This window comes from Propioniciclava sp. LT432 (genome assembly GCF_059515965.1).
This window is the reverse complement of record NZ_JCAKNE010000012.1, coordinates 54,936-109,422: the sequence shown is the minus strand read 5'-3', so window position 1 is coordinate 109,422 and position 54,487 is coordinate 54,936. Positions and strand designations below refer to the sequence as shown.

The 54,487-nt window shown below is 69.8% G+C and carries 58 protein-coding genes, 2 tRNA genes, 1 other RNA gene and 1 riboswitch (2 of these 62 only partly in view); of the genes, 27 read left to right on the top strand and 34 right to left on the bottom strand.

The features are described from left to right. The 5 genes in view from AC5YDV_RS08495 to AC5YDV_RS08475 are tightly spaced (at most 10 nt apart) and all read right to left on the bottom strand, a layout consistent with a single transcriptional unit that may run on beyond the window. Window positions 1-412, bottom strand: the beginning of a protein-coding gene (locus AC5YDV_RS08495; RefSeq protein WP_496182781.1) for a TrbL/VirB6 family protein. The gene continues 1,016 nt to the left of window position 1, outside the view; the window shows 412 of its 1,428 coding nt (coding positions 1-412); its start codon is at window positions 410-412; its stop codon lies off the left edge, out of view. Next, window positions 412-1,245 carry a hypothetical protein gene (locus tag AC5YDV_RS08490; protein ID WP_496182780.1) on the bottom strand — a complete coding sequence of 278 codons (834 nt, stop codon included), beginning with the start codon at window positions 1,243-1,245 and terminating at the stop codon, window positions 412-414. Before AC5YDV_RS08490 ends, AC5YDV_RS08495 begins: the two co-directional genes overlap by 1 nt. Before the next feature lie 10 nt (window positions 1,246-1,255). Next, window positions 1,256-1,579, bottom strand: a complete 324-nt coding sequence (locus AC5YDV_RS08485) for a hypothetical protein (RefSeq protein WP_496182779.1) — start codon at window positions 1,577-1,579, stop codon at window positions 1,256-1,258. Then, window positions 1,576-2,358, bottom strand: coding sequence for a hypothetical protein (locus AC5YDV_RS08480; RefSeq protein ID WP_496182778.1), 783 nt, complete (start codon window positions 2,356-2,358; stop codon window positions 1,576-1,578). Before AC5YDV_RS08480 ends, AC5YDV_RS08485 begins: the two co-directional genes overlap by 4 nt. Continuing rightward, a complete protein-coding gene (locus AC5YDV_RS08475) occupies window positions 2,355-2,552 on the bottom strand; it encodes a hypothetical protein (RefSeq protein WP_496182777.1) in 198 nt (65 codons plus the stop codon). The genes AC5YDV_RS08480 and AC5YDV_RS08475 overlap by 4 nt, the downstream gene beginning before the upstream one ends. A gap of 265 nt (window positions 2,553-2,817) precedes the next feature. Here AC5YDV_RS08475 and AC5YDV_RS08470 point away from each other — a divergent pair, with 265 nt between their 5' ends. Together AC5YDV_RS08470 and AC5YDV_RS08465 are read left to right on the top strand one after the other, a co-directional pair. After that, window positions 2,818-3,840, top strand: coding sequence for a type IV toxin-antitoxin system AbiEi family antitoxin domain-containing protein (locus tag AC5YDV_RS08470; RefSeq protein WP_496182776.1), 1,023 nt, complete (start codon window positions 2,818-2,820; stop codon window positions 3,838-3,840). Beyond that, window positions 3,837-4,754 (top strand): nucleotidyl transferase AbiEii/AbiGii toxin family protein, encoded by a 918-nt coding sequence (locus AC5YDV_RS08465; RefSeq protein WP_496182775.1) that lies wholly within the window; start codon window positions 3,837-3,839, stop codon window positions 4,752-4,754. The genes AC5YDV_RS08470 and AC5YDV_RS08465 overlap by 4 nt, the downstream gene beginning before the upstream one ends. Before the next feature lie 51 nt (window positions 4,755-4,805). Here the strand turns inward: AC5YDV_RS08465 and AC5YDV_RS08460 are convergent, their stop codons facing one another. The 15 genes from AC5YDV_RS08460 to AC5YDV_RS08390 all read right to left on the bottom strand — a co-directional run bounded on the left by AC5YDV_RS08460 (window position 4,806) and on the right by AC5YDV_RS08390 (window position 18,136). Continuing rightward, window positions 4,806-5,375 carry a hypothetical protein gene (locus AC5YDV_RS08460; protein ID WP_496192468.1) on the bottom strand — a complete coding sequence of 190 codons (570 nt, stop codon included), beginning with the start codon at window positions 5,373-5,375 and terminating at the stop codon, window positions 4,806-4,808. 186 nt (window positions 5,376-5,561) lie between these two features. Then, window positions 5,562-6,362 (bottom strand): CPBP family intramembrane glutamic endopeptidase, encoded by an 801-nt coding sequence (locus AC5YDV_RS08455; RefSeq protein ID WP_496182773.1) that lies wholly within the window; start codon window positions 6,360-6,362, stop codon window positions 5,562-5,564. Window positions 6,363-6,436: 74 nt separating this feature from the next. Next, window positions 6,437-9,472 carry a LysM peptidoglycan-binding domain-containing protein gene (locus AC5YDV_RS08450; protein WP_496182772.1) on the bottom strand — a complete coding sequence of 1,012 codons (3,036 nt, stop codon included), beginning with the start codon at window positions 9,470-9,472 and terminating at the stop codon, window positions 6,437-6,439. Next, window positions 9,472-9,903 carry a pilus assembly protein gene (locus AC5YDV_RS08445; protein ID WP_496182771.1) on the bottom strand — a complete coding sequence of 144 codons (432 nt, stop codon included), beginning with the start codon at window positions 9,901-9,903 and terminating at the stop codon, window positions 9,472-9,474. Before AC5YDV_RS08445 ends, AC5YDV_RS08450 begins: the two co-directional genes overlap by 1 nt. A gap of 1 nt (window position 9,904) precedes the next feature. After that, the gene (locus tag AC5YDV_RS08440) at window positions 9,905-10,339 is read right to left on the bottom strand and encodes a TadE/TadG family type IV pilus assembly protein (RefSeq protein WP_496182770.1); all 435 of its coding nucleotides are present in this window, start codon (window positions 10,337-10,339) and stop codon (window positions 9,905-9,907) included. Beyond that, window positions 10,336-10,707: a TadE/TadG family type IV pilus assembly protein gene (locus tag AC5YDV_RS08435; RefSeq protein ID WP_496182769.1), complete on the bottom strand. Its 372-nt coding sequence runs from the start codon at window positions 10,705-10,707 to the stop codon at window positions 10,336-10,338. Before AC5YDV_RS08435 ends, AC5YDV_RS08440 begins: the two co-directional genes overlap by 4 nt. Before the next feature lie 26 nt (window positions 10,708-10,733). After that, complete coding sequence (locus tag AC5YDV_RS08430) at window positions 10,734-10,913, bottom strand: hypothetical protein (protein ID WP_496182768.1); 180 nt, start codon at window positions 10,911-10,913, stop codon at window positions 10,734-10,736. Window positions 10,914-10,952: 39 nt separating this feature from the next. Then, the gene (locus AC5YDV_RS08425; RefSeq protein WP_496182767.1) at window positions 10,953-11,855 is read right to left on the bottom strand and encodes a type II secretion system F family protein; all 903 of its coding nucleotides are present in this window, start codon (window positions 11,853-11,855) and stop codon (window positions 10,953-10,955) included. Continuing rightward, a complete protein-coding gene (locus tag AC5YDV_RS08420) occupies window positions 11,852-12,733 on the bottom strand; it encodes a type II secretion system F family protein (protein ID WP_496182766.1) in 882 nt (293 codons plus the stop codon). The genes AC5YDV_RS08425 and AC5YDV_RS08420 overlap by 4 nt, the downstream gene beginning before the upstream one ends. Further along, on the bottom strand, window positions 12,730-14,253 hold the full coding sequence (locus AC5YDV_RS08415) for a TadA family conjugal transfer-associated ATPase (RefSeq protein ID WP_496182765.1): 1,524 nt from the start codon (window positions 14,251-14,253) through the stop codon (window positions 12,730-12,732). Before AC5YDV_RS08415 ends, AC5YDV_RS08420 begins: the two co-directional genes overlap by 4 nt. Then, window positions 14,250-15,041, bottom strand: coding sequence for a hypothetical protein (locus AC5YDV_RS08410; RefSeq protein ID WP_496182764.1), 792 nt, complete (start codon window positions 15,039-15,041; stop codon window positions 14,250-14,252). Before AC5YDV_RS08410 ends, AC5YDV_RS08415 begins: the two co-directional genes overlap by 4 nt. A 48-nt stretch (window positions 15,042-15,089) precedes the next feature. Next, the gene (locus AC5YDV_RS08405) at window positions 15,090-15,749 is read right to left on the bottom strand and encodes an SAF domain-containing protein (protein WP_496182763.1); all 660 of its coding nucleotides are present in this window, start codon (window positions 15,747-15,749) and stop codon (window positions 15,090-15,092) included. 27 nt (window positions 15,750-15,776) lie between these two features. Then, window positions 15,777-16,556 carry a hypothetical protein gene (locus AC5YDV_RS08400; protein WP_496182762.1) on the bottom strand — a complete coding sequence of 260 codons (780 nt, stop codon included), beginning with the start codon at window positions 16,554-16,556 and terminating at the stop codon, window positions 15,777-15,779. Next, on the bottom strand, window positions 16,544-17,146 hold the full coding sequence (locus AC5YDV_RS08395) for a hypothetical protein (RefSeq protein ID WP_496182761.1): 603 nt from the start codon (window positions 17,144-17,146) through the stop codon (window positions 16,544-16,546). The genes AC5YDV_RS08400 and AC5YDV_RS08395 overlap by 13 nt, the downstream gene beginning before the upstream one ends. A gap of 243 nt (window positions 17,147-17,389) precedes the next feature. Next, entirely contained in the window at window positions 17,390-18,136 is a 747-nt protein-coding gene (locus AC5YDV_RS08390) for a hypothetical protein (protein ID WP_496182760.1), read from the bottom strand. A 384-nt stretch (window positions 18,137-18,520) separates the two neighbouring features. Between AC5YDV_RS08390 and AC5YDV_RS08385 the strand changes: the two genes are divergently transcribed. Beyond that, the gene (locus AC5YDV_RS08385; protein ID WP_496182759.1) at window positions 18,521-18,808 is read left to right on the top strand and encodes a hypothetical protein; all 288 of its coding nucleotides are present in this window, start codon (window positions 18,521-18,523) and stop codon (window positions 18,806-18,808) included. Between the two features lies 1 nt (window position 18,809). Further along, window positions 18,810-20,135 (top strand): hypothetical protein, encoded by a 1,326-nt coding sequence (locus AC5YDV_RS08380; RefSeq protein WP_496182758.1) that lies wholly within the window; start codon window positions 18,810-18,812, stop codon window positions 20,133-20,135. 86 nt (window positions 20,136-20,221) lie between these two features. Here AC5YDV_RS08380 and AC5YDV_RS08375 read toward each other — a convergent pair whose 3' ends face one another. The 5 genes from AC5YDV_RS08375 to AC5YDV_RS08355 all read right to left on the bottom strand — a co-directional run bounded on the left by AC5YDV_RS08375 (window position 20,222) and on the right by AC5YDV_RS08355 (window position 22,783). Then, a complete protein-coding gene (locus AC5YDV_RS08375; protein WP_496182757.1) occupies window positions 20,222-20,782 on the bottom strand; it encodes a PIN domain-containing protein in 561 nt (186 codons plus the stop codon). Window positions 20,783-20,786: 4 nt separating this feature from the next. After that, window positions 20,787-21,167 (bottom strand): helix-turn-helix domain-containing protein, encoded by a 381-nt coding sequence (locus tag AC5YDV_RS08370; RefSeq protein WP_496182756.1) that lies wholly within the window; start codon window positions 21,165-21,167, stop codon window positions 20,787-20,789. A 130-nt stretch (window positions 21,168-21,297) separates the two neighbouring features. Then, window positions 21,298-22,404 (bottom strand): ArdC family protein, encoded by a 1,107-nt coding sequence (locus AC5YDV_RS08365; RefSeq protein ID WP_496182755.1) that lies wholly within the window; start codon window positions 22,402-22,404, stop codon window positions 21,298-21,300. Continuing rightward, entirely contained in the window at window positions 22,404-22,547 is a 144-nt protein-coding gene (locus tag AC5YDV_RS08360) for a hypothetical protein (RefSeq protein ID WP_496192467.1), read from the bottom strand. Before AC5YDV_RS08360 ends, AC5YDV_RS08365 begins: the two co-directional genes overlap by 1 nt. An 11-nt stretch (window positions 22,548-22,558) precedes the next feature. After that, entirely contained in the window at window positions 22,559-22,783 is a 225-nt protein-coding gene (locus AC5YDV_RS08355) for a helix-turn-helix domain-containing protein (RefSeq protein ID WP_496182753.1), read from the bottom strand. Window positions 22,784-22,933: 150 nt separating this feature from the next. Between AC5YDV_RS08355 and AC5YDV_RS08350 the strand changes: the two genes are divergently transcribed. Beyond that, on the top strand, window positions 22,934-23,473 hold the full coding sequence (locus tag AC5YDV_RS08350) for a putative immunity protein (RefSeq protein WP_496182752.1): 540 nt from the start codon (window positions 22,934-22,936) through the stop codon (window positions 23,471-23,473). 447 nt (window positions 23,474-23,920) lie between these two features. Here the strand turns inward: AC5YDV_RS08350 and AC5YDV_RS08345 are convergent. Further along, a tRNA-Ser gene (locus AC5YDV_RS08345) sits at window positions 23,921-24,008 on the bottom strand. 88 nt (window positions 24,009-24,096) lie between these two features. Here AC5YDV_RS08345 and AC5YDV_RS08340 point away from each other — a divergent pair. The 5 genes from AC5YDV_RS08340 (at window position 24,097) to AC5YDV_RS08320 (ending at window position 30,009) form a co-directional block, all read left to right on the top strand. Next, on the top strand, window positions 24,097-24,942 hold the full coding sequence (locus tag AC5YDV_RS08340; protein ID WP_496182751.1) for a carbon-nitrogen hydrolase family protein: 846 nt from the start codon (window positions 24,097-24,099) through the stop codon (window positions 24,940-24,942). Between the two features lie 53 nt (window positions 24,943-24,995). Further along, window positions 24,996-26,480 (top strand): gluconokinase, encoded by a 1,485-nt coding sequence (locus AC5YDV_RS08335; protein ID WP_496182750.1) that lies wholly within the window; start codon window positions 24,996-24,998, stop codon window positions 26,478-26,480. Between the two features lie 45 nt (window positions 26,481-26,525). After that, window positions 26,526-26,622, top strand: an RNA gene (ffs, locus tag AC5YDV_RS08330) — signal recognition particle sRNA small type. Between the two features lie 81 nt (window positions 26,623-26,703). Next, a complete protein-coding gene (gene rpiA, locus AC5YDV_RS08325) occupies window positions 26,704-27,399 on the top strand; it encodes a ribose-5-phosphate isomerase RpiA (protein WP_496182749.1) in 696 nt (231 codons plus the stop codon). A 117-nt stretch (window positions 27,400-27,516) separates the two neighbouring features. Next, window positions 27,517-30,009: a DNA polymerase III subunit gamma and tau gene (locus AC5YDV_RS08320; protein WP_496182792.1), complete on the top strand. Its 2,493-nt coding sequence runs from the start codon at window positions 27,517-27,519 to the stop codon at window positions 30,007-30,009. Window positions 30,010-30,019: 10 nt separating this feature from the next. Here the strand turns inward: AC5YDV_RS08320 and AC5YDV_RS08315 are convergent, their stop codons facing one another. Further along, window positions 30,020-30,511 (bottom strand): DUF8738 domain-containing protein, encoded by a 492-nt coding sequence (locus AC5YDV_RS08315; RefSeq protein WP_496182748.1) that lies wholly within the window; start codon window positions 30,509-30,511, stop codon window positions 30,020-30,022. Between the two features lie 69 nt (window positions 30,512-30,580). Between AC5YDV_RS08315 and AC5YDV_RS08310 the strand changes: the two genes are divergently transcribed. The 5 genes from AC5YDV_RS08310 (at window position 30,581) to AC5YDV_RS08290 (ending at window position 34,899) form a co-directional block, all read left to right on the top strand. Next, window positions 30,581-30,904 (top strand): YbaB/EbfC family nucleoid-associated protein, encoded by a 324-nt coding sequence (locus AC5YDV_RS08310; protein ID WP_496182747.1) that lies wholly within the window; start codon window positions 30,581-30,583, stop codon window positions 30,902-30,904. Window positions 30,905-30,918: 14 nt separating this feature from the next. Next, the gene (gene recR / locus AC5YDV_RS08305) at window positions 30,919-31,518 is read left to right on the top strand and encodes a recombination mediator RecR (RefSeq protein ID WP_496182746.1); all 600 of its coding nucleotides are present in this window, start codon (window positions 30,919-30,921) and stop codon (window positions 31,516-31,518) included. A gap of 1 nt (window position 31,519) precedes the next feature. Then, on the top strand, window positions 31,520-32,350 hold the full coding sequence (locus AC5YDV_RS08300; RefSeq protein ID WP_496182745.1) for a Cof-type HAD-IIB family hydrolase: 831 nt from the start codon (window positions 31,520-31,522) through the stop codon (window positions 32,348-32,350). Window positions 32,351-32,503: 153 nt separating this feature from the next. Continuing rightward, window positions 32,504-33,469: a zinc-binding dehydrogenase gene (locus AC5YDV_RS08295; RefSeq protein ID WP_496182744.1), complete on the top strand. Its 966-nt coding sequence runs from the start codon at window positions 32,504-32,506 to the stop codon at window positions 33,467-33,469. Beyond that, a complete protein-coding gene (locus AC5YDV_RS08290) occupies window positions 33,469-34,899 on the top strand; it encodes a threonine/serine exporter family protein (protein ID WP_496182743.1) in 1,431 nt (476 codons plus the stop codon). The genes AC5YDV_RS08295 and AC5YDV_RS08290 overlap by 1 nt, the downstream gene beginning before the upstream one ends. Here AC5YDV_RS08290 and AC5YDV_RS08285 read toward each other — a convergent pair. After that, window positions 34,896-35,069, bottom strand: a complete 174-nt coding sequence (locus AC5YDV_RS08285; protein WP_496182742.1) for a hypothetical protein — start codon at window positions 35,067-35,069, stop codon at window positions 34,896-34,898. The two genes, AC5YDV_RS08290 and AC5YDV_RS08285, sit on opposite strands and share 4 nt — an antisense overlap. A gap of 305 nt (window positions 35,070-35,374) precedes the next feature. On the opposite strand from AC5YDV_RS08285, the gene ileS reads away from it, so the two are divergent. Together ileS and AC5YDV_RS08275 are read left to right on the top strand one after the other, a co-directional pair. After that, complete coding sequence (gene ileS / locus AC5YDV_RS08280) at window positions 35,375-38,512, top strand: isoleucine--tRNA ligase (protein WP_496182741.1); 3,138 nt, start codon at window positions 35,375-35,377, stop codon at window positions 38,510-38,512. Between the two features lie 229 nt (window positions 38,513-38,741). Next, a complete protein-coding gene (locus tag AC5YDV_RS08275; RefSeq protein WP_496182740.1) occupies window positions 38,742-39,521 on the top strand; it encodes a PRC-barrel domain-containing protein in 780 nt (259 codons plus the stop codon). A gap of 72 nt (window positions 39,522-39,593) precedes the next feature. On the opposite strand, the gene lplAB is transcribed toward AC5YDV_RS08275, so the two are convergent. Both lplAB and AC5YDV_RS08265 read right to left on the bottom strand, forming a co-directional pair. Continuing rightward, window positions 39,594-40,643: a lipoate-protein ligase LplAB gene (gene lplAB / locus AC5YDV_RS08270; protein ID WP_496182739.1), complete on the bottom strand. Its 1,050-nt coding sequence runs from the start codon at window positions 40,641-40,643 to the stop codon at window positions 39,594-39,596. A 42-nt stretch (window positions 40,644-40,685) separates the two neighbouring features. After that, window positions 40,686-41,150, bottom strand: coding sequence for a DUF1707 SHOCT-like domain-containing protein (locus AC5YDV_RS08265; RefSeq protein ID WP_496182738.1), 465 nt, complete (start codon window positions 41,148-41,150; stop codon window positions 40,686-40,688). Window positions 41,151-41,271: 121 nt separating this feature from the next. Between AC5YDV_RS08265 and AC5YDV_RS08260 the strand changes: the two genes are divergently transcribed. From AC5YDV_RS08260 to AC5YDV_RS08245, 4 genes are all read left to right on the top strand, one after another. Continuing rightward, complete coding sequence (locus tag AC5YDV_RS08260) at window positions 41,272-42,531, top strand: aspartate kinase (RefSeq protein WP_496182737.1); 1,260 nt, start codon at window positions 41,272-41,274, stop codon at window positions 42,529-42,531. 101 nt (window positions 42,532-42,632) lie between these two features. Continuing rightward, window positions 42,633-42,739: riboswitch (TPP riboswitch) on the top strand. A gap of 36 nt (window positions 42,740-42,775) precedes the next feature. Next, a complete protein-coding gene (locus AC5YDV_RS08255; protein ID WP_496182736.1) occupies window positions 42,776-43,891 on the top strand; it encodes a thiamine ABC transporter substrate-binding protein in 1,116 nt (371 codons plus the stop codon). Beyond that, the gene (locus tag AC5YDV_RS08250; RefSeq protein ID WP_496182735.1) at window positions 43,884-45,572 is read left to right on the top strand and encodes an ABC transporter permease; all 1,689 of its coding nucleotides are present in this window, start codon (window positions 43,884-43,886) and stop codon (window positions 45,570-45,572) included. The genes AC5YDV_RS08255 and AC5YDV_RS08250 overlap by 8 nt, the downstream gene beginning before the upstream one ends. After that, window positions 45,566-46,648: an ABC transporter ATP-binding protein gene (locus AC5YDV_RS08245; RefSeq protein ID WP_496182734.1), complete on the top strand. Its 1,083-nt coding sequence runs from the start codon at window positions 45,566-45,568 to the stop codon at window positions 46,646-46,648. The genes AC5YDV_RS08250 and AC5YDV_RS08245 overlap by 7 nt, the downstream gene beginning before the upstream one ends. Window positions 46,649-46,660: 12 nt before the next feature. Here AC5YDV_RS08245 and AC5YDV_RS08240 read toward each other — a convergent pair whose 3' ends face one another. Then, window positions 46,661-47,434 carry an IclR family transcriptional regulator gene (locus tag AC5YDV_RS08240; protein ID WP_496182733.1) on the bottom strand — a complete coding sequence of 258 codons (774 nt, stop codon included), beginning with the start codon at window positions 47,432-47,434 and terminating at the stop codon, window positions 46,661-46,663. 79 nt (window positions 47,435-47,513) lie between these two features. On the opposite strand from AC5YDV_RS08240, the gene AC5YDV_RS08235 reads away from it, so the two are divergent. After that, the gene (locus tag AC5YDV_RS08235) at window positions 47,514-48,905 is read left to right on the top strand and encodes an MFS transporter (RefSeq protein ID WP_496182732.1); all 1,392 of its coding nucleotides are present in this window, start codon (window positions 47,514-47,516) and stop codon (window positions 48,903-48,905) included. A 54-nt stretch (window positions 48,906-48,959) separates the two neighbouring features. Here AC5YDV_RS08235 and AC5YDV_RS08230 read toward each other — a convergent pair. From AC5YDV_RS08230 to AC5YDV_RS08220, 3 genes are all read right to left on the bottom strand, one after another. After that, window positions 48,960-49,036 (bottom strand) — tRNA-Pro (locus AC5YDV_RS08230). A 47-nt stretch (window positions 49,037-49,083) separates the two neighbouring features. Continuing rightward, a complete protein-coding gene (locus tag AC5YDV_RS08225; protein WP_496182731.1) occupies window positions 49,084-49,986 on the bottom strand; it encodes a metallophosphoesterase in 903 nt (300 codons plus the stop codon). Further along, a complete protein-coding gene (locus tag AC5YDV_RS08220) occupies window positions 49,983-52,481 on the bottom strand; it encodes a transglycosylase domain-containing protein (protein ID WP_496192466.1) in 2,499 nt (832 codons plus the stop codon). The genes AC5YDV_RS08225 and AC5YDV_RS08220 overlap by 4 nt, the downstream gene beginning before the upstream one ends. A gap of 193 nt (window positions 52,482-52,674) precedes the next feature. Between AC5YDV_RS08220 and AC5YDV_RS08215 the strand changes: the two genes are divergently transcribed. The 5 genes in view from AC5YDV_RS08215 to AC5YDV_RS08195 are tightly spaced (at most 32 nt apart) and all read left to right on the top strand, a layout consistent with a single transcriptional unit that may run on beyond the window. After that, window positions 52,675-52,947, top strand: a complete 273-nt coding sequence (locus AC5YDV_RS08215; protein ID WP_496182729.1) for a WhiB family transcriptional regulator — start codon at window positions 52,675-52,677, stop codon at window positions 52,945-52,947. A 32-nt stretch (window positions 52,948-52,979) separates the two neighbouring features. Beyond that, the gene (sp36, locus tag AC5YDV_RS08210; protein WP_496182728.1) at window positions 52,980-53,144 is read left to right on the top strand and encodes a Sp36 family protein; all 165 of its coding nucleotides are present in this window, start codon (window positions 52,980-52,982) and stop codon (window positions 53,142-53,144) included. Continuing rightward, the gene (locus tag AC5YDV_RS08205; protein WP_496182727.1) at window positions 53,141-53,602 is read left to right on the top strand and encodes a RidA family protein; all 462 of its coding nucleotides are present in this window, start codon (window positions 53,141-53,143) and stop codon (window positions 53,600-53,602) included. The genes sp36 and AC5YDV_RS08205 overlap by 4 nt, the downstream gene beginning before the upstream one ends. A 1-nt stretch (window position 53,603) precedes the next feature. After that, window positions 53,604-54,275, top strand: a complete 672-nt coding sequence (gene nth / locus AC5YDV_RS08200) for an endonuclease III (protein ID WP_496182726.1) — start codon at window positions 53,604-53,606, stop codon at window positions 54,273-54,275. A gap of 5 nt (window positions 54,276-54,280) precedes the next feature. Further along, a protein-coding gene (locus AC5YDV_RS08195) for a TlpA family protein disulfide reductase (protein WP_496182791.1) crosses the window boundary here: on the top strand, window positions 54,281-54,487 show its start. It continues 393 nt past the right edge of the window; only the first 207 of its 600 coding nucleotides appear in the window; the start codon lies at window positions 54,281-54,283; its stop codon lies off the right edge, out of view.

The following is a 54,487-nucleotide window of genomic DNA, read 5'->3' as shown; positions in this document are numbered from 1 at the left end:
TCCACGAGGTGACGCCCATCACCTGCTCCATCACCGCTCGGGTCAGGCCGCCGGCGGCGGCGGTGATCGCGACGGTGTAGCCGATCCAGCCGCCGGTGACGACCAGGAACTGGCCCATCCCGATCCCGGCCCGGGCCAGCCCCTTGCCGTCGTGGCGGCCGGCTGCGATGCCGAGCTGGACCATGAACATGACGATCACCATCACCCCGGCCAGCCAGAACGTGACCTGGTACAGGTCATGCGCCGGCCCGTCCGCGGACAGGTCCGGGGTCAGCCAGGCGTCCATCCACGACAGCACCAGCCGCAGCACCCACAGCCCGGCGTTCCACACGCTCAGCCAGGCGGCGGTCCAGGCGTCGGTGACGATCTGGGCGGCGACCGAACCCAGCTGGTCGAACGGGTTCCACGGCATCAGCGGGCCTCCCCTTCGCTCCAACCCAGCCAGCCTGCGGCCACCGCAGCGTTCGAACCCGGCCACGCCGACGGCGCGGCGGCGGGTTCGGTGCCGGCGGCGATCTGCCAGCGTCCGTCGATCCACGCCATCCGCGAGCACAGCCCGTACCCCATCCGGGACTCGGTCTTGATCCAGGCCTGCACGTCCAACAGAACACAGACCACCGTCCAGTCCGGCCCGTCGGCGCCCTTGACCAACCCGGCGGCCGGGGCGGCCGAGACGACCGTGGTGAGGTCCTTCTCGTCGCCGCCTTGGCGTGCGGCGGCCAGGAACGAGGTCGCGTTCGCGGTGAGCGTCCACTGCGGGACGGTCGGCCCGCCGGGCTGGACCCAGGCGTCGTGGATCTCGCGGGTGCGGGGCAGACTCATCGACTCCAGCACCGTCTGGGCGATCGCGGCCCACTGGGCAAGAGCTCCCTCATCGGTGTGCGGGAAGCCGGACGGCACCCCGGCCGGACCGTCAAGAATTGCCGGCTGCGGCACCACGATCGACCCACCCACAGACGTGGCCGGATCCGGGTGGAACGCCGCCTGAGCATCGAGCGTCGGCATCGCGGCTGCGGCGATCTCGTCCCTGCTCGGCCGGGCATCAGTTGGCGCAGTCTGGCTCCGGGTCGCGGCAGGAGCCGGCTCTGGGGTCTCGGCGGTGGCCCGCCAGACCGCCAGGCCGCCGCCCACGAGCGTGACGACGACGGCGAGCCCAAGCCCGGCGAGCATCAGCAGGAGACGGGTGCGTCCCCACGGCGCGGACTCGTGCGCGGTCGGTAGGTTCTGGTTGCGATTGCGGAGCATGGTGGCTGGCCTAAATGCAACCGTTGCCGAGGATGCCGTCGACGATGCCCGGCGCCACGACGTAAGCGATCGCCGCAACGATGACCATGACGATCCCGACGATGCCCATCTTTGTGGCGTGCGGCATGTTCACGATCCGCCCGGCCACCAGCGCGGCGACCGAGATCACCAAGCCCAGGAAGAACACGATCCCGACACCCCACAGCACGTAACCCATCACGTCATCGGCGTACTTCTGAGCCCCAGGAGGCGCCTTCGGGCACACCTGGAGAGGAATCACCAACGGGACGACCGCCCCGACTACGTGCGAAACGACAGCGGTGAGGGTGCTCATGAGTTGCCTTCTTTCAGCAGGGTGAGGAGGGAGGAACAGCCCGCAAGGATCGGGGCCGGAAGCGGTTCGGGGGTGAGGCCTTCCACAGCCAAAGTCGGGTCATGCGGCAGACCAATCAGCCGGCCCTCGGCGCGCAGCGCTCGGCCGGCAGGGCCCAGTGCCTGCTCGACGTGCCGAGGCCATCGCCTTTCGACGCCCACCACCACCGCGCAAACCCGACCGGCGCCGAGAACCGCGGCGGCCGCCTCCAAGCGACGCAGCCCCGGCAGCGTCGGACGGGCCACGACCACAACGACAGCCACACTTCGGACCAGGTCACCGAGCCAGCCGTCATCGCAGACGAGGAGATCGACAGCCCAGCCGCAGTCCACGATGACAACCGGCAGACTTCCGTTCGACGGCGCAGGACAACCAGCGGGGCTGCTGATCCGGTCGCCGCGACGCTCGATCAACACCGACCCGCGCGAGCCCTGAACCCAGCCGTCCGCAGTTACCCCAAGCTCGGCCGAGGTCGCGGCGGCCAACCCGGACGCCGCCACGGTGCAGCACTCAATGACACGGGCATCCCCCGCAGCCGAAGCCAGACCGAGCGCAACCGTCGAAGCACCCGCACCACCATGACAGCCGACCACCACAACAGCCCGCTCCGCAGACGACAGCGTCCACGTCATCGCACCGTCGACAACCTGCCCACCGCGGTGACGGCCCGTCCGGAACTCCCCGCTCACCGCAGCCCGGTACGCACGGGTGAGTTCATCCACCGCGACGATGCCGTTCACGCGCTGACCTTCAGTACGGCGTGACGCCGAGCCACAGCCCGTCGAAGAGCCGATGCGTCCAGCGCGGCCAGTTCCCGCTTGGCCCGCTGAATCGCCTGCAACTGCACAGTGCCAGCAGCGAGCTGGTCGATCACGTCCTGCTCGCAGGCAATCTGGTCGAACAGCCGGGCGACGTCGTCACGTTCCTCGGTCATCGCGGATCACCGCCTTTCGGGTCACCCCTTAAGCCGGCAGAGGTGCCCGTTCCGGACAGCGAAGAACGCGCGAATCGACGAGCCTTGTCGCGGGTCCGCGCCGTCTTGACTGATCGGTCCGCGGAGTCGAGCAGCCAGAAGGGCGCCGGCGAGCGGGCTAGCAACAGACTCTGGGTGCGCCGCCGCGCAGGAGCTGATCACCCACCGGCTCGGAACTGCGGACGTCACATGTCGAGTTTGTTGCGCTCGGCGCTACAATATCGACATGAAGAGTGCCGCGAGCGTGGTGAGTGGGATCGCTGCCGGACAGTGGGGCCTGCTGACTACCGCCCAAGCTGAAGCGACCGGGGTGAACCGGTCGTCGCTGGCGCGCATGTGCGACCGGGGTGATCTGGAGCGGGTCGGGCAGGGTGTGTATGTGCTGGCCGGTGCCGACGATGAGCTCAGCGCGCTTCGTGCCGCGTGGCTCGCTCTGGCTCCGGCAGCCACACCTGAGGAACGCCTCGCGGAACTGCCCGGGGCTGCGGTGGTTTCGCACGCGTCCGCAGCAGGTCTGCACAAGCTCGGGGATCTCCCGCATGACATCGCAGAGTTCATCGTCGGCGAGTCGCGTCGAACAGTCAGAGACGGGATTCGCCTGTACCAGGCCCACCTTGACGCAGCCGACGTGACAATTGTCGAGGGGCTGCCGGTCACCACGATCGAACGCACCATCGTCGACCTGCTTCGCAGCCGCAGACATGGAGACCCCGACCACGTGGCCCGCATCGTTGGCGACGCGCTGGTTGAGGCCCGCCTCGATGTTGATCGGCTCGCCGAACTCCTCGAACCACTCGCGTCACGCTACAAACAACCCGACGGCGCAGCGTTCATGGCCTGGCTGGTAGAGCTTTCCGGGAACAGCCCGGCCGCGCTCGCGGCAAAGCTCAGCAACACTTCGCTCGGCCGAGAAGTGGTGGCGATGGCACTCGAGAATGCCCTTCCCGAGACGGCAAGTTCCGCGACTAAACAGCTGATCGTGGCCCTCGCCGACTGGTTCGCCGATCATCCCGGCCTTGAGAAGAACCTGGATGCGGCCTCTCGTGCCGCACTGACAACTCCCGATATCGCCAAAGCCACCGACGCGGTCCGCGGACTCTCCCCGGACGACCTGCGAGCGATCGAGAAGGCTCGCGGCGACCTGTCCAGCGCCGCCGTCCAGCGCAGCATCCGGGAGGCCAGGCGAGCCTGGGCGAAGGTTGATCCTGCGGTAGTCCAGGCCATCACAACAATCGGAGGGCAAGGATGAGCGACCCGCTGCGATACGCGACCGGTCGTGATCTGCTCGCTGCGGTGAAGGCGAGGGCCGCCGACCAGGCCCTCCGGAACCGGCAGCCGACCCAGCAGATCCTCAGGCAGTTCGTGTACGACCGGCTCCTCGCGCGCCTGTTCCACGACCCGAGCGCGCCCTGGGTGCTGAAAGGCGGCAACGCCCTGATGTCGCGCGAACCGGTCGCCGCTCGCGCTTCGCTCGATCTCGACCTCGCCGCACGCCATGCACAAGAGAACCTCGACTCACTGGTGCGCAGCTTCGAGGCCGCAGCCGGGCTGAACCTCGGCGACCACTTCCGATTCGTCATCACCAACCGCCGACCGCACCGGGGCGATACCCAGCCGAACGTTGCCGGCTACCAGCTCACACTCGCCGCATACTGCGGGATCAAGAAGCTCGACACGGTCAAGATCGACCTGGTCACTGGCACCCTGATCACCGGAACCCCCCAGCCGCTCACCCGGTCAAGTCTGGCGATCGACGGCCTCGATCCGGTCGTCGTGACGGTGTACCCGATCGCCGATCACATCGCCGACAAGGTCTGCGCCACCGCAGAAACCCACGGAGCCACCGGCCGATCCAGCACCCGCGTCCGCGACCTCGTCGACCTCGTCGTCATCGCCAACACCCAACCGGCAGACGCCGACGAACTCGCCCGCGCCATAGATCTCGAATGGGCCCATCGCGCGCTGCCTGGCGCCCCGGCCTTCAACCCACCCACCGCCTGGGCCCCGGGATATGCCGGGCTGGCCCGGGCCACTCAAGGCTGCGCGAACCACGCAACCTTCGAGTCTGCCGTTCATCTCGTCCGTGAAGAGCTCCTCGGCCCGATACTGGCCGGACCGATCAGCCGCCGGTCATGGAATCCCACTCAACTCCGATGGGGGTAGGCCCGCCAGTGCCAGCTACACCGGAAATCTGACGGTCCAGGACAAGGGGCGTCAATGGCAGGTGAACACGTGGACGGGTGGATCCACTGGTGCATTCTGGTCGCCGGGGGCAATCAGAACGGCGTCGTCGCCGTTCCAGGTCAGTTGATAGGTGCCCAGGCTGAACGGCTGGTAGCCGTCATCGGCGATGTAGTCCGACACCGGATGGGTGAGCACTGCACCCGCCGGAAGAACGTGGATCACCCCGCTGCCCAGGAGCAGGAAGCTGCGCTCGTCGACGACCACTCGGCAGCCACTGGCACTGGCTTGTTCGAGGATGAGGTAGCGGGAAACGATGTCGGCAATACTTGCGTTCCCGACGCTGGCGACTGCGGCAATCACCAAGGCGGTGCAGCCCAGCCGGCGAAGGACTCGAATGCTGCGCCGCAGCGGCGGTAAGGCTGCGGGTCTGAGCATCAAGTGCGCGAGACCAAGCAGCCCGGCGACCCCCAGCAGGACGCCGCCGACCCCCGGCGGGCGGACAACCACACCGGCGAGGACGACCAGATGATCGCTCGACCAGGGAAGCAGACCGGACACACCGGCCACGACCACCGCGGCCAAGGCCAACCAGCCGACCACCCTGGACCGCGTCATGTACCGCCTCCCGCCAGCGTCCTCATCAGCCAGGCTAAGCTCACCGGCCAACACGATCCCCGGCCTGACCGAGCCGTGCCCTCAACATCCACCGCACCCGCATCAGGCAGAACAGGATGGGTTGGCCGACATGAGTGTGGTCGGCCCTTGGCCCGGGGGTCTGCGTGCTGATCAGCCTGCGAGCGCCATTGGGAGCAGCGTGACCACGATGGTTGTGTCTGCAACCAGGTGCGCCAGGTAGGTGGCGAGCATCCCGCCAGTTCGGTGGCGCAGATAGGCGAGGATGAGTCCCCAGCATCCGGCCATGACGACACCCACGATGCCGTTGGGGACTCCGTTGAAGTGGGCGATGCCGAACGCGAGGGCAGCCAGCGGGATCGCGGCTCGGCCGAGGTTGCCGATGGTTGCGGTGTACAGGACGCCGAAGAAGATCATGTCTTCGACGACGCCGTTGATGATGAGAAACCCGAGCCCGCCCAGTGCGGCCACCCCGACCGGAACAGAGCGGGCCGCCTGGATGTAGTCGGCGGGCAGGGTGCCGTTGAACACGTGCTGCCACACGAGCAGCCCGGCGATGCTGACGACGCCAGTCACGCCGCACAACAGCCATGCAGCAACATCCAGCCGCCCCACACGGAACCAACCACGCCATCCCGGGAGCCGCTTCCATCGCCAGGCAAGCGATGCTGTCAGAGCCAGGGCGAGTCCGGGCCCGATCGGCCAGGCACCCGCGACCGGGATCAGGCCCATAACCCACACGAGACCGGTGAGGACGGCCGCGTCGAGCAGTCGTGGATCGGACCAACGGTGCGCCAGCCAGGCGGTGAGCCCGGCGAGTCCGATCGCGAGCATGTACCCCACCGGCTGCCGTCCGGCAATGGGCTGAAGGGCACCCAAGGCGAGGATCGCGACGGCCGCGGCACCTTGCGTCCAGCGGCACCCCCATCCAGACTGCTCCGTACTCTCGGGCATGACCCCATCCAACCACCGACTGGTTGCGCCACAGTTCGGCCGATTCGCGAGAATCAGGATGAATGGCGATGCGCTTAGCTGGCCTGAACGGCTCGTTCCAGCCAGCGGTGGGTGCGCAGGATCGCGTCGTTGCGTTCGGATAGGTCGACTGGTTCCCCGGATGCGTCGCGCCATCTGACGACGTTTCGGGCGATGTCGGCGGCCCTGGAGTGGTCCCCGCTCTTCGCGGCGACCGCGGCCAGGTCGAGTTGTGGGGTGGCCTCGGCGGGGGCGGTCAGCACCGCGAGTTCTGCTGCTGCGCGGGCTTGTTGGAGGTTGCCTGCGGCCAGGGCGATGGTGGAGACCAGATGGGCGACGTCGACGATGCTGCACAGCAGGTATTGGTCGTGTCGGTTCTCGGCGAGCCAGGAGCCTCCGCGGGCCCGTAGCCCGTCGTAGGGGGCGCCGTTCACGAGTCGGAGCGCGGTGCGCACGTCGTCGATGCCGTCAGGTCCGCGGGCTTCGCCTCGCAGTCGGAGGCGTTTGAACAGGTCAGCGTCGCAGAGCAGGTCTTCGATGAGGTAGAGCCCGACACCGCGTTCGATGGCGATCGGGGTTTCGGTGGCTCCGGGCAGGAACTTTCTGCCGGTGTGCGGGTTGTCGCCGAGCCAGGCGCGAACGATGGACATGTCTTGGCGGACGCGTCCGTCGCTGATGCCGAGGGCGTCGGCGACCTCTGGGGTGGTGGCCCCGCGTGGCCGGGTGGACAGGAATGCCACGGCTTCAGTGCAGGACGGCATGCGGCTGGCGGCCTTTATGGGTTCACCGGTGGTGCCGACGCGGACTTTGATCGGGCCGAGCACTTGGAGCCGTGGCCGGACGCACGTGGTGGCCCACCAGTCGGCGAGGTCGGCGTCGAGGGTGGGGTCGGCGGCCTCGATGCGTTCGGTGACGGCGATCGGGACCTTGGGGCTGAGGTCGGCGAGGTCTTGGGCGGTGTTGGCGGTCTCGGCCAGGTAGGTGGGGTCGGGCTCCGGCAGGACAGAGGTCGCCTCGGTCGGTTCGCTGTCTCGGGGGACGGTGAGTTCGGCACGGACGGCGCCGGCTTCGTTGCAGAACTCCTCCCAGTCGCCGTGCTCGGGTTCGTCGGCGGCGGGCATCTGGGTGTCGTCGAGGTTCACGCCGGCGGTGATCAGGGAGACGCAGCCGCGGGCTTCGTCCTCGGTGAGGCCGTTGGCGACCAGGTTCAGGTCGAGGGCCGGCACCTGGACGCGGCCGGTGTTGGTGAGCCGGATCTCCATCCCGGTAGGGGGCTGGTCGGGGCCGACGAGAAGCACGGCGGTTGCGGTGCGCCCTTTCTGGTCGGTGACCAGGCGGGTGAGGACGTTGAGGTGTTCGGCGTGGGTGGTGGCGCTGATCAGTAGTCGGCTGTCCCACAGGTCGTCGTCAGCGAACGTGACTCGGGCTGTTTCGAGGGTGGCGGGTTGGACGTTGGTGAGTCGGTCGGTGGTGGCGACGGCGGCGGCGACCCGGTCGGTGATGATGTCGGGTTGGGTGTGGAAGTGGATGCGGTCTGGTGCGAGGCCGGGTAGGTCGGCGCAGATCGCGAGGCAGTCGATGTCGACGTCACGTGCCCAGGGTGAGACGGCGAGTTCGGTGATGAGGTAGCGGGCCAGGTCGGCGCAGAACACGGGGTCTCCGGTGAGGCTGGCGACGCCGACGGCTTCGAGGTTGATCAGTCGCCAGCCGGCAGTGTCTTGGCCGAGGGTGACGAGTTGGGGCCAGGGTGGGGCGCCGTCTTGTTCGAGTGGCCCGACCTGTTCGAGGTCGGCGTCGGCCTGGAGTCGCCAGATCTGGCGGGCGTCCCCGTCGAGGCAGTTCCAGACTTTCGGCAGGTCGGCGGGTCCGGCGAGGCGGAGGGTGAGGTGGTCGGGGTGGGCGTCGACGCCGACCAGGACGGGAACGGGTTGCCCGGTTGTGGTGAGTGCGCTGGTGGTGCGGCGCAGCACCTCGTCGATGAACAGCACGATGGCACCGGTGGGTGAGCCTTCCCGGATCAGGGTCTTCTCCACCGCGATGGTCTCCGGCGGTGGGACGGCGATCATCCGGCCCGGTCGCCGACGGTGGAACTGCGCAGCGTGGCGGCGGGTGAGGGCCAGCAGCAGTCCGCCAGCCAGGAGCGCCCCGGCACCGGCCAGGCCGCTCAGCACCCAGGCGGGAGTCTCGCTGGCCGTCGGTTCGGCGTCGGTCGACGGCTCGGCGACCGGAGGCTCAGCCTGCGCTGTGACGGGTGCGGTCTGAGTTCCCGTCTGGCTGGCTGCCGGTGCGGATGCGGGACGGGAGGCGTCGCTCACCGGTTGGGTCGACGTGTCCTGGGCTCGTGCCGTAGCACTCGGCGACGGAGTGGTCGCCGCTGAGGTGTCGGTGGTCTTGGTCTGCTGTTCCGTGGCCGGTTTGGTGCGTTTGGTGGTGTCGGCGGGGATGGTGATCTTCCAGCCGATGTCGATCTCGTCGGGGTCGGTGAGGTGCCTGCCGCCGGGTTGGACGGTGTGGGTTGATGCCTTGAACAGCTTGGGGTAGTTCGCGGCCCGGCCGGTGTGTTCGAGGGCGATTTCGGAGAGGGTGTCGCCTTTCTTGACGGTGTAGGTGCGTGACTTGTCCGTGCCCGGATGCGTCTCGGATGGCTGTGCATGTCCGGGTATTGCGTGGGAGGGGACGGGCTGTGCCGCGCCGCCTGCGGCGAGGGCGATGTCTGCGGTGGAGAGTTCGTCGGCGGTCAGGCTGCCGGTTGCGATGAACAGGACCGCCGCGGTGGCGACGAGCCTGCGGGCCATCAGTTGCGGCATTGCGAGTCCTGGCAGGCGTGGGACGGGGGTCTGCCGGACGAGCCCGGCTAGTTCGAGGAGGATTGCTGCGGTGAGGACGGCCCACGCGGCCCAGCCGACCAGTTTGAACAGGGTGAGTGCGATGGTGCCGTTGTCGGGGGTGGTGAGTGCCTGCCAGATGCCGTCGGGTGTCCAGGTGATGCTGAGCGTTCCGATGGGTGCGGCGGCGATCAGCAGTGAGGGCATGCCGATGACGATCGCGGCGAGTCCGATCAGGGCGAGCAGTCCGCGCAGTTTGGTCAGCATCAGCGTTCCTTCCCTTCGAGTGCTTTCACGACGCGGACGCGGGCGCTGGCGCTCACCTGCTGGGTGCCGACTCCGAACGCCGACAGAAACACCGGCTCGTAGTCGGCGGTGACGTCCACTACCAGGTCGGTGCCTGATTCGATGCGGGCGGTCGCGGTCATGCCGGATGCTTTGGCGTAGTTGATGGCGGCCGCTTTGGCGCGGGCGGCGGCGACTTCGACGTCGCCGCCGCTGCTGGTGTACACATCGGCGTCGAGTTGCTGGCCAGCGGCACGGGCTGCCTGTGCGGCGACGTCACCGGCGAGGCGCATCGTGTTGACCTTGCCGGACAGGTCCACGGCCAGGCCGATGATGAGGGTGAGAGCGGTCGCGAGCAGGACCGTCCAGACGGTGACGGCTGCGCCGCGTTCGTCGCGGAGTCGGCTGCGCACGTCATCTCCTTTCGCGGAACGAGTCGAGGGCGCTGGTCGCGTCGGCGTCCACGCCGACGGTGGCCGAGATGCCCGGCAGGCCGAGGTCGCCGGTGGTCACGTCGCAGTGCACGCGTACCCCGACCGTGGCCGGTGTTCCGACCGGTTTGGTGAATCCGGCGGTGTCGACGACGACCCGGGTCGATGCGCACGGCAACTGCTGGTTGGCCAGGGTGGCGGCTGCGATCTTGGCGGCGGCGGTGCGCGCTTCGGGTTGGGTGCGGGCGAGGCTGGCAGCCCGGGCCGCGTCGAACGCGGCGGACTGGACGGCCTGCCGGGCCAGGGCGAGCCGTCCGCCGAAGATCACGACCATGACGAACAGCACCAGCACCGGGGCGACCAGGGTGATCTCGACCGCCGCCGAGCCCCGCTCGTCACGCCACCGCCGCGCCCTCATGAGACTGCCTCCACCGGAACGGTCGCCGACTGGGAGGTTGTGGGTTCCCAGCCCGGCACGAGGCTGAGAGTCGAGCCGGTGACGGTCGCGGTGACCGTCTGGGCCCGAACCTGGCAGGTGACCTGCAGCCCGGCCAGGGAGTCGCCGGCTCGGGACGCCAGATCGGTGGCGGTGCGGACGCAGTCGGCGCTGGTGCCGTTCTCGGCCGCGCCGGCAGCAGCTCCGGCTTGGGCGGCGGCGAGTGCGGTGGTTCTGCCGTAGAAGTACATGGCTGCACCGAGGGCGATCCAGACCACAAGCAGGAGCGTGGGCATGAGCAGCACCATCTGGACCGAGACCGAGCCTCGTTGCGATTCTTGACTGCCCATCGTCGGATGCCTGTGCCTGGTCGGGGTCAGAGCTTGGCGAGGAGGTTGTTGATGTAGCCATTGAGGAAGGCGATCACCACGCCGACGATGGCGACCACTCCCACGATCCACCACAGCTGTTCGCTGCTGACGGAGAAGCCTCGCTCGTCGCGAGCCTTGCCTAGCAGTGCGTGCAGCCAGGCGGTGAGCTGATTCAGATCGGCCATTTCGGTTCCCTTTCGATGTGGTTCCTTCATTGGGGGTGGTCAGCTTCCGGCGAGCCGGAGGAGGCCTGGGGTGAGGAGGATGGCGACGAAGGTGAACGCCATCAGGATGGAGGGGACGACCATGCGTTCGCCGACGATGTTGGCCTGCGCCTGGTCCTCGGCGAGGATCGCGTGGCGTAGTTCGGCGGAGCGGTTGCGTAGGGTGTCGACGACTTGGGAGCCTTCTTCGCCGGCCAGCCGCATGATGTCGGCCAGGTCGTCCAATTCAGCCAGGCCTTGCTCCTGGGCGAGGTGGTGGAGGGCGTCCCAGGCGGTGTCGCCGGAGTAGCGGCTGCGGGCCAGTGCGTCGCCGATCCGACGGAACGGCCACGCATCACCGACCCCTGCGGCGTTCTCGAGTGCTTGTCGGGTGCCTGATCCGCCGGCGTTGCGTTCGAGAGCGACCAGGTCGACGTAGGATCCCAGCGCGCGGCGGAACTCGACGCGGGCCTTCTTCGCAGCGTCCGACAGGTTGCCGTCGGGCAGGAACCAGGCCAGAAACATGGCCAGCAGGGTCGCACCGGCCGGGACAGCGATGGGCATCGCGACGGTCAGGGAGAAGATCCAGGCCAGCAGCGGCAATCCGATCGCTGCGGTAGCGACGAAGACGACTTTCTCCCCGTAGAACACGTGCAGCGGTTTGCCCATCAGGGCCAGGTCGCTGCGCGGCGCGTTCGACCACAGCCGTGCCGGTAGGCGTCGCATCGCCCACAGGCCGAGTCGGTGTTCCAGCCCGCCGCTGTCGGGACGCGTCTCTGTGGCCGGTGCACGCCGCGCAGGGGACGCCAGCCGCTCAACTGCCTGTATCGGGTCGGGGTGGGCGGGCACGAGCCACCACACCAGGCAGGCCACGCCGGCCCCGGCCAGGCCGCCGGCCAGCATCCACAGTTGCAGTGCGCTCATGGCCGGTTCACCCCCCGGGTGGCCTGGCTGCCCAGGAAGCGGGACGCCGGCTGGATCTCGGCCATCCGGCGAAGCCACCACAGCAGCAGTCCGTAGCAGCTCAGCAGTACCAGCAGGATCAGCTGGCCGAGCGGGGTGGAGTACGGGGCGAAGAAGCGTCCGCCGAGCCCGAAGAAGACCAGGGCCCCGATCGACAACAAGGTGACCATGCGGGCCGAGGCGCGGGGTTTGGCCCGGTCGGCTTCGATCAGCCGCCGGCCACGGACGTCGGCCGATACGGATTCGGCCAGGTCGTGCAGCACCCGGGCGAGCCCGTCACCACGTTTGGCGGCCCCCAGGATCAGGGCGGCGCAGACCAGGTCGCCGGTGGCGTCGTCGAGGTCTTCGGCGAACGCGCGCAGCGCCTGCTCGGTCGACCAGCGTGACCTCATCCGTCCGACGAGGCGGGCGACCTCGGGACGGATCGCTTCCGGGGCTGAGCGCAGGCTGGCCTGGATCGCGGCCTCGATCCCCTGGCCTGCGGTGAGCACGCCGGCGAGGTTGCGGGTCCATTCGGCGATCGCATCCATTCGGGAGATCTGCCGATCGGCGCCGGAGACCATCAGCAACGCCGGCAAGCCGAGCACGGCCGCCGGGAGCACCGGCACAGCGATCACCCAGCCGGTAGCGAGCATGATCACGACGCTGGCCGCCAGGCCCGCCAAGCTCGACCAGCGCTGCCAGCCGGGCAGGCCACGCCACCAACGCCCCAGCCTTCCGGGACGGGTGGTGCGCTTCGGCCGCGGCGGTGTTACAGGCCGCGGGATCAGCCCATAGATGCCGAGCAGGATGCCGGCCACGACGAGTGCGCCGGCCAGGGATGCCACCAAGGTGCTCATCGTGGTGCTCCTTGGCCTGCTTCGGCTTCGAACCCGGCCAGATCGAACCCGGCCGCGGCCAGCGGCCCGCGCAGGTCCTCGGGGATCGTGTGGGCGATTGCGCACGCCCCGGGTAGCCGGGCGAAGACGGTGGTGGTGGCATAGCCGCGGGGCCGTTCACCCGGGCTGACCGCGAGGACCTCCTCGACGTAGCGGTGCTTGCGTCCGGCCGACCCGTCGGGTCCGGGCAGGGTGTCGCAGGCGATGTGGACGACCAGGTCGACGGTTTCGCCGAGCTTGGTCGAGGCCAGGTCCTGGCTGACCTGCGGGCCGGCCTCCATGGCGCAGGTGACGAGCTTGCGCATCGTCTGTTCGGCCGAGGCGGAGTGGGTGGTGGAGATCGAACCGGAACCGGACTCCATCAGCTTGACCATGCTCCACACCTCCTCGCCGCGGATCTCACCGAGGATCTGGCGTCCCAGGTTGAACCGAAAGCTGTCGATGATCTGCGCAGCGATCGTCCGTGACCCCGCCAGGCGGCCGTCCGGCAGCCGCTCACCAGAGCCTTCCCTGGATTCCCAGGCGTGCACGATCGCGTGCTGGTCACGCATCTCGTGCAGGAACAGCTCGTACTCCGACTCGAAAGTGCCCACCGACTCCGACCGGGGAATCTCGGCGCACAAGGCCCGCAGCAGGGTTGTCTTCCCCGCACCTTGCGCACCGGACACGACGATGCTCAGCCGGGCCTTCACCGCGGCGGCGAGGAACCCCGCCAACGTCGCCGAAAGCGTCCCCCAGCCGACCAGATCGGTGAGGGTCACGGTACGGACGCGGTGGCGGCGGATCACCACCGACACCCGGGCGGTGTCCCGGGCTGCGGCGAGCCGGGCCCCGCCGGGCAGCATCAGGTGCAGCGACGGGCTCGCCGGGGTGAACGATCGGGGGTTCTCCGAGCGGCTGGCCAGCCGCTCCAACAGCGCAGCCAGTTCTGCGTCGCTCTCGGCGACCGGTGGGGCCTCCCATTCGGTGCCGTCGGCCAGTTCGACCATCACCTGGTCGAAGCCGGCGATCATGATGTTCTCCACCCGTTCGTCATCGACCAGCGGCTGAATCCGCCCCAGGCCAAACATGGCGTCGAACACTGCTCGTGCCAGCACCTCCTGCTCGGCCACCGAACGCGCCTGCCCGACCCGGACGATCTGTTCGGCGGTGTCCTCCTCCAGTAACTGGCGGATGATCGCCGCCCCCTCGGCCTCCTCAGCTGCCCGGTCCCAGCGGGCCTCACCCATCTGTTCGGCGAGCCGCCGGGCCACCTCGGTGCGCATCCGGGCCACCAACTCCCAGTCCGCATCCGGCACAGCCACCGGGCCTGGGACACGCCGGTCGGACGTCGTAGGACGGTGCAGCGGCAGGACGTCCGCCCGCGGCGGCGCCGCATCCTTAATCGGCGGTGCGGGGAAGCGGAAGGTCGACCGGATCCGCCCAGCCTCCGGCGGCACCTGTTCGGCGAAAATCGGCAGATCCAGCGGATCCGAGCTCATCGTGAGGCCTCCTGGCCCATGCGGGCGGCGATCATTTCCCGCAGCAGCGAGCTCTCACCGGCGCTCGATGCGGCTTTGCGGGCCGCCTCGCCGGCGGCGCGAATGCTGCGCAGATAGCCCGACGACTCGAACGCCCGATCCGCTGCCTCCGAGCCACCCCAACGGGCTGCCGGCTTACCCGCACCGTCGGCGAACACCTCAGCGCGCCTCGGATCCCAGGCCACCGCAGCCAACACCGGAAGGCCCAACGTCCTCGACACCTCCGCTGAGCTGTAGGGACGACCCTCCCCAATGACCAGCACCTGCACGGCATGGCCCGGGACAGCATCAGCACCCAGCGCATCCGCCCACGACTTGGCCGAGGCCAGCGCCCGCAGGTTGCTGCGCAGCACCAGCAGCGTCAGGTCAGCCTCGGCGACCAGCGGCGTCGGGGAACCATCCAGGCCAAGTTGACCGGCATCCACCAGCACGTCCTGCCCCGCCGAGGCGACGCTCTTCAGCACACCCAACAGCGGCTCCCAGATCCGGGCCAGACCGGACGCCTGGGTATGAGTGCGGGAACCGGTCAAGATCGACACCTGCGTATCGGGGACGCTCATCACCACCCGAGGCAGTGCCTCGGCCAGCACCCCGCTGCGGTGAGCGGCAACCAGGTCAATCAGCCCGGCATGCGCCTGCAAACCGCGGAACCGTCCGGCCAGGATCGCCGACCCTGCGCTCGGATCGGCCTCGACCACCAGCACCGGCCGCGGCCAACACAGCGCCATCCCCAGCACCGTCGACGTCACCCCCGGAGAGCCGGACGCGGCGACCAAGCAAACAACAGCCATGCCCGCTCACCTCGCCCGCGAGTCCAGGACCAGCGCGATCTTCCCCGACCCCGACCACTGGGCCAACTGCACCGCCTTGTCGGTAGCCACGACCACGTCCACAACCGTCTGGGTGTCACCGGGCGTGACCCGCAGCACCTTCGCGTCGACCGGAGCCGCCGACGTCGTGTCGGCGGGAAGGTCACCGGTGCGCACCAGCCGCACCGCATCCCCAGAGGCCAGCGGCTCAACCGGCATCAAACCCGGAGCGATCGGCACACCCACAATCGAATCCCCGGGGCCGGGAATCACAGCCTCCGACACCTGGGTCCTGCTCACCAAAGTGCCGACGGTCAGATCCGCCGCGGCCCGCATCCCGACCAGCGACGTCAACTCGCCGGCCGGGACCGTCGACAACGAAGGATCCACCCCGACCCGGACCGTGCCCAGATCCTGCGCGGTGATCACCTCGCCACGAGCCACACCCTGCCGGACCATCACCACCTCACCCGCGGCCGTCGCCGACACCCACAACAAACCACCCGCCACGGCCCCGGCAGCGACAAGAACCGCAGCCACCACGACCAGGAACGGGCGCCGAGCGAGCTTCGGGGATCGCGGCACCGGGCCGTGATCGTTGGCGCGCGCACTCCCGGTCTCGGCGTGCTTCTCGGAAACTTCAATCACGGCCCTTCTCCGATCTCCTCCGGCGGCCTACCCGCCGCTCGTCACGATCACCTGCAACTCGCCCACATCCAGACGCTGCGTCGCAGCCAACTGGAAACTGAACGAGCCCGACTGGCCATAGCCTGACCAGTCGGCCGTCCAGTACGACGTCGCCTCGACGGTGTAGCGCCCCTGCTCGCTGTAGGTGTGACCACACGTCGGGGACGGCTTCTCACCCACCCCGTAGGTCCACTCGGTGCCCTGGCCACACGACAGCTCACTGCCATCGCCCAGATCCCAGACGACCTTCTGCGCCTTGGCGGTCATCGTCACGCCGCCCGCAGAGATCGACTTCGGGCCCCACGTCGCACTCGACGGGTCTTCGACCCACAGCCACACCGGCAAGCCGACCAACGCCATCGCGTCCGGCCCCTTCGGCGTGATCCCGATGTCGATCGGTGACAACTCCATCTCGTCCAGCAGCGAGCGAGCCAGCTGCCCCGGGTTCACCCGCGGCTCCACCCAGAACAGCAACACCAAGCTGCCCTCCATGCACCGGACCCGCACCCAACCGTCAGGGGAGTTGTCAGTCGCACCGTCCGGGATGGCGTCCTTCGAAGGCGGGCAGGCCGGCAAATCGGGTTTGCCCGGCTTGCCGGGATTGCCCGGGGTTGGCGGCTTCTTGTCACACACGCGGCACGTGACGCCACCGCCGTCGTTGTCTCCACAGCCGGGCGGGCAGAGCTTCGCCTCCGCCGTGAGCGCGCACCCGCAGGCGATCAGGATTGTGGCGGCCACGGTCGCGAGCGACCGGATCAGGACTCGCACGTCGCCACTTCCTTGCCACCGGATTGGTAGACCTTAAAGGTCGCCTTTTCGGCGCGCCGGAGCTCGTAGGTCCGGCTGACGAAGTCGGGCTGCTGCTCTGACTCCTTCACGGGCTTGTCGCTCTTGTCGACGACGACCACGCTGCGCTGATCCCGACAGGCCGTCACCGTGACCCTGACCACGCCGTCCACTCGATCGACCTTGGATGCCGTGACGCTCACCGTGAGCGACTCGCCAGTTTCGTGCCATCCCTTGTCCCGCCAAGGCCGGACACCGTTCAGGTTGGCCTGGATCATGTCGTCGAACGCGAGCGGCTTGAGCAACTCGATCATCTTGTACTGGTCGTACTTCGCCGGGTTCGCTCGGACTCTCGCCATGACGTCGGAATAGCGCTGGACCACGTCCAGCGCGGCCGCCTGGTCGGTGTCACTAGTCGGCGTCGGCGTAGGCGTCGCTGTCGGGGTCGCAGTCTCTGACGGGCTGGTGTTGGTGGCGGGCGCCGAGCTGGAGCTGGGCCAGGTTTGTGCCGGGGTCGCGGTGCACGCAGCCAATCCGAAAACCGCGATTGTCGCGCCGGCGGCAAGCAGCACGGGTGTAGTGGGGCTCACGTTCGCATCTCCTTCCACCCCCTTAAGCCTTTGAGATGGGTGGATTCGGACAGCGAATCGAATTGCTTTTTGGGACGGCGGCGCGCCTGGGGGTGTACCGAGCCTAAGTCGCCGCTTCGCAGGGTGACCAGATCCCCAAACGTAGAAATCCTGCTTAGGATCCGGGTGTCCGGATCGAGCAAACGATGTGTTGCCCGATTGCTGCGCGCCTGTCACGAGGCGTCCTCATGCGCTCTTCTGCGCTTCGGCCAGTTCACCGAGCGCCTCGATCGACCGCTTGAGGTAACGCCGGACGGTGCGGCTCGAGCATCCGCGGTCTTGCCCGATCCGCTCTGACACCCGGTCGCCGACGATGCCGATCCCCGGGCCCTTTGGTGGCTCCAGCTCGTCGGCGGCGTCGAGCACGGCCATCAGCAGGTCGAAGTCGTCCTGGTCGATCACCTCGGCATTCAGGCCGTCCCCCAGGATCTCGATGAGTTCCTCGATGGCATCCGGGGTGCTCTCGACAGGGGCCAGCCTGGAGTCGTCCAAAGGCAGGTAGGGCGCCGTCGAGGTCAAGTCCTTCACGACCCTCTTGCGCAGGTTCAGCTTGATGTTGGCCGCGACCCGTCCGGTCGTCTGCCAGGGATAGGTGCGCACGGCGACCCACAGCTGAGCGGCGACGTGGAAGTCGATGTCATCGCTCATCGACCGAAGCTGGTGGGCGAGGATGGTCGCGGCCGGCATCATCACCCACGCCAGTGCAAGACCTGCCTCCCGACTGGCCCCGGCGTCGGCATCGGACAACTTGGCCAAGCCGCGCAGCACGCGGTCAGCCTCGCGCGGCTCGGCCGTGCGGAGCCAGTCGCACAGCCGGCCAGCGCGCGGCACGAGGGCCATGTCGGGCACCTGGGTGGTCCAGTCTGCCCAGTGGGTTTCGAGGAGATCGCTGATCTGGTCGGCGGTGACGCCGAAGCTTTCCGCGACGGTCATGAGAGTTCCTTCCGTGGGTCCTGAGACCACGGAACCTCAGCAAGCCGATGTCACCAACGGTGTCACCAGTGGCTGTGCACAACGGCCTTTCAGCTATCCACAGAAGTCGTGAACGTCCTTGTCGCACCCATGTCCCCTATGTCTCCTAAGTCGCGCCCAGCAAGCACCGGAATTGGGGGCATTGCTGGTCGCCGAGACGCTTTCGGTGATTCGGATAAGCAGGCTGCGCAGGCAGGTTCGGACCAGGTAGCCGGGGTTCTGGGGCCGCCGCCACCTGGTTCGAGACCAGACGTCGTTGGCGGGAGACGAGAATCCCCGGCCCGATCCTGACCGGAACCGGCCATCTCGACGGCTTAAGGGACCAGCACCGAGATTGGACGTCGCATGCCCGAGCCGAACCCTGTCAGCCTCGCGAACAGCTATGTGGGCCTGGCCGCAGACCAACTCCTTGCCGGCGACCAGGACTCGCCGGCCGCACTGTTCGCCGGAGTCGAGTGTCTGGAGATCCAGAGCCAGCTCAGCGAGTTCGAACCGGAAGGGACGCCGGTTGTGGCCGTCCTTCCGTCGGGGCAGGCACTTGCGCTGGCCGGCGACCTGCTCAGCCTCGACAGCCGTGCTGAACTGACCCTCCTCGCCCAGCAACTCCGCCGTCTCTCGCGGGCGGTGAGCTGAGATGGCCACCTCCGCCCTCGATCTGCTGATTGCACTCGACGCCCGCCTGGACGACCTCGACACCGCCACGATCATCCCCGGCTCAGTTGACCGCGTCCGCCAAGAATGGCGGGCCCTCGCCCGAACAAGCCTGCGACTCCTCCGAGACCGGCCGCGACACCCCAACGACGGCGCGCAGCGACTGGGGCTCCTGCTCGTATCCATAGCTGACGAACCGGACGCGCGTCCGCTCCCCGCACCCGGGACCGGGCTGATGGCGATCACCACAACTATCGGCTGCATCGCCGAGGTGATGCGCATCCCTACGGTCACCACACCCACTGCCCGCACGCGGGCCGGCGAAGCACTGGGCACCAACCTGGAAGCCGCCCTCGCCCGCGCCGCGCGCTGGACCCAGCGTGGCTTCGAAGCCCTCGACTGTCGGCCCGACCCACAGATCATCCGCCTGGGCGGCCCGCAGCCCGCGCCCACGACGCCTGCCGCGCTACATGCGTGGCGCATCATCGGCCCGACCGATCCGGGCATCGACGGGGCCATCGCCCGCTGGGAAGCGGCCGCGACCGACGCGATCGCCAACCCGCGCCTCGTGACCCAACACGCCCTTCAACTCGCCGCAGCGGATATCGCGCTGCTCTGCGCAGCAGCTAACGCCATCACCGATCACGCCAACCAGTCCCGACAGATCTATGCCGGCGAGGCGGGTGGGGCTCTCACCACCGCCGGGAGCGCATGGCGCCAGGCCGCGCGATGGCCAAGCCACATCCGCCTCGGCGGACGCAGCACCCAACTGCGGAGGGCCTCCGCCGATCTACGGGAGTGCCTGGACGATGCGCTGCGAAGCGGCAGCGACTGGAAGCCGTCCGACGAAATGTTCGCCAACACCTCACCAGAGCAACTGGTAGCTGTCGCCCACTCCGGCCTTCAGACCGCCATCCGCGTCGGACATCAGGTCGTCGCGGCGCTCGACGGGCTGACCCGCGGGGCGAGCCGGGTCTGGTTGGACACCAGCCACATCCCGACGCCCAAGCACTCCGTTCAGGAGGCACTGGACAGCCTCCGCTACGACTGGCGGCCCGACCCCGCCGCCTTCCACTCCGCCGAAACGCTGCACCACAACGCATCCAATGCACTAGCTCGGCTGGTCGGCGCAACCCCGCACGTCATCGAGGCCGTCGACTGTCCGTCTCTGCCCCTGTTGGGCGCGCGGCACGGCGGCCTCTGGGAGACAGTCTCGGCACCTCTCGACCCGCTGCGGACCGCCCAGGAGCGAGCGAAGCTGGCGGCCATCGTGCCGTCCGAACAGCCCGCGCGCGTTATCAGCCGATGAACGGGCCTCCAGGAGCAGGCGTCCTCGTAGGACGGCATGATCCAGACGAACCCAGACGAACCCGCGGGTGGTCGTCAGGCCGCGAGCTAACGCCGTACCCGTTGGGCGAATAGAGGCGCGCCTGCGGCTGCGATCTTGCCGGCCAACTCGTAGGGAGTCGTGGGCGGGTTCTTCTTGCCACTCGCCGCACGGGTGAACGACTCGACAACCCCGTGGCGATGAGCGGTGAGCAGCGCACAGAGGAACTCGTCTGAGGTGATGACTGTGACGCCAGCGGCGAGGACCGGCTTGGTGCGCAGGTGCTTCAGGTTCCGGGTGAGTAGCACATCGACGTCGCCGTGGATCGCTGCGGCGGCGTGCACCCGGTCATCTGGGTCGGGTGAGAGGTCGTCGGTGATTTTGTCGCGATAGAGGGCCGGGTCGATGCGGTATCGGCCGAAGTGAGTCCGGACCGCGGCCGCTACGGAGGCGGCTGATTCCGGGGAGCGCTTGCCCTCGCGGACGATGACTTCGGTCCATTCGTCGAGGAGTTCGTCGGTCCAGACCCAGGTGAACAGGAAGTCTTCAGCGAGAGTGAGGAGCACATCCATGATCGTGAACGGGAAGAGTTCGCTGGTGTCGATGAAGACGCGCTGCAAGCCGGCCACGGGATTACTCGTTGAGCGCGTCGCGGATCGCCTCAGCCCCGGTGCGGCGCTGGTCGCGTTCGGTGGCGACGTCGATCGCGTCCTGGACGCGGATGCGTCGGTGGCGGCTGCCGGGCAGGCGACGGAAGGCGAGCACGCCGTCGGCGCAGAGCCGGTCAACGAACTGGCGAGTCACGCCGATGATGTCGGCAGCCTGCGCCGGGGTGACCTCATCGTCGGCGCGGAGCACCACGACCCGTGCGCCGTGGGCGACGTCGTCGAGCATCGCGCGCACCGCAGCCTCGACCGGCGTGCCGCCGGTAAGGCGATCGGCGAGGGTCTTCGCATCGGAGCGGACGACGGGGTCGACCGGGTCCAGAGTGGTCGCGAGCGTGCGGGCTGTCATGGGCACCATGCTACCCGTAACTGCAATAACAGCAACCATCTCGGCGTCCTCCTTCCGGCCCGGCCACCCCTTCCCGCCTCGGCGAGGCAAGAGTGCGTCGCCCAGTTGCGTTGATCATCCAGCCATCCCTTCAGATCCTCAGACCCATCGTCCGAACCTCCTGGTTCAGCGGGATCGGTCGACGCGCATCCTCCCGCGCCCCGAGGCTCACCGTGGATGTGATGGTTTCCCACACCTCGGGTTCGGGAGTGCGGCCAGCCAGCTGCGGCGCCATCGGCACCGCGACGCCGAGGTCTTCAGCGACGGCGTCGACCAGCCGGGATTCCAGGTCGGCGGGCTTGGTGTGCGCCAGGATCTTGTCGGCGGTGGCGATCACGCGCGCTCCGGTCTCAGCGACGACCGCCTCGATGCCGTGCTCGGGTGTGGCCGCCTGCGTGGCCCACCCGGCGACATAGTTGAACGTGTACTGGCTCGTGTCCAGGTGGTGCGCGGCCGCGACGACGTACGCCACCGACTCGGCCTCGACCTCCCGGCGGCCACGGCAGGCGCCGGCGTACACCTCGCCCGGTTCGGGACGGATCAGAACGTGCGCCAACTCATGGATCAGTGACTTGGTCGATTGGGCGTCGTCGACATCGGCCCTGACCCGGACGTCGCGAGCCGTGTAGTCGGTCAGCCCGTTCGCCCCGCCACAGTCGCCGCGGGTCAACCGGAAGCCTTCCGCAGCCACGAGTTCGGCCAGCGAGTCCCACAACCCGGGCGGCGCCTCACCGCGCAACAAGGTCGGCTCCGGCGACGTTTGGACGGGCGGGTCGACCTGACTCGCGTCGAACACACTCACCGGGCGAACCCCGACCAGCTGCCGGACGAACTGCGGCCGGCCCTCGGCATCCCGGACCGGCTCACCGGTCGAGCGGTCAACCAGCTCCACCTTCCGGGTCACCGGACCCAGGATCTTGATCGCCTTCTCCCCACGCCGAACCTGATGACCCATCGACTGCCACGCCCGATAACCGGCAATCACCGTCGCGTCCGGCATCTGCAGCATCGTCAACACCACATTGTTGAAGCTGTACCTATGCAGCCTGGCGGCCATCCCCAGCCAGCGCTGCCACCCATCCTTGTCGTCCAGGTTGGAGATGTTGTCGGCCAACTGCTGGTGCAACTGCTCAACCGTCTCCCGACGGGCCCGATCGGCAGCCTCCCGCTGCGCCTCGGTCAGCGTCCGGTCGGCCATCACAACTCCGCCCGCAACCGCCGGAACTCCTCAGCCAGCCGGTCGACCTCGCCCGAACCGGCGCCGCTGACCCTGAGCCTGGCGATCTCGCCCAACAGGTCGTACAGAACGAGCGGACGATCACGCTCCGGCACGGACATCACCGGGTGCTCGTTCACGACGCGCGGCGACGGGCCCGGGTGTAGACCGAGGGGACCGGGCGGAACACCCGCTTCAGGTCCTCCAGCCGGACCCGGATGAGCCGTCGCCCGGCATGCACCGCCGGCAACTCACCTGCCGCGATCCGCTGACGCAACAGATCGACACTCACGCTGTACAACACGGCCGCCTCCTGCAACGAGACGAACTCCGGCTTCACGTTGGGGGCACTGATAGTCATACTCGGCTCCTCGATCGCCACCGCCAGCACGGGATGGCTGGCTTCCCCTTAAGCCGCCGACCGGGCTCGTTCCGGACAGGCAGCCCACCCCAGATCGCGACGTCGGTCGTAATCGCGATGCCGGCACGCGGGTGTGCGAGGCTGGCCGCCATGGGTTCACCGCAGACGCTCAGCGAGGACGATCGGAGGATCGTGGCGCTCTGGGCTGCCGACTGTGCCGACCGGGTGGTCACGATGTTCGAGGCCGAGGCACCCACCGATGGCAGACCGGCGGACGGAATCGCTCGGACACGCGCCTTTGGTCGAGGTGAACTGGACACGGCCGGACAGATCCGCGACCGCTTCGTCGCCGGTCGGGCCGCCCATGCTGTCGCTGGCCCCGCCGCAATCGCCGCCGCCCGTTCAGCGGCACAGGCCTCCGGTGTCTGCCACATGGGGGCCCACGCACTGGGTGCAGCTGCCTACGCTGCGAGAGCCGCCGGCTTGGCTGCTACCGATCCAGATGACGCGATGGACGCCGAGGTCCGCTGGCAACTGGAGCACATGACCCAGCCGGTCCGCGAAGCGCTCGCGCGCCTGCCGCTTCTCGGACAGGACACCGCAGGCCCACTCGGATCGGGACTGCTCACTTCCGGCGTCCTGGGCGTCGTGATCCGGCAGATCCAGACCGCCTTGGTCAGCCCAACCTGACCCCGTCGGCCCGGAGCGTTACTTCCGCGGGCAGTTGCGCCGGTCGTGCCCGTGGTAGCCACATGCACCACACTGACCCGCGTTCGGGGGCACATCGCACGTCCGCCGATCGTGGCCGATCGTTCCGCACCAAGAGCAGGTGCGGCTCCCTGTAGCGCTCATCGATCCCCTCCCGTGTGCCAGTCGGCAGGCCAGATCCTAAGCCACCGCGAAACCCGACACGCCGGTCCCCGCCCAGATCTGCACAAGCGCTCTCCTCCGGTCCGGGCCCTATGGCCAGAGCCGGTTCGGAGCAACCACGCTCCACACCCAGCGAGGGCGCCACGACGCCGGCAAGTGAGTGCTCTCACCTCCAAAGAGCCGATTACTAAGGGAACGCTAAGGGAATGAGCCGGAACCACAACCGGCCCTGACAGGCTATTTAGCCTCGTCAGAGCCGGTTTCGCGTGGCGGAGGATACGAGATTCGAACTCGTGAGGGCGTGAACCCAACCCGGTTTCCAACCGAGCGCCATAGGCCTCTAGGCGAATCCTCCGTCGGAGATGATAACTGATCCGGGCGCGTCCGGCCCAATCGGACATCGGTGTTGACTCGGGGCGCCCGAGCCCAGTCGAATGAGGGGCATGCGCATCGCCCTGGCCCAGGTCGTCGCCGGCACGTCCCCGGTGGACAACCTCGCCCTCGTCCGAGAGACCGCGACCCGTGCCGCGAACGACGGAGCGGAGTTGGTCGTGTTCCCCGAGGCGACGATGGCCAGCTTCGCCACGCGGTCCGCCGACATCGCCGAACCGCTGGACGGGCCTTGGGCGACCGGCGTCCGGCAGGTCGCGCACGACCTCGCCATCGCGATCGTGGCCGGCATGTTCACCCCGGGCTCGCCCGCCCAGCCGGACGGCGCCCCGGAGCCGGGGCGCAAGCGCGCCCGCAACACCCTGCTGGTCGTCGACCACGCCGGAGACATCGCCACGACCTACGACAAGATCCACCTCTTCGATGCGTGGGGGTTCGTCGAGTCGCGTCATGTCCAGGCCGGGGACGAGCCCGTGCTGGTGACGCTCGGCGGCGTCCGGTTCGGTCTGGCCACCTGCTACGACATTCGCTTCCCCGAATTGTTCAAGCACCTGGCGCAAGAGGGCGCCGAGGTGATCCTGGTCCCGGCCTCTTGGGCGAACGGGCCGAACAAGGCCACCCAGTGGCGTGCCCTGTGCGTCGCCCGGGCCATGGACTCCACCTGCTTCATCGTTGCCCCCGGTCAGGCCGATCCCGCCAGCGTCGGCGTCGAGGTCCGGCCGGGCTCCCCGACGGGGGTTGGCCACAGCGTCGTGGCCGGCCCCTTGGGGGACGTCCTCGCCGAGGCCGGTGCGGGGCCGGAGTTGCTCGTGGTCGACCTCGACACCTCGACGCTCGGCGAGGCGCGAGAGCGGTTGCCGGTTCTTGCCGGCTCCCGGTTGGCCATCAAGGCACCCTGACGCCGCCTCGGGGCTAGCCTGCGTGACAACACCCGCGACGGAGGAGGAGGCCCATGTCCCACGGAGACGTGATCCTGGGGTTGGATGTCGGCACGACGGCGGCGAAAGCTTCGCTGTTCTCGCTCGATGGAACCCTCCGCACCACCGCAGCGCGCGAGTACCCGTTGTTGGGTCCGCGTCCGGGCTGGCACGTCCAGGAACCGGACGCCATCGCCGCCGGCGTCCTCGGGGCGCTCGCCGACGTGGTCGCCCGGGTCGAGCCCGGGCGCGTCCTCGGCATCTCGATCTCCACAGCGATGCACGGCCTGATGGGGCTGGACGCCGACCTGCGGCCCGTGACCGAGCTCCTCACCTGGGCCGACTCGCGAGCGTCCCTCCAGGCGGAGCAGCTCAACGCGCACGCGACCGGCCCCCGCCTGCACTTCACGTCCGGGACGCCGACCCACCCGATGTCCCCGCTGGTCAAGCTGCGCTGGTTCGGCGACCACGACCCCGACCTGCTCCGCGCCACGCCGCACTGGATCGGCCTCAAGGACTGGATCCTCGTCATCCTCACCGGGCAGGTCGCGACCGAGCTGTCCACGGCGTCCGGCAGCGGCATGCTCGACATGGAGACCCGCGACTGGAACCCCGAGGCCTTCGAGGTGGCCGGCATCCGCCCCGACCAGTTGCCGCAACTGCACGACACGACCGACATCCTGCCGCTCTCGGCGGACGCCGCGTCCGTGATCGGCCTGCCCGCCGGCCTGCCGGTGGTGGTCGGCGCCGGCGACGGCCCGCTGGGCAACCTCGGCACCGGCGCGATGGAGGTCGGCAAGGCGGGGCTGTCGATCGGTACGTCCGGGGCGCTGCGCATGGTGATGCGCGCGCCGGCGGTCGTGTCCGGGCTGTTCTGCTACGCGCTGACCGGCGACGTCTGGGTGGCCGGCGGCGCCGTCAGCAACGGCGGGATGGTCCAGCGCTGGCTGACCGAGACCTTCGCGCCCGAGGGGGCCGATGACGCCGAAGCCTGCCGCCGCGCCGAGCTCATCCCGGCCGGCTCGGACGGCTTGGTCTGCATCCCCTACCTCGTCTCCGAACGCGCCTCCCTGTGGGATTCGGAGATCCGGGGCGCGTTCCTGCACGTGAGGCGTCCGCACACGCCCGACCACTTCATCCGCGCGGGGGTGGAGGGCGTGGCCTTCCAGCTCTGGACGATCCTGCGCCGCCTGCGCATGATCGCCCGCGTCGAGGAGATCCGCGCGACCGGCGGGGTCTTCCGCTCGGCTCTGTGGCGCGACGTGGTGGCCGGCGTCCTCAACCGCCCCCTCATCGTCACCGGCTCCGCCGAGGGCTCCGGCCTGGGGGCGGCCATCCTCGGCGCCAAGGCCTTGGGCGTGGTCGACACGCTGCAGGACGGCTACGAACTCCTCCGCGGCGAGGCGATCGAGGAGCACGTCCACGTGTCGAAGGAGGACCTCGCCACCTACGAGCACTACCGCTACAACATGGGCAACGTCCTCCAGCGCTACGGACGCCTCGGGGCCGACCTGCGCTGACGGGTCCCCGGCGGCGGGACCCTCGCCGCATCGGTTATGCTGGTCCTCGGGTCCCCGCGCGGTGGTACCTCGCCCAACTCCCCCAGGGCCGGAAGGCAGCAAGGGTCAGTGAGCTCTGTCAGGTGCGCGGGGGCCCCTTTTCGCGGGCGGGTCGGTTTGGCCGAACCGCCTGCACCGCGGCGCGCGACCCGCCATGCTGGCGGTGACCAAAGGAGGCACACCGATGGCTGGCCTGTCCCAGGACGAGCTCAAGGAGATGGTCGGACGCGCTGCGATCCAGTACGTGGCGCCCGGCTCGGTGGTGGGCGTCGGCACGGGGTCGACGACGTCCCACTTCATCAACGCGCTGGGTGAGGTCGCCGACCGGGTCGTCGGGGCGATCTCGAGCTCGGAGGCGTCGTCGGACCAGCTGCGCAGGCTGGGCATCCCGATCATGGACGCCAACGAGGTCGACCACCTCGACGTCTACATCGACGGCGCGGACGAGATCGACCCCCGCGGCTTCATGATCAAGGGCGGCGGTGGCGCGCTGACGCGCGAGAAGATCATCGCCGGCATGGCCGACCGGTTCATCTGCATCGTGGACGAGTCGAAGGCCGTGGCCGTGCTCGGCGACTTCGGACTGCCCGTCGAGGTGATCCCGATGGCGGCGAACACCGTGGCGCGTCGCTTCGCGCGCGGGGTCGCCGGCACCAGCGGCGAGGCGGTGCTGCGGCGCACGGCGTCCGGCGATGTGTACGTGACCGACAACGGCCAGCACATCCTCGATGTCCGCGGCCTGCGGATCACCGACCCCCTCGCGCTGGAGGACGAGGTCAACTCGTGGCCCGGTGTGGTCACCGTGGGCGTGTTCGCGCACCAGCGGGCCGCGGTCCAGTTGCTCGGGACCCAGGACGGCCTCCGGACGACCACCTTCTGACGGCTCCGTGGGCGTCCGCCTTCTTGGGCGACCACCTTCTGACCGCTCCCTCGGCGTCCACCCGACCGCGCGCTGTCGGAGGGACCCAGTAGTGTGCTCGACGTGGCACAAGACGCGATGGGTGGGCTGTTCGACGACGATGATGACGTCGTCGACGAGGGCTACGACGCCTACGACCAGGATGGTCCCGACCTCTTCGGTACGGAGCCGGACGAGCTGATCCTGCCCACCGAGCCCACGCCGGTCGACGACCCTGAGATGGATCTGGAGATGGACGAGATGTCCGAGATCCCGATCGACCCCGACGACGAGGCGGACGGAGCGGGCGAGGCACCGGTGGCCGTGCCCGCCCCCGAGGTGCCGCTCGCCGTGCCCGCCCCCGAGGCACCGCTCGCCGTGCCGGACCGCGTGGCACCCGGCGCGGCCCCTGATGCACCGCTCGCCGTGCCGGACCGCGTGGCCCCGGAGGCCCCTCTCGCCCTCTACCGCCGCTACCGGCCCGACACGTTCGATGACGTCATCGGCCAGGAGCACGTGACCGAGCCGCTCAAGCGCGCCCTGGTGAACAACCGGGTCAACCATGCCTACCTGTTCAGCGGGCCGCGTGGCTGTGGCAAGACGACGTCGGCGCGCATCCTGGCACGCTGCCTCAACTGCGAGCAGGGTCCGACCCCGACTCCGTGTGGCACCTGTCGTTCGTGTGTCGACCTGGCCCGGGGCGGCACCGGCAGCATCGACGTGATCGAGATCGACGCGGCGTCGCACGGCGGCGTCGACGAGGCGCGCGACCTGCGGGAGCGGGCGTTCTTCGCGCCGGTCCACAGCCGCTACAAGATCTACATCATCGACGAGGCGCACATGGTGACGCCGCAGGGCTTCAACGCTCTGCTCAAGGTCGTCGAGGAACCGCCCGCCCACGTGAAGTTCATCTTCGCGACGACCGAGCCGGAGAAGGTCATCGGCACCATCCGGTCCCGCACGCACCACTACCCGTTCCGCCTCGTTCCGCCGCGCACGTTGAGCGGCTACCTCTCCACGCTCTGCGAGGCCGAGGGCGTCCGCGTCGACCCGAGCGTGCTGCCCCTGGTGGTCCGCGCGGGGGCGGGCTCCGTCCGCGACTCGCTGTCGGTGCTGGACCAGCTCCTGGGCGGCGCCGCCGAGGAGGGCGTCAGCTACGCCCAGGCCACCGCGCTGCTCGGCTACACCCCCGACAGCCTGCTCGACGAGATCATGGACGCCTTCGCCGCCGGTGACTCGCACGGCGTGTTCGCGTGCATCGACAAGGTGATCGAGGTGGGGCAGGATCCGCGTCGCTTCGCCGAGGACCTGCTGCGCCGCCTCCGCGACCTCATCATCGTCGCCGCCGTGCCGGACGCGCTGGCCACCGGCCTGGTCGACGTCGCCGCCGACCAGGGGGAACGCCTCACCACGCAGGCCAACGGCATGGGGCGCGGCGAACTCACCCGGGCCGCCGAGGTCATCGCCAAGGGGCTGACGGACATGCGCGGAACGACGGCCCCGCGCCTCCACCTGGAGCTCATGTGCGCCCGCGTGCTCCTGCCGGGGGCGGATGCCGACGACCGCGGCGTCCACGCGCGACTGGATCGACTGGAGCGACGCCTCCAGATGGCGTCCGCCGGCGAGGTGCACGCAGCGCGTCCCGAGCGGGCGGACGCCCCCGCGACGCCTCAGGCACAGGCCCCTCAGGCGGCGCGCCCCTCTCAGCCCCCGGCCCACGAGCATCGCCCGGCGCACGAGCAGCCCCCGGCGCAGCCGCGCGTCCCGTCAGCGGCACAGGGCCCGTCCCCGGCACAGGCACCGGCAGCCACTCGGCCCTCCGCACCCGCGCAGCGCCCCGCGCCCGAGCGACAGCAGCAGCTTGGCCCCGGTCGTCCGCCGGTGGCCGAGCCATGGGGCGACCCGTGGCCCGATGCCCCCCCGGCCCAGCCGCAGCGGCAGGAGCCCGCGCCGCAGCCCCAGCCCCATTACCAAGCGCCGGGTCGGCCCCCGGCGCCCGGCGCGACGGGCCCACGCCCGCCCGTGGGGGATCCGGCGGTGCTCACCACCGCGCAGGTCCGCAACCAGTGGCCCGAGGTGCTGGAGAAGATCAAGGTCCGGCGCCGCGTGACGTGGATCACGGTGCGCGAGAACGCGCAGGTCCAGGACTTCAGCGAGGGGGTGCTGACCCTCGCGTTCAACAACCCCGGCGCGCGCGACAGCTTCTCGCGGGGCGGCAGTGACCAGGTCGTCCGCGAGGCGGTGCTGGAGGTGCTGGGGGTCGCTCCGACGATCCAGACCGTGGCGGGCGACCAGCCGCCGCCACCGCCGACCCCGGCGTTCGACTCGGCCCCGGCGCCGGCCCCGTCCGCACGCCCGGCCGAGCCCACGGCGTCCGTGGCGGACGCCGAGGCCGCGGCTGTCGCGGCGCGGGGAGCGGAGTTGGCGCGCGCGAACATCCAGGCCACGCAGGTGGGTCCGGTCGACGAGGAGGCCGAGGCGGAGGAGTCACCCGACGACATCGACCTGGACGAGGGCGTCACGAACGCCGACGAGTTGCTCACGCGCCACTTGGGCGCGGAGTTCCTCGGTGAGGAGCCTCCCGAGGCCTGAGGTCGGCGCTTCAGGAGGCCGTGGACGCGGGCGGCGTCGGGTTGGCGCAGTACCGGAAGGTGCCGTTGCGTCCGGCGTGGTAGTTGGCCTCGTTGCCGGCCACGCGCAGCACCAGGCGGTGGCCCTCGACGAGGGCCTGGGTGTACAGCATGCCGGGCTCGGGGCACCCGATCGAGCCGTCGCTCCACGTGACCGCCTCGTGGAGGACGACCTCCACGTCCTTCGGGTCGACACCGAGGCGCTCGGCTTCGTCGCGGATGGCGGCCTGGACCTCGGGACGGGCGATCACCGCCTCGGGAACCGGCGTGCGCGGCCCGGGGGAGGGCGCCGAGGGGCTCACCGGCTCCGGCTCCAAGGGCGGGGTCGTGGTGATCGGCGGACGGTCTGAGGGGGTGTCCATGGGCTCTCCCGTCGGGGTGGAGCACCCGGCGACCAGCACACCGAGGGCTGCGCCGAGCGCGAGGACACCGACGGTCGTGCGTGGCGGCGTGCGTCGCTGCATGGGCGTCCTCCTGTGAATCAGCCTAGTCGGGGCATCCCCTACGATGGGAGCGACGTGAGGAGGTCACCGATGTCGATGTTCGGCACCGAGGGCGGCGGGTTCGACATGAACGCGCTGCTGGCCCAAGCCCAGGCCATGCAGGAGCAGATGCAGAACGCGCAGTCCGAGCTCGCGAGCAGGACCGTGACCGGCACCGCCGGGGGTGGTCTGGTCACCGTGACCATGACCGGCGGTGGTGAGCTCACCGAGGTGCGCCTGGACCCGAAGGCCGTCGACCCCGAGGACACCGAGACCTTGGGTGACCTGATCGTGCTCGCCGTGCGCGACGCGAACACGCAGGTGCAGGCGCTCGCCGCTGCGGCGATGCCGCAGATCCCCGGCCTGAACTTCTAGGGCGTCGGCCAGACGTGTATGAAGGTCCCATCCAGACCCTGATCGACGAACTGGGCAGGCTCCCCGGCATCGGGCCGAAGAGCGCCCAGCGCATCGCGTTCCACCTGATGAACACCGATCGGGAGGACGTCGACCGCTTGGCGGACGCCCTCCGTGAGGTCGCCGACAAGGTGCGTTTCTGCGACATCTGCTTCAACGTGTCCGAGGAGACGACCTGTCGGATCTGTCGTGACCCCCGACGGGACCAGTCGACGGTGTGCGTGGTGGAGGAGTCGAAGGACGTCGCCGCCATCGAGCGCACCCGCGAGTTCCGGGGGCTCTACCACGTCCTGGGCGGCGCGATCAGCCCCATCGACCACGTGGGTCCCGAGGACCTGCACATCGCCGAGCTCCTGCGTCGTCTCCAGGGGCCGGTGGTGACCGAGGTCATCCTCGCCACCGACCCCAACGTCGAGGGCGAGGCCACCGCGACCTACCTGACCCGGCTGCTCGCCCCGACCGGCATCACGGTGTCGCGGTTGGCGTCCGGACTGCCCGTGGGGGGCGACCTGGAGTTCGCCGACGAGGTCACGTTGGGGCGTGCCTTCGCCGGACGCCGCCAGGTGGGGATCTGACGTGGGCGTCCGGTTGATCGCCACCGACGTGGACGGCACGCTCATCCGCTCCGACCACTCCCTCAGCGACCGCAACCGTGCCGCTTTCGCGGCGGCGAGGACAGCGGGCATCGAGGTGCTCGCCATCTCGGGACGCCAGCCCTACTCGATCGGCGCCCTGGTCGCCGGAACGTCGCTGGACGGGTTCGTGGTCGGCTCGAACGGGGCCGTGGCGGTCGACCTGCCCACGCGCCATGTCCTGTTCGAGGAGTTGATCGACGTCGACGCCCAGCGCACCCTCGCGCTGGCGCTGCTGGAGGAGTTCCCGGACGCCCACGTGGTGTCGGTGCGGAACGCCGGCAACGAGTACGTCGCGCAGTACGGCTACACCGGTGAACAGGACCCCGGCGCCGGCAGCGCGCTCTGGCGGGTCGAACACCGCTTCGCGAGCCTCGACGACGTGCTGGCCGAGCCGTCGCTGAAGCTCGTCGTCAAGCACCCCGACAGAAGGGTTCTTCCGGAGCAGTTGCTCGAGGTGGCCCGCGGTCTCGCGGTGCCGGGCACCCACTCCACGACGTCCGGGGCGCCGTTCCTGGAGGTGGGGCGCAGCGGGGTCTCCAAGGCGTCCGCCCTCGTGCGGTTCACCGCTGACCGGGGCATCGACCCGTCCGAGGTGGTGGCGTTCGGCGACAACCTGAACGACGTGGAGATGCTCCAGTGGGCGGGACTCGGCGTGGCCATGGGCAATGCGGTTCCGGGCGCGCTGGAGGTCGCCGACGAGGTCACCCTGCACCACGACGCCGATGGCGTGGCCGTCGTGATCGAGCGTCTGCTGGGGTTGTCGCTGACGTAGCGCCATCTGGACCACATTTGGTTCCGGCGCTATTCGGCGCATCGCTCTGACAAGCGGTGATGGTGACTGGGTGGTGCGTGGACGGCTGTTCATGTGGTCCAGATGGCGCTACGTCCTGAGCGCCGGCGACCGGGTCACCCTAGTCTGGGGCTCATGCGAGCCGTCTTCGTCGAAGCAGCCAACCCCGCCGACCCCCTGTCCGCCCTCCGGGTGGGGGAGCGACCCGAGCCGACCCTCCCCGAGGGATGGGTGAGGGTTCGCGTCCGGGCGGCCTCGCTCAACCACCACGACCTGTGGTCGCTGCGGGGGGTCGGACTCCCCGACGACCGCATGCCCATGATCCTCGGCACGGACGCCGCGGGCACCACCGAGGACGGACGTGACGTCGTGGTCCACGCGGTCATCGCCTCGGACGGCTGGACGCGCGACGAGACGCTCGACCCCAAGCGATCCCTGCTCTCCGAACTCCACCAGGGCACCCTGGCCGAGTGGGTGGTGGTCCCCGAGCGCAACCTCATCCCGAAGCCGGCGGCGCTCTCCTTCGAGGAGGCCGCCTGCCTGCCGACCGCGTACCTGACGGCCTTCCGGATGCTGACCCGGGACTCCGGGCTGTGGAAGCCGGGCACCGTCCTCGTCCAGGGCGCCTCGGGCGGGGTGGCCTCGGCAGCCATCCAGCTCGCGAAGGCGCTGGGTCACCGGGTGTGGGCGACCGCTCGCACCGAGGAGAAGCGCGCCTTCGCGCTCGGCCTGGGCGCCGACGAGGCCTTCGAGCCCGGGGCGCGGCTGCCGGAGCGTGTCGACCTGGTCGTCGAGACCGTCGGGGAGGCGACCTGGTCGCACTCGCTGAAGTCCTTGGTGCCCGGCGGAACGGTGGTGGTGTGTGGGGCCACCTCCGGGGCGAACCCGCCGGCCGACCTGAACCGGGTCTTCTTCCTGCAACTGCGGGTGATCGGCTCGACGATGGGCAACACCAGCGAGTTCAAGGCGCTGCTCGAACTGCTGGAGACCTCCGGCGTGCGGCCGGCGATCCACAGCGTGGTCGGCTTCGACGGGGTGGCTGGGGCCTTGGCGGCCTTGGAGTCCGGACAGGTGCTGGGCAAGGTCGTCCTGCGGCCCTGATGTCCGAGGCCACCGGGAAGTCCCAGCGCCGGCCGGGCGACGACCTCGAGCGGCTCCTGCGCCGCCCGCGTCGGGCGGCGACCGAACCCCCGCCGAGGGCGCGCCGGTCCGAACTGGTGCCCTATGTGGCCCTCGCCACCCGGGTGGGTGCCGTCGCCCTCGTCGCCGGGGCCTCCGCAGCGGAGGCCACGCAGCTGATCCTGCGGCTGGCCATGGCGCGGCGCCTCCAGTTCCAGGTCGAGGTCACGTTCACGTCGGTGACGGTCAGCGGCTACGGGGCCGAGGACGAGGCGCCCGTCACCATGGTGCGGACGGTGCCCGCCCTGTCCCACGACTACGCCCGGCTGGGCCACCTCACCGGGGTCGTGGACGCCGTGTGCGCAGGGGAACTGGGCCCTGAGGAGGCCACCCGTCGGCTGAAGGAGCGAGAGGAGAACGGCCGGGAGTACCGGCGGTGGGTCCTGCTGGTCGCGGCGTTCGTGCAGGGAGCGAGCATCTGCGCCCTGCTGGGAGGCGAGCTCCTGGAGATGGTCGTCGCCGGTCTCGCGACGCTGCTGATCGGCGTGCTCGGGATCGTGCTGGCGAAGCGTCCGGTCTCGTACTTCTTCGCACAGGTGGCGGCGGGGGCGATCCCCATGGTTCTCGCGGTGCTCCTGATGTACCTGCGGCAACGGGGGGTTGACGAACTGTGGGCCATGTCGCCCTCCCTGGTCGTCGCCTCCGGAATGGTGTCGATGCTGGCCGGCATGGGCGTCGTGGCGTCGGCCCAGGACGCCCTCGACGGCTACTTCATCACCGCCGGTGCCCGGGTGGTTGAACTCCTCATGCGCACGGGTGGGTTGATCCTGGGGGTCGCGGGGGTGCTGTGGCTCGGCGTCCGGCTCGGCGCGCCGGCGTACCTGGCCGCCGAGTCCATCCCGTCGCCGCACCCGGCCGTCCAGGTCGCCGCCGCCGGGTTCTTCTCGCTGGGGCTCGGCGTCGCCAGCGGCTTGGGCCCCCGCGGCGCCCTGATTGTCGGGGGGTTCGGCGGCGTGGGTTGGATCGCTTACCTCATGGTGCTGGCTCCGGTGGGGGGTGAATACCCCATCGCGGCGGGCGTGGCGGCGGCGGTCGTCGGGTTCCTCGGGCACCTGCTCGCGCGCCGCGTCGGCCCGCCCGCGATCGCCATCGTGACCGTGGGCATCGCCCCGCTGATGCCGGGCATGTTCCTGTACCGGGCCTTGTTCCGGCTGGTGGTCGGGGTCCCGGCCGTGGATCCGGGGGACACGGCGTCCGAGCTGCTCATGCTCTCGGCGCTGACCGGGATCGGGCTGGCGCTCGGCAGCAGCGTGGGGGCGATCATCGGCCGGCAGTTCTCGCTCCCGACCGATCAGGTCGCGCGGTTGGCGACCCAATTCGCCCTGCGGCGGGGCCTGCTCCGTCGGCGTTAGCCGAAGACCCCCGCCAGCAGCAGGAAGCCGATGGTGAAGCCCACCAGCACGACCACCAGCGGCACGATCGCGACGGGGCGGATCTCGGCGGGCACCTTGCGCAGCAGGACGAAGGAGCAGACGACCACGAGGGCGCCCACGCCGGTCAGCACCCAGAGGAGGCCGTCCATGCCACCTCCCCTACGGCGTCCGGCGTGGGGAGGGTGGCAGGGAGCATGTCCTCATCCTCGCATGTAGAATGTCGGGCGTCCGCAAGGCAGAGATGGGGCCATCACCCCGGAGCTGCCGGAAGAACGGGCTCCGACCGAGCGGAGGGGCCTCACTAGACCCGGCCGCGGCGAGCAAGAGTGGGGCCTTCCCCGAGCGCGCGCGACCAGCGCACGCAACGAGGAGACCCAAGGAGGGTGGTACCGCGGGGCTCGGCCTCGTCCCTTCGTCCGCACGGCTCAACACCGAGGAACGAAGAGGAACACCCATGACCCAGCCCGGGTACAACACCGTCGCCCCGCAGGTCGACCTGCCTGCGATGGAGCACGACGTCCTCGCCTTCTGGCAGGCCAACGACACGTTCGCCAAGTCCCTTGCGCGCACGGCGGACGGGCCGCGCTGGACGTTCTACGAGGGCCCGCCCACCGCGAACGGCATGCCGGGCACGCACCACATCGAGGCGCGCGTGTTCAAGGACGTGTTCCCCCGCTTCAAGACGATGCAGGGCCACCTCGTCGAGCGCAAGGCCGGCTGGGACTGCCACGGTCTGCCCGTCGAGCTGGCCGTCGAGAAGGAACTCGGCTTCAACGGCAAGCCGGACATCGAGAAGTACGGCATCGAGGCGTTCAACGCGCGCTGCCGTGAGTCCGTCGGACGCCACGTCGACGCCTTCGCCGAGCTCACCGAGCGCATGGGTTACTGGGTGAACATGGAGGACGCGTACTGGACCATGTCGACGGACTTCGTCCAGTCGGTGTGGTGGTCGCTGAAGGAGATCCACTCCAAGGGGCTCCTCGTCGAGGACTACCGCGTCGCCCCCTACTGCCCCCGCTGTGGGACGACCCTGTCGGACCACGAGCTCGCCCAGGGCTATGAGGACGTCACGGACCCGTCGGTCTACGTCCGGTTCCCGCTGACCTCGGGCCCGCTCGAGGGCAAGGCCGACCTGCTGGTCTGGACGACGACCCCATGGACGCTCGTCTCCAACACCGCCGTCGCCGCGCACCCCGACGTCACGTACGTGGTGGCGAGCAAGGACGACGACACGCTCGTCATCGCCGAGCCGCTCGCCGAGAAGGTGCTGGGCGAGGGCTGGATGCTCGGCCCGTCCTTCTCCGGCAAGGAGATGGAAGGCTGGCGCTACCAGCGTCCGTTCGAGCTGCTCGAGTTCCCCGACGTCGTCGGCGGAACCCACTACATCGTCAACGCCGAGTACGTCACCGTCGAGGACGGCACCGGCCTCGTCCACCAGGCACCGGCCTTCGGTGAGGACGACATGATCACCTGCCGCGCCTACGGGCTGCCGATGGTGAACCCGATCCGCCCCGACGGCACCTTCGAGGAGTCGGTCGGCCTGGTGGGGGGCCAGTTCTTCAAGACCGCCGACAAGGCGCTCGTGGCCGACCTGCAGGATCGCGGTCTCATGTTCCGCGTCCTCGACTACGACCACAGCTACCCGCACTGCTGGCGCTGCCACACCACACTGCTCTACTACGCGCAGCCGTCGTGGTACATCCGGACGACCGCGATCAAGGACGCGCTCGTCCGCGAGAACGAGGCGACCACCTGGTATCCCGAGCACATCAAGCACGGCCGCTACGGCGACTGGCTGGACAACAACGTGGACTGGGCCCTGTCGCGCAAGCGCTACTGGGGCACGCCCCTGCCCATCTGGCGTTGTGAGGACGACCACCAGGTCTGCGTCGGATCCCTGGCCGAGCTGTCGCAGCTCACGGGTCGCGACCTGTCCGAGCTCGACCCGCACCGTCCGTTCGTGGACGAGGTGACCTTCGGTTGCCCGACCTGCGGCAAGCCGTCGCACCGTGTTCCGGAGGTCATCGACGCCTGGTACGACTCGGGCTCCATGCCGTTCGGCCAGTGGGGTTACCCGTGGGTCGAGGGCTCCAAGGAGAAGTTCGAGCAGGCGTTCCCGGCCGACTTCATCTGCGAGGCGATCGACCAGACACGTGGCTGGTTCTACTCCCAGATGGCGGTCAGCACGCTCGTGTTCGACCAGTCCGACTTCAAGAACGTCCTGTGCCTGGGCCACATCCTCGCCGAGGACGGACGCAAGATGTCCAAGCACCTGGGCAACATCCTCGAGCCGATCCCGCTCATGGACCAGCACGGCGCGGACGCGGTGCGCTGGTTCATGGCCGCCGCCGGCTCGCCCTGGTCGTCCCGCCGCGTGGGGCACGGCGCCATCCAGGAGACGGTCCGCAAGGTGCTCCTGACCTTCTGGAACGCCGTCAGCTTCCAGTCGCTGTACGCCCGCACGAACGGGTGGACGCCGGCGTCCGGCCAGGCGCCGGCCGTGGCCGAACGGCCGGTGATGGACCGCTGGCTGGTGGCCGTCCGCAACGAGCTCATCGCCGACGTGACCGATGCCCTGGAGAACTTCGACACCCAGCGCGCCGGCTCGCTGCTGAGCGAGTTCGTCGACGACCTGTCGAACTGGTACGTGCGCCGCTCGCGTCGCCGCTTCTGGGACGGCGAGCCCTCGGCCCTGTGGACCCTGCACGAGACCATCGACGTCGTCACCCGCCTCATGGCCCCGATGGCGCCGTTCATCACCGAGCGCGTCTGGCAGGACCTGGTGGTGGCGGCCGTCCCGGGCGCCCCGGAATCGGTCCACCTGGCCACCTGGCCGGTGCCCGATGCCGCGAGCGAGGACCACGCCCTGGTCGAGGCCATGAGCCTGACCCGCCGTCTCGTCGAGCTGGGCCGCGGTGCGCGCTCGGAGGCCCAGGTGAAGACCCGCCAGCCGCTGAAGCGCCTGCTGGTGCCCAGCGCGTCCTTCGCTCGCCTGACCGACGAGCTGGTCGCGGAGATCGCGGCCGAGCTCAACGTCGGCGCGGTGGAGTCGTTCGCCTCGGCCGGTGACCTCGTCGACCACTCCGCCAAGGGCAACTTCCGCGCGCTGGGCAAGCGCTTCGGCAAGGACACCCCGAAGGTCGCCCAGGCGATCGCCGAGGCGGACGCCGCGGCGCTGGCGTCCGCGCTGGTGGAGACCGGGGAGGCGACCGTGGCCTGGGCCGGCGGCACCGTGGTGACCGCCGACGAGGTGATCGTGTCCGAGCGCCCGCGCGAGGGCTGGTCGGTCGTCAACGAGCAGGGCGAGACCGTCGCGCTCGACCTCGAGCTGACTCCGGAACTGGTGCGCGCGGGTCTGGTCCGCGAGGTCGTCCGCATGGTGCAGGACGCCCGCAAGCGCCAGGGCCTGGAGGTCTCCGACCGGATCCGCCTGGTGTGGTCGGCCGGTGGCGAGGTGGGCGAGGCGCTCCGCGAGGCGTCCGACCTCGTGGCCGACGAGGTGCTGGCCACGTCGATGACGGAAGGGGAGCCCACGGGCACCGTCGTGACCGACGACGAGTTGGGGCTGAGCTTCTCGGTGGCCAAGGCCTGAGGCCCCGGGGCCGGGCCGCCGTGCCCACCGGTGTCACCCTGAGTCGACCCGTAGCGGCCCCGGGACGCGGGGCGGGTGAGGGCACCCATTTGCGGCCTGAAAGCGCCGTCAGGGCTTGTCGTCGACGCGTTTGCGGTCGAGGGTGGTGGGTATGCCTCTCGTGGAGGGGGCATCCCGGTCCGCCGGGATGTGTTGTCACCACCGAACGACATCGAACGAAGGAGACACCATGTTCACGCAGAGCGACATCGACCGCATCCGCGGAGCAGTCGCCCACGATCCCAACGGGGATCGGATCGGCAACGTCGGCGAGGTCTACCTCGACGACCAGACGGGCGAGCCGACGTGGGTCACCGTGCACACCGGCTTCTTCGGGATGAGCACGAGCTTCGTCCCGCTGGCCGGCGCCACTCTCCAGGGCGACGACCTCGTGGTCGCCCACACCAAGGACGTCGTCAAGGACGCCCCGAACATCGATGAGGACGGTCACCTCGACCGCGCCAAGGAGGACGAGCTCTACCTCTACTACGGCGTGAGCGGCGATGGGGTGGGCCCCGATGCGATGCGGACGCGTCGCTGGACGGACGAGCGGGACTACGCCGGCGAGCGTGACTACGCTGGCGCCCCCGGGTACACCGGCGACCGCGACCACACCGACGCCAGTGTGCTCGGCGACGATCCGGCCTACCGCGACGACCGTCGTGGCGAGGGCTCCCTCTTCGACCGCGACAACGACGGGCGCGGCCCGGTCGGCGAGGTGCTCGACGGCCCGGACGCCACGCCCGGCAGCCGCGGGTACCGGGAATCGGACCCCCACGGGGACCTCGGCTACGCCGGGGACACCGGCGGCCTGCGGGATGACCGCGGCTACCGGGATGCGGTCCTGGACGACCCGGCCCACGACGATCGCCGCGACGCGCCGCTGTTCGACAAGGACCGCGACGGGCGTGGTCCGGTCGAGGAGGTCTTCGACGGCCCCGACGACCCGCGGAACCCGCGCCGCAACTGACGCCCGCGAGCAGCCGGGCCCGGCGCGTAGCTGACGGCCCGGCGTGAAGACCCCGCGTCCCCTGGTCCCCGGTCAGGGGACGCGGTGCGTCCAGGCGTCGGTGAGGAACTTGGTCTCCACCAAGGTGCGTGCCGCGGCCAACTCGGCGTCGGTGTAGCTCCCCGGCCGGGTCTGGTGGGTGGCGGCGAAGGACGCCATGAAGCGGCGGATGATCTCGTCACGGGGCAGGCCCGTCTGGGACCGCATGGGGTCGACGCGCTTGTTGGCCGACTTCGTGCCCTTGTCGGAGATCTTCTCGCGGTCGATGCGCAGGACGTCCAGCATCTTGTCGGCATCGATGTCGTACGCCATCGTCACGTGGTGCAGGACCGATCCCGCCGCGAACCGCTTCTGGGCGGCGCCGGCGATCTTGCCCTTGTCGGAGGCGATGTCGTTGAGCGGCACGTGGCGCGCGTTGACACCGACGTCCGCCAGGGCAGTCATCACCCAGTCGTCCAGGAACGCGTAGCTCTGCTCGAAGCTGAGCCCCTCGACCAGCGACGTCGGGACGTGCAGGGAGTAGGTGATGCAGTTGCCCGGCTCCATGAACATGGCGCCGCCGCCCGAGATGCGCCGCACGACGCGGATGCCGTGCCGGTCGGCGCCCTCCTGGTCGATCTCGTTCACGTAGCTCTGGAAGCTGCCCATCACGACGAGCGCGGAGTCCCAGTCCCAGAAGCGCAGCGTCGGCGGGCGCGTCCCCGCCGCGACCTCGCGGGTGAGCACCTCGTCGAGGGCGACGTGCATCGCGGGGTCCATCGTGACGGGGCCGATGAGGTCGAACGTGTGGTCGGCCCAGCCGGTGGCCTTGCCGAGCGCGCGGCGTACGGCGATGCCGACGGACGCCGGGGTGAACCCGATCATCTGCACGTGGTCGGGGAGGGCGGCCTCGATGGCGCGGCCGAGGGTTTCGGCGTTCGCCGTGTCGGGTTGCCCGGTGAGGGCGGCGTTGATGTCCTCCAGCGCCTCATCCGGTTCGAGGAAGAAGTCACCGTGGACGAACGCCCGGGAGATGACCCCGTCGGCCACCTCGACATCGACCGCGACCAACTTGCCGCCCGGAACCTTGTACTCGCCACGCATGGGGGCAAGCCTATTCCGCCCACGAGCGACGAGGGTCGAGGGTCAGCGGCCCAGTTGGGGCGGTGGCTTGCGCTGGTTGTTGGAGATCTGGCCCAGCACGATGGAGCCGATGATCGCGATCAGGATGAAGGTCCACCAGTTGCCCGTGATGATGGCCATGATGATCGCGGCCGGCCAGATCACGCCGCGGGCGACACCGATCCAGTCGGTGCCGCTGCCCAGCGCCGGGGGTCCGGCGGTCGGGCGCGGGGTGAGCGACGAGCCGAAGGCAGCCGTCCAAGCGGCCTGCGAGGGTGCGGTGGGTCCGCCGTGGTCCGGCCGGGGCGCGGGCAGGTCGGAGAACAGGGGTTGGAAGTCGGCGGCGACGCGCGCGGCCAGCGCCGCCGAGAGTCGCTCGTCGAACTCGGCGGCATCGAGGCGTCCGGCCTCGAAGTGTTCGCGCAGCATCTGGGCGGCGGCGTCCCGTTCGGCGTCGGACAGCCGTTGGGGTACCGGGTCGTGGCTCATGAAGGTCTCCTTCCGCGTCCATCCTCGCATGTCATCGGGACGCCCGGCGGTTGGGAACATCCACCGTGCCGTCGGGTTGCGTGGCAGAGTTGGACACCTCACGAAGGAAGGGGACCCGACAGTGCGTGTGGTGCAGAAGTTCGGTGGCTCGTCGGTGGCGGACGCCGCCAGCATCAAGCGCGTCGCCCAGCGCATCGTCGACACGAAGGAGCAGGGCTTCGAGGTGACCGTGGTGGTGTCGGCGATGGGCGACACGACCGACGACCTCCTCGACCTCGCCCAGCAGGTCAGCCCGAACCCGCGCGCCCGTGAGCTGGACATGCTCCTGACCGCCGGGGAGCGCATGTCGGCCGCCCTGCTGGCGATGGCCATCAACGACCTGGGGCACACCGCCCGCTCGTTCACGGGTTCGCAGGCTGGCGTGATCACGTCCGAGAAGCACGGCGACGCCCGCATCATCGACATCACGCCCGGCCGCATCGAGTCCGCCCTGGACGAGGGCGACGTGGTCATCGTGGCGGGCTTCCAGGGCGTCTCGCAGACGACCAAGGACATCACCACGCTCGGACGCGGTGCGTCCGACACCACCGCTGTGGCCCTGGCCGCGGCCCTCAAGGCCGGCTACTGCGAGATCTACTCCGACGTCGACGGTGTCTTCACCGCGGACCCCCGCATCGTGCCGGGCGCGCAGCGACTGCCGGAGGTCAGCTACGACGAGATGCTCGAGATGGCCGCCAACGGCGCCAAGATCCTGCACCTGCGCTGCGTTGAGTACGCCCGCCGCGAGAACGTCCCGGTGCACGTCCGGTCGTCGTTCTCGGACAAGCCGGGCACCTGGGTCAAGCACATCGACGAGGAGGATTCCGTGGAGAACCCGATCATCACCGGCATCGCGCACGACCGTCACGAGGCCAAGATCACCGTGGTCGGCGTGCCGGACCGCGTGGGTGCCGCCGCCGAGGTCTTCACGACCGTGGCCACCGCGGGCATCAACATCGACATGATCGTCCAGAACGTGTCCGTCGAGGGTGGCACCACGGCGATCTCCTTCACGCTCCCGCAGTCCGACGGCGACAAGGCCATGGACGCGCTGCGCGCCGCCCAGCCCACCATCGGCTTCACCGAGCTGATCTACAACGACAAGATCGGCAAGCTGTCGATCATCGGCGTCGGCATGCGCTCGCACCCCGGCGTCTCGGCGACGGCGTTCCGGGCGCTGGCCCAGGCCGGCATCAACATCGAGATGATCTCCACCTCGGAGATCCGCATCTCGGTGCTGGTGGACGTCGACGAACTCGACAAGGCCGTCCGCGCCGTCCACACCGCCTTCGGGCTGGACGCCGACGGTCAGGCCGTGGTCTACGCCGGCACCGGCCGCTGAGTCATCGCTTCGCCTCGTGTGCATTTCCGGGAGGACATTTCCCCAACGAAACTTGGGGGAGTGTCCTCCCGGAAATGCGTTCGCCGGCAGCAGCTAGACTGTCCCCCTGACAGGGGAGCGCCCATGGGGGCGCTGAGAGTGCGGAGCGCCGCAGACCCTCGAACCTGAACCGGTTAGGACCGGCGGAGGGAGTCGAGTTCTCACACGGCCAGGGATGGCCGTCCCCTCCAGTTGAGGAGGAAGCATGTCCCAGTTCGTCCGTCCGCCCGCCGTCGCCCTCGTGGCCGGCCTTTCCCTGGCCCTCGCGTCCTGCGTCGGCGCGCCGACCGCCACGCCGCCGGGTGCGTCGTCGGGTGCGTCGTCGGCCGGCCCCTCCGCGGCGGCCACCGCCTCCGGTGCGGGGAGCACCGAGCTGACGGTGGTCACCCACGACTCGTTCAACGTCACCGAGGCCCTGCTGACGAAGTTCGAGACCGAGTCGGGCCTGGATGTCACCTTCGTCGCCCCCGGGGACGCGGGCACCCTGACCAACCAGCTCGTCCTGACCAAGGACTCCCCCTTGGGAGACGTTGTCTTCGGCATCGACAACACCTTCGCCGGCCGAGCGCTCAAGGAGGGCGTCATCGCGCCGTACGCGAGCGTCGCCCTCCCGGACGCCGACGCCGAGGCACTCAAGGCCGACGACTCCGGACGCCTCGTGCCGATCGACTTCGGCGACGTCTGCATCAACGCCGACACCGCTTGGTTCACGGCGCAGGGCAAGGCCGTCCCCGCCACCCTCGACGACCTCACCAGGCCCGAGTACAAGGACCTGTTGGTCGTCCCGAACGCGGCGTCGAGCTCGCCCGGCCTCGCGTTCCTCGTCGCCACCGTCGGCGCCAAGGGGGACCCGGGCTGGATCGACTACTGGAAGCAACTCAAGGACAACGGCGTGTTGGTCGCCAAGGACTGGACCGAGGCGTACACGGTCCAGTTCTCCGGGAGCAGCGGCAAGGGCCCGCGCCCGCTCGTGCTGAGCTACTCGACGTCCCCGGCGTTCGAGGTGGTGGACGGCAAGGAGCCCCCCACCACGTCGCTCCTGCAGACCTGCTTCCGCCAAGTGGAGTACGCGGGGGTCATCGAGGGGGCCGCCAACCCCGAGGGGGCCGAGAAGTTCATCGACTTCCTGCTGAGCCCCGAGGTCCAGGCCGACATCCCCGGTCAGATGTACATGTACCCGGCCGTCCGCTCCACCGAACTGCCGGCGGAGTGGGTGACCTACGCGCCCCTGTCCGATTCCCCGTTCCAGGTGTCGGCCGAGGAGATCGCCGCCGAGCGTGACGGCTGGATCCGGACCTGGACCTCGACGGTCGTTGGCTGAGTCGGCCACCTCGCGGAGGTCCCCCGGCACCCTGAGCCGGGGGACCACGCTCGCGTGGACGCTCGCGGGTGCGGTCCCGCTCGCGTTCCTCGCGATCTTCTTCGGCTGGCCCGTCGCGACGCTGGTGGGCCGGGGATTCTTCCCCGACGGCTCCTTCAGCCCGGACGGCTTCGTCCAGGTCTTCGGCGACGACCGGACGTGGCGGGTCATCCGGACGACCCTGGCCCAGGCGGCGGCGGGCACGGTGGCGTCCGTGCTGCTCGGTGTCCCGGGGGCGTGGGTGCTCTACCGCACGCGGTTCCCGGGGCGCTGGCTGGTCCGCGCGGTCGTCACCGTGCCGTTCGTGCTCCCGTCCGTGGTCGTCGGCGTGGCCTTCAAGAGCCTGGTGATCTCGACGGGACCACTCGGCCACCTCAACCTCGACGGCAGCTTCGCGATCATCGTGGCCAGCCTCGTGTTCTTCAACTACGCCGTCGTCGTCCGCACGGTGGGGGCCCTGTGGGCGTCCCTCGACCCGCGGACCGAGCAGGCGGCGTCCGTGCTGGGGGCCTCGCCCCGCCGCGTCTTCTGGACCATCACCATCCCCGCGCTCGCCCCCGCGATCGCCTCGGCGGCCGCGCTGGTGTTCCTCTTCTGCGCGTCGGCGTACGGCGTCGTCATGGTGCTCGGCGGCGCTGCCTACGGGACGATCGAGACCGAGATCTGGTTCCTCACCACCCAACTGCTCGACCTGACCGGCGCGGCGGCGCTGTCGATCGTCCAACTGGTCGTGGTCGGCACGGCGCTCATCATCGCCAGCCGGCTGCAGGCGACACGGGCCCGCGCGCAACGCCTGCGGACCGACGAGTCGATGGAGGCTCCCTGGGTGCTGCGCCGCGACGGGGGGCCCACCCTGGTGACGGCGGCGGTCGTCCTCGGCCTGCTCGTGTTCCCCCTGATGACGTTGGTGCAGAAGAGCCTCACCACGGCGTCCGGCCACGGGTGGGACCACTACGCCGCCCTCGCCACCACCGGCGACGGGACGCTCTCCGTGCCGGTCTGGGTGGCTGCGGCGAACTCGCTGCGCACGGCGTCCGTGGCGACCGTGCTCGCCCTCGTGTTGGGCCTGCTCGTCAGCCTCGTCGTCTCCCGCCGTCCCCGCAACGAGGGCGGACGCCGTGCGCTCGGCCTGCTGGACGGCGCCTTCATGCTGCCTCTGGGGGTGAGCGCGGTGACGGTCGGCTTCGGGTTCCTGATCACCCTGAACAGGCCGCCCCTCGACCTGCGCAGTTCGATGGTCCTGGTGCCGATCGCGCAGGCCATCGTGGCGTTGCCGCTGGTGGTGCGGGTGCTGCTGCCCGTGCTGCGGGCCATCGACCCGCACCTGCGGGAGGCGGCCGCCGTGCTGGGGGCGAGCCCCGGCAAGGTGCTGCGGGACATCGACCTGGCGTTCGTCGGACGCGGCCTCGGCCTGGCGGCCGGCTTCGCCTTCGCGACGGCGCTGGGGGAGTTCGGCGCCACCTCGTTCCTGGCGCGCCCCGACCAGCCCACCCTGCCCGTGGTGGTGTACCGCCTCATCGGGCGACCGGGCTGGGAGAACCAGGGCATGGGGTTCGCCGCCGCCGTCCTGTTGGCGGTCGGCTGTGCGATCGTGATGGGGTTGGCTGAGAGGATGAGGCCGCAGGAGGCGACGACATGGTGACCAGCCAAGCCGGACTCGGCGTGCACGACGTGGTCGTGCGCTACCGGGTCTCGACCCAGCAGCCGGGCTACACGACCCCGGCCTCGCGGCCGCTCCTGGCGTGGGCGCTGCCGAGGCGCCGGCCGGTCGGGCCCGACGAGGGTCGGACGGTGACGGCCATCGACGGGGTTTCGTTGGACGTCGCGCCCGGCGAGATCGTGGCCCTGCTGGGGCCGTCCGGATCGGGCAAGTCATCCCTGCTGCGTGCGATCGCCGGGCTGGAGCCCTTGGCGTCCGGCAGCCTGACATGGGACGGACGCGACATCTCCGCCACGCCCACCCACAAGCGCAACTTCGGGATGATGTTCCAGGATCCGGCGCTGTTCCCCAGCCTCAACGTGGGCAAGAACGTCGCCTACGGGCTGCACAAGGTGCCGCGGGGGCAGCGCGCCGCGATCGTGGAGCACTTCCTGGAGCTCGTGGGGCTGCCCGGTTTCGCCGGGCGGAAGACGACGGAGTTGTCCGGCGGGCAGGCACAGCGCGTGGCGCTCGCCCGGTCGCTGGCCCCCTCGCCCCGGTTGCTGCTGCTGGACGAACCCCTGTCCGCCCTGGACCGTGGCCTGCGCGAGCGCTTGGTCGAGGTGCTGGCCCGCGTGCTCCGCGAGACGAGGACCACCGCGGTCCATGTCACGCACGACCAGGACGAGGCGTTCGCCATCGCGGACCGCGTCGCCGTCCTCGACGAGGGCACGATGCTGCAGGTCGACAGCCCCGGGAACCTCTGGCGGCACCCCGCCTCGGTGGAGGTCGCCACCTTCCTCGGGTACTCGAGCATCCTGACCCCCAAGGACGCGGACGCCCTGGGCCTGGGTGCCCTGGCCGCCGACCATCTGGTCGCGCTGGGGCCGAACAGCCTGAGCGTCGACCCCGACGGCCTCTCGTTGCCGGTGGAGGACGAGAAGGTCCGTCGTGGCTACGTCCAGGTGACGGTGCGGCTGCCCAGCGGAGCCCGCGCCGAGATGCGCGTCCCGGAGCGCCTGGGGGCAGCCGCCGTCGGCGTCCGCACGGACGCCGACGCCGTGGCCGTGATCGGCTGACGTCCGAACCCCTCAGGCGGACGCGGCGAGCGCGTCCTCGACCTCACGGGTCGCACGGCGCAACCACGAGACCAGGCTCCGGACGGCGGTGGGCTCGAACCGGCTCGCCGGCATCGCGATGGACAGGGCGGCGACGGGAGCGCCCTGCTCCCCACGGACGGTGTGCCCGAGGGCGAGCACGCCCCTCTCCGACAGTCCGTTGTTCATCGCGAAACCCTGCCGGCGCACCGACTCCAGTCGGGCGAACAGCATGTGGAAGTCGGGGAGCTCCTCACCCTCGGGGGCCTCCGAGTACAACGTGCGGATCGCGTCGTCCTCCAACGCGGCCAGCATCGCCAACCCGCCGGAGGTGCGGTGGGCCGGGAACACCATGCCGGTCCGGTGCCCGACACGGAGGTGGTGGGCGCACTCGACCTCGGCCAGGAACCGGATGAGGCGCTGCGTCAGGATCATCAGGGTCACGGTCTCGCCACACGCGGCCATCAACCACGTCATGGGGGCGAGCGCGGCCTCGCGCAGGCGTCCCATCGCCGCCGGGGGCCGTTCGACCGGTGCCAGCAACGGCCCGACGCGGTAGTGCCGGCCCTCACGCGTGGCGAAGTCGCGATAGACGAGCATGGCGAGCAGCCGATGGGCGGTGCTCGGGGCCACCTCGAGGTGGAGGGCAGCCTCCGTCACGGTGGTCGTGCCCTGCACCTGCAGCAGCGCGGCCAGGCGGAGGGCATGGTCCACGCTGGTGATGGCGTAGGCCGGCCTCTCCTTCGATGGCGTGGCTCGCTTGGACATGACGCTCGGCAATCAGTTGGGGATTCTGCTGTGGAGAATAACCTTCCACGGGCTCCTTGGGTAGGAGGACAGTGCTGTCATGACGACAACGCTGTCTCCGCGCACCGCGGTGCGCCCGAAGCCGGCCTGGCTGGTGATCCTCCTCTGCTGGCTGATCGTGGTCCTCGACGGCTACGACCTCATCGTGTACGGCACGACCCTTCCCGCCATCATGGCGATGAAGGAGCCCGGTTGGGGCCTCAACCCCACGGAGGCGGGCTTCATGGGGTCCCTGGTGTTCGTCGGCGCTCTCCTCGGCGCCCTCGGCGCCGGCGACATCGCCGACCGCCTGGGGCGCAAGAAGACCATCCTCGCCGCCGGCCTGATCTTCACCGTGTTCACGGTCGCGATCTACTTCTCGGTCAACAAGGAGATGTTCGGCATCCTCCGGTTCATCGCGGGCGTGGGGCTCGGCGGGCTGGTGCCCTCGGCCAACGCGATCACGGCGGAGTTCGTCAGCGTCCGGCAGCGGTCGGTCATCTCGACCATCATGATGTCCGGCATTCCCATCGGCGGCTCCATCGCCGCCCTGCTCGGCCTCGTGATGCTGCCCGTCCCCGGGTGGCGCTCCATGTACCTCGTGGCCGCCGTCGGGCTGCTCATCCTGGCGGTCACCGCCTGGGTCATGCCCGAGTCGCCCGCGTGGCTCCGCGCCCACGGGCGGGAGGCGGAGGCGCGCAGCATCGCGTCCGAGTGGGGGGTTGACCACACCCTCGAGGAGGTCGTGGCCGCGCACGACGAAACCCCGACCGAGGCCGAGGCCGAGTCGGCCTCCCCGCACCGGAAGGGCATCACCGCCCTCTTCTCGGCGCGCTGGGGCGTGGCGACGCTCATGTTCGCGCTGGCGTCCATCTTCACGCTGTTCACCTGGTACGGCCTGGGCACCTGGCTGCCGAAGTTGATGGGGGCCGACCCGCACTACAAGACCCTGATGTTCAACCCGCTGATGTTCCTGCTCAGCCTCAACATCGGTGCGGTCATCGGATCCTTCGCCACGGCGTGGGCAGGTGTTCGCTTCGGACCGCTGAAGTCGGGCATCGTCGCGGCGCTGTTCGCAGCGCAGGGCCTGGCGTTCCTGCTCACGTACCCCGACAGCGCGGTGATGGCGAACTTGGCGCTCGTGCTGGCCGGCATCGGCACCCACGGCACCCAGTGCCTCGTCCTGGCCGCCATCGCCAGCCACTACCCGGCCAAGCTCCGTGGCACCGCCCTGGGCTTCAGCAGCGGCATGGGTCGCATCGGCGCCATCACGGCCCCGATCCTCGGTGGCGCGCTCGTCACGTTCGCCGGTGCCAACGTCGAGTGGGGCACCAGCGCGAACTTCATCATGTTCGCCGTGGGTGCCGCGCTCGCCGCGGCCATGCTGCTGATCACGCTCGTGGTCTCGCGGCCGACGTCGGAGAAGTCCGCCGGTCCCGTCATGGCGCACTGACGCCGCGGAGGAACGAAGAAGGCCCGACCCGAAAGGGTCCGGCCTTCTTCACCATGGTCGGGGTGACAGGATTTGAACCTGCGACCTCATCGTCCCGAACGATGCGCGCTACCAAGCTGCGCCACACCCCGATCGGCCCTTGAGCCGAGGTAGATCATAACCCACTCGGGCCCGGAGTTCACATCGACGGTCGCTGGGTGAGCGTGAGCAGGGTCACCTCGGGTGGACAGGCGAACCGGTAGGGGGCGAACGGCGACATGCCGACGCCGGCCGACACGTGCACCATCGACGTGCGTCCCCCGGCCTCGTGGTCGAAGAGACCCTTGGCCTTCTCCCGGGGCAGGTCACAGTTGGTGACCAGCGCCCCCTTTCCGGGGACGGCCACCTGACCGCCGTGGGTGTGCCCGGCCAGGATCAGCGGGACGCCGTCGGCGGTCATCGCGTCGAGGATGCGCAGGTACGGAGCATGCGTGACACCGATCTCCAGCACGTCGTCGGACGAGGGACCCGCCACGGCGGCGTAGTCGTCACGGTGGTGGTGGGCATCGCCTGTGCCACGGAACCTGACAGTCCGGCCACCGAGGGTCAGTTCGGCCCGCCGCTCCTCCAGGTAGCTCCAGCCGATGCCCTCCAGGGCGGCGCGCAGGGCGTCCGTGGGGAGGGGTGGGACTTCCTTGCCCGTCCCGCCCGTGGTCGCACCCAGCAGGTAACGCACGGGGATCTTGAACTGCGGCGCCTCGAAGTCGTTCGAGCCGAACACGAACACCCCCGGGACCCCGACGAGCCGTCCCAAGGACTCGATGAGGGGCTCGATGGCGTCGGCCGAGGCGATGTGGTCGCCGGTGCTCACCACCAGATCCGGTTGGAGTCCAGCCAGGCCGCGTAGGAAGTCACGCTTGCGTGCTTGGCGGGGGAGCAGGTGGATGTCCGAGATGTGGAGGACGCGGAGCGGCTCCGTGCCCGGGGGCAGGACCGCTGCCGCGAACCGACGCACCTGGTACGCCGTCCGCTCGACACCGATCCCGTAGGCGACGCACGCGGCGCCGAAGGTGAGCGCGCCGACGGCCATCCTGCCGATCATCCGCGCCCCTGACCTGGCGGCCCCCCACCCGGGGGCCCCCCACCTGGGGGCGGCTGGGGTGCGGGCTCCGGGTTCGCCGGCGGTGCGGGTTGCGTCGGCGCGGGCGGCGGTGCCGGGGCCGGCGCGGGATCCGGCTGCCTCGGGCCCGAGGAGACCAGCAGGCGGACGGTGCTGAAGCGCGGGGCCTGACCGGTCGGGCGGGTGCCCAGGAACGTCCCGCTCGGACGCGCGTTCTCCACGCGGGTCACGGTCGTGCCGAAGCCCGCCTGCTGCAGGAGGGCGCGGCACTCGTCCATGCCCATGTTCGAACAGGAAGGAATGTCGATCATGGGCTGCTCGATCTGGACTGGGGGCACGAAGTTGTCCTGGGGCATCCCCTCGAGCGCGGCCCTCATGGCGGGCAGCCAGATGCCGACACCGGCCTCACCGCCCGAGCTGCCGCGCAGGCGGTACGTGCCGCCCCGGATCGGGGTGCCCTGGATGCGGCGGTCGTCGTCGTTCATGTGGCGGAAGCGCTCATGTGTGCGGTCGATGCCGATCATGGCGGCGCCGGCGAGGTTCGGGGTGTAGCCCACGAGCCAAATGGCCTTCGTGTTGCGGCCGTCGGTTCCGGTCTTGCCGGCCAAGTTGTAGCCGGGGATCCGGGAACTGGACGCCGTGCCACCGTTGAACGGGCCGCGCATCACGTCGTTGATGCGGTCGGCGACCTCCGGGGCGATCACCTGCTGGCAGTTGGCCGGCGGCACCTCGAAGGCCTTGCCGGCCTTGTTGGTGATGCCCTTCAGGACGATGGGATCGCAGCGCAGGCCGCGGGCCGCCAGTGTCGCGTAGGCGTTCGCCAGCGAGACCGGGGAGGACTCAGCGGTGCCCAGGGTGAAGGACGGATTGCTGGCCACGTCGTTGATCGTCTGGGCCCGGATCGTTCCGTCGGCCGTCCTGACCTTGCCGTACTGGATCTTCAGGCCGAGGGTCTCCGCCATCCTGACGCTGTCGCAGATGCCGACATCCTGCTCCAGGGCGACGAAGTAGTTGTTCACCGAGCTCTTGGTGCCGGAGTACATGTCGAACTCCCCGGCGCCACCCGCGTTGGTGACCTCCCACTGGTTCTTTTCGCCCTTGAAGGTGAAGGGACCGTTGCAGTTGGTGAAGGTCTCCCCGTGCCAGTTCTTGACCTTGGGCGCGTCGTAGGTGCGATCCGTGGGGAATCCCTTGTTGATCGCTGCAGCCAGGACGAACATCTTGTAGGTCGAGCCACCGAAGAAGCCGCCGGCGTTGCCGATCTCCTTCTCCATCGCGTAACTGAGGTAGGTCTGGCCCGGATTCGTACCGATCTCCGGACGGCTCTGGGCAACGGCCTTGATGAGCCCGGTCCCCGGCTCGATCATGACCATGAGGCCGATGACCGGGTCGAGGGGGTGGACGTAGTCGGAGACGGCCTTTTGGGCGGCGCGCTGCGTGCGGGGGTCGATCTCGGTCTGGATGGTGAGGCCGCCGCGCTTGATCATGCGTTCGCGTGAGGCGTGGTCCGGGCCCAGGCTCGGCAGCGTGAGCAGGATGCTCTCGACGACGCTGCAGAGGTTCTGGAACTCCGAGGCCACGCAGCCGTGCGGCGTGTTGGTCACCTTGGACTGGTCGAACCCGACCTGCTTGGCCTCCGCGACCTGCTCCTTGGTCACGGGCTCGGTGAAGTGCCACACCTCGGGCCGGTCCGCCTGGGAGAGCATGATGTCGAGCACGTTGTTGCGGCGCTCGAGCGCGATCTTCTCGTAGTTGATCGGGTCGGTGGTGGCCGGGTTTCGGACGAGGCCGGCGAGCATGGCCGACTGGGTCAGGTCCAGGTCCTTGGCATCGATGCCGAAGTAGCGCTTCGCGGCGGCCTGGACGCCGTACGCACCCGCGCCGTAGTAGGAGAGGTTCAGGTAGCGCTCGAGGATCTCGTCCTTCGTCAGGCGCTCCTCCAGCGCGATCGCGTAGCGGAGTTCGAGCAGCTTGCGGGAGAACGTTCGGTCGTACGCGGCCGCCTTGGCCTCGGCGTCGTCCTCGGTGACGGCCTTGTCGAGCAGGGCCAGCTTCACGTACTGCTGGGTGAGGGTGGAACCGCCCTGGGTGTTGCCGCTGGAGGTGCGGACGAGCGCGCGGAGCGTGCCGCGGAGGTCCAGCGCGCCATGGCTGTAGAAGCGCTGGTCCTCGACCGCCAATTGGGCCTGCTTCATCATGGGGGAGATCTGGTCCAGCGGCACGTAGGCCCGGTTCTCGTCGAAGAAGTTGGTGAGGACGGACCCGTCCTTCATCAGGACGACCGAACCCTCGGACGGGGGCGGCGTCTCGATGTCCTTGGGGATCGCCTGGAGCGCGCCGGCGCTCGCCTTCGCGAGTTCGGCCCCGATGCCCACCGTCGGGACCGCGAGCCCAGCCACGAGGACGCCCCCGAGAACACTCACGAGGACGAACATCACGGCCGAGTACAACTTGCGACCCACGGTTGGTGCACGCATGGGGACAGAGTACGTGATGCCCCTGTCAGCGCTGCGCCGTGCGGAGCGGGGCGTCGCACCGGCTGGTGACACGAAGGGGGAGGTGTTGTGCAAGGGGTTGGCAACCGGCGTTGTTAAAGTTGCAAACAGCGGTTTACCATAACGTTACGCCGGACGGTCGGGCCGGCAGTGGATCGAGTCGAAAGGTTGGGCAATGACGCTCATCGAGGCGGACGACTGGACACTCCAGGCCAAGTGTCGCGGCATGCAGGACAAGTTGTTTCCGGAAGGCGCCGACCAAAAGCGTGCACGTGCGGTCTGCATGGGGTGCGCCGTCCGATCCCAGTGCCTGGCCGAGGCCCTCGACAATCGCATCGAGTGGGGTGTCTGGGGCGGCATGACCGAACGTGAGCGCCGCCACCTCCTGCGCGAGCGCACCGACATCAGTTCGTGGCAGACCGTCCTGTGCGGCAAGCAGGGCAAGTGAGCCGCGGCCGCCGCCTCGACTAGGCTGCGCCCATGACCAAGTGGGAGTACGCCACCGCACCGGTTCTGGTGCACGCAACCAAGCAGATCCTCGACAACTGGGGCGCCGACGGCTGGGAGCTCGTCTCCATCGTGCCGGGGCCGAACCCGCAGAACGTTGTCGCGTACTTCAAGCGCCCGCTGGAGGAGTCGAAGTGACGCCTCCGTCCGAGCGTCTCGCCGCGCTCGGCCTGGAGCTGCCGCCCGTCGCCGCTCCCGTGGCCGCCTACGTGCCGGCGATCCGATCCGGGGGCCAGGTGTTCACCTCGGGCCAGCTCCCGACGGTGGCCGGCAAGCTCGTCGCCACCGGCAAGGTCGGCGCCGAGGTCTCCCTCGAGCAGGCCACGGAGGCCGCCCGCACGGCCGCGCTGAACGCGCTCGCGGCCGCGGCGTCCCTGACGGGAGGGCTGGACGGGATCGCCCGCGTCGTGAGGGCCACGGTGTTCGTCGCCTCGACACCCGGCTTCACGGCCCAGCCCCAGGTGGCCAACGGGGCCTCGCAGTTGTTCGTCGACGTCTTCGGTGAGGCGGGCCAGCACGCCCGCAGCGCGGTGGGCGTCGCGGTCCTGCCGTTGGACGCCCCGGTCGAGGTCGAGTTGGTCGTCGAGTCCGCCTGACATGCAGCAGCCCCAGGCGATCAACGCCGCCCTCGCCGAGCTCTACCCGGACGCGCGGTGCGAGCTGGACTTCACCACGCCCCTGGAGTTGCTCGTCGCGACCGTCCTGTCGGCGCAGTCCACCGACCGGCGGGTCAACTCGGTGACGCCCGCACTGTTCGCGCGCTACCCGGACGCCGCGGCCTACGCGAGCGCGGACCCGGCCGAGATGGAGGAGCTCATCCGTCCCACCGGGTTCTTCCGGGCGAAGACGGGGCACCTCCTGGGGATCGGCGCGGCGCTCGTCGAGCGGTTCGGCGGCGAGGTCCCGGGCACCTTGTCGGAGCTCGTCACGCTGCCCGGGGTGGGGCGCAAGACCGCCAACGTCGTCCTGGGCAACGCCTTCGGCGTCCCGGGCATCACGCCGGACACCCACTTCATCCGCCTGTCGAACCGGTTCGGGTGGGTGGCGTCCAAGAACCCCGACACGGTCGAGCAGGTCGTCGGGGCGCTGTTCGACCCCTCCGAGTGGGTCATGCTCTCCCACCGGGTCATCTGGCACGGACGCCGGCGGTGCCACGCACGGCGTCCGGCCTGTGGGGCGTGCTCCCTGCAGGGGTTGTGCCCGAGCTTCGGAGAGGGGCCGATCGACCCTGACGAGGCGGCCACGGTGGTCCGGGAGCCGCGGGCGTGAACCGGATGCGGGCACTGGCCGGAGCGGTGGTGGCACTCACCCTGCTGTCCGGCTGCGCGACCGCGTCCGTCTCCACAGGCACCGCGCCTCTCAAGAAGATCGATCCGGCGCTCGTCGCCCAACGCGAGGCCGCCGGCATCCCCGACTGCCCCGAGACGCCGGAGTCGGCCCAGCCCGTTGAGGGCGGGCTGCCCGACCTGCTGCTCGGCTGC

Coding starts and splice junctions, on each gene's coding strand:
- AC5YDV_RS08490 (WP_496182780.1), bottom strand. CDS start 1,245: ATGCTCCGCAATCGCAACCAGAACCTACCGACCGCGCACGAGTCCGCG.
- AC5YDV_RS08350 (WP_496182752.1), top strand. CDS start 22,934: ATGGGTTCACCGCAGACGCTCAGCGAGGACGATCGGAGGATCGTGGCG.
- AC5YDV_RS08440 (WP_496182770.1), bottom strand. CDS start 10,339: ATGAGGGCGCGGCGGTGGCGTGACGAGCGGGGCTCGGCGGCGGTCGAG.
- AC5YDV_RS08415 (WP_496182765.1), bottom strand. CDS start 14,253: ATGAGCTCGGATCCGCTGGATCTGCCGATTTTCGCCGAACAGGTGCCG.
- AC5YDV_RS08275 (WP_496182740.1), top strand. CDS start 38,742: ATGTTCACGCAGAGCGACATCGACCGCATCCGCGGAGCAGTCGCCCAC.
- sp36 (WP_496182728.1), top strand. CDS start 52,980: ATGACCAAGTGGGAGTACGCCACCGCACCGGTTCTGGTGCACGCAACC.
- AC5YDV_RS08485 (WP_496182779.1), bottom strand. CDS start 1,579: ATGAGCACCCTCACCGCTGTCGTTTCGCACGTAGTCGGGGCGGTCGTC.
- AC5YDV_RS08265 (WP_496182738.1), bottom strand. CDS start 41,150: ATGAGCCACGACCCGGTACCCCAACGGCTGTCCGACGCCGAACGGGAC.
- AC5YDV_RS08435 (WP_496182769.1), bottom strand. CDS start 10,707: ATGGGCAGTCAAGAATCGCAACGAGGCTCGGTCTCGGTCCAGATGGTG.
- AC5YDV_RS08370 (WP_496182756.1), bottom strand. CDS start 21,167: ATGACAGCCCGCACGCTCGCGACCACTCTGGACCCGGTCGACCCCGTC.
- AC5YDV_RS08285 (WP_496182742.1), bottom strand. CDS start 35,069: ATGGACGGCCTCCTCTGGGTGCTGACCGGCGTGGGCGCCCTCGTGGTC.
- AC5YDV_RS08465 (WP_496182775.1), top strand. CDS start 3,837: ATGAGCGACCCGCTGCGATACGCGACCGGTCGTGATCTGCTCGCTGCG.
- AC5YDV_RS08215 (WP_496182729.1), top strand. CDS start 52,675: ATGACGCTCATCGAGGCGGACGACTGGACACTCCAGGCCAAGTGTCGC.
- AC5YDV_RS08335 (WP_496182750.1), top strand. CDS start 24,996: ATGTCCCACGGAGACGTGATCCTGGGGTTGGATGTCGGCACGACGGCG.
- AC5YDV_RS08390 (WP_496182760.1), bottom strand. CDS start 18,136: ATGACCGTCGCGGAAAGCTTCGGCGTCACCGCCGACCAGATCAGCGAT.
- AC5YDV_RS08340 (WP_496182751.1), top strand. CDS start 24,097: ATGCGCATCGCCCTGGCCCAGGTCGTCGCCGGCACGTCCCCGGTGGAC.
- lplAB (WP_496182739.1), bottom strand. CDS start 40,643: ATGCGTGGCGAGTACAAGGTTCCGGGCGGCAAGTTGGTCGCGGTCGAT.
- AC5YDV_RS08455 (WP_496182773.1), bottom strand. CDS start 6,362: ATGCCCGAGAGTACGGAGCAGTCTGGATGGGGGTGCCGCTGGACGCAA.
- AC5YDV_RS08365 (WP_496182755.1), bottom strand. CDS start 22,404: ATGGCCGACCGGACGCTGACCGAGGCGCAGCGGGAGGCTGCCGATCGG.
- AC5YDV_RS08470 (WP_496182776.1), top strand. CDS start 2,818: ATGAAGAGTGCCGCGAGCGTGGTGAGTGGGATCGCTGCCGGACAGTGG.
- AC5YDV_RS08320 (WP_496182792.1), top strand. CDS start 27,517: ATGGGTGGGCTGTTCGACGACGATGATGACGTCGTCGACGAGGGCTAC.
- AC5YDV_RS08290 (WP_496182743.1), top strand. CDS start 33,469: ATGTCCGAGGCCACCGGGAAGTCCCAGCGCCGGCCGGGCGACGACCTC.
- AC5YDV_RS08385 (WP_496182759.1), top strand. CDS start 18,521: ATGCCCGAGCCGAACCCTGTCAGCCTCGCGAACAGCTATGTGGGCCTG.
- AC5YDV_RS08450 (WP_496182772.1), bottom strand. CDS start 9,472: ATGCTGACCAAACTGCGCGGACTGCTCGCCCTGATCGGACTCGCCGCG.
- AC5YDV_RS08240 (WP_496182733.1), bottom strand. CDS start 47,434: ATGTCCAAGCGAGCCACGCCATCGAAGGAGAGGCCGGCCTACGCCATC.
- AC5YDV_RS08255 (WP_496182736.1), top strand. CDS start 42,776: ATGTCCCAGTTCGTCCGTCCGCCCGCCGTCGCCCTCGTGGCCGGCCTT.
- AC5YDV_RS08310 (WP_496182747.1), top strand. CDS start 30,581: ATGTCGATGTTCGGCACCGAGGGCGGCGGGTTCGACATGAACGCGCTG.
- AC5YDV_RS08245 (WP_496182734.1), top strand. CDS start 45,566: ATGGTGACCAGCCAAGCCGGACTCGGCGTGCACGACGTGGTCGTGCGC.
- AC5YDV_RS08420 (WP_496182766.1), bottom strand. CDS start 12,733: ATGAGCACCTTGGTGGCATCCCTGGCCGGCGCACTCGTCGTGGCCGGC.
- AC5YDV_RS08315 (WP_496182748.1), bottom strand. CDS start 30,511: ATGCAGCGACGCACGCCGCCACGCACGACCGTCGGTGTCCTCGCGCTC.
- AC5YDV_RS08475 (WP_496182777.1), bottom strand. CDS start 2,552: ATGACCGAGGAACGTGACGACGTCGCCCGGCTGTTCGACCAGATTGCC.
- AC5YDV_RS08220 (WP_496192466.1), bottom strand. CDS start 52,481: ATGCGTGCACCAACCGTGGGTCGCAAGTTGTACTCGGCCGTGATGTTC.
- AC5YDV_RS08430 (WP_496182768.1), bottom strand. CDS start 10,913: ATGGCCGATCTGAATCAGCTCACCGCCTGGCTGCACGCACTGCTAGGC.
- nth (WP_496182726.1), top strand. CDS start 53,604: ATGCAGCAGCCCCAGGCGATCAACGCCGCCCTCGCCGAGCTCTACCCG.
- AC5YDV_RS08425 (WP_496182767.1), bottom strand. CDS start 11,855: ATGAGCGCACTGCAACTGTGGATGCTGGCCGGCGGCCTGGCCGGGGCC.
- AC5YDV_RS08380 (WP_496182758.1), top strand. CDS start 18,810: ATGGCCACCTCCGCCCTCGATCTGCTGATTGCACTCGACGCCCGCCTG.
- AC5YDV_RS08225 (WP_496182731.1), bottom strand. CDS start 49,986: ATGATCGGCAGGATGGCCGTCGGCGCGCTCACCTTCGGCGCCGCGTGC.
- ileS (WP_496182741.1), top strand. CDS start 35,375: ATGACCCAGCCCGGGTACAACACCGTCGCCCCGCAGGTCGACCTGCCT.
- AC5YDV_RS08235 (WP_496182732.1), top strand. CDS start 47,514: ATGACGACAACGCTGTCTCCGCGCACCGCGGTGCGCCCGAAGCCGGCC.
- rpiA (WP_496182749.1), top strand. CDS start 26,704: ATGGCTGGCCTGTCCCAGGACGAGCTCAAGGAGATGGTCGGACGCGCT.
- AC5YDV_RS08295 (WP_496182744.1), top strand. CDS start 32,504: ATGCGAGCCGTCTTCGTCGAAGCAGCCAACCCCGCCGACCCCCTGTCC.
- AC5YDV_RS08355 (WP_496182753.1), bottom strand. CDS start 22,783: ATGACTATCAGTGCCCCCAACGTGAAGCCGGAGTTCGTCTCGTTGCAG.